At 68.2% G+C, this 42,308-nt stretch carries 24 protein-coding genes and 2 pseudogenes (1 of these 26 cut by a window edge); 4 read left to right on the plus strand and 22 right to left on the minus strand.

Annotated features, from left to right (window positions below; all coding sequences use genetic code 11):
- A protein-coding gene (locus ACI79U_RS11910; protein ID WP_457068060.1) for an AAA domain-containing protein crosses the window boundary here: on the minus strand, positions 1-2,487 show its beginning. Its footprint begins 2,772 nt before the window's first position; only the first 2,487 of its 5,259 coding nucleotides appear in the window; the start codon lies at positions 2,485-2,487; the stop codon falls past the left edge of the window.
- Between the two features lie 319 nt (positions 2,488-2,806).
- Here ACI79U_RS11910 and ACI79U_RS11915 point away from each other — a divergent pair, with 319 nt between their 5' ends.
- Complete coding sequence (locus ACI79U_RS11915; RefSeq protein WP_457067958.1) at positions 2,807-5,776, plus strand: sigma-70 family RNA polymerase sigma factor; 2,970 nt, start codon at positions 2,807-2,809, stop codon at positions 5,774-5,776.
- Here the strand turns inward: ACI79U_RS11915 and ACI79U_RS11920 are convergent.
- The 14 genes from ACI79U_RS11920 to ACI79U_RS11985 all read right to left on the minus strand — a co-directional run bounded on the left by ACI79U_RS11920 (position 5,773) and on the right by ACI79U_RS11985 (position 24,347).
- Positions 5,773-6,174: a hypothetical protein gene (locus tag ACI79U_RS11920; protein ID WP_457067956.1), complete on the minus strand. Its 402-nt coding sequence runs from the start codon at positions 6,172-6,174 to the stop codon at positions 5,773-5,775. The genes ACI79U_RS11915 and ACI79U_RS11920 overlap by 4 nt on opposite strands.
- 246 nt (positions 6,175-6,420) lie before the next feature.
- Positions 6,421-6,762 (minus strand): C-terminal helicase domain-containing protein, encoded by a 342-nt coding sequence (locus ACI79U_RS11925; RefSeq protein ID WP_457067954.1) that lies wholly within the window; start codon positions 6,760-6,762, stop codon positions 6,421-6,423.
- The gene (locus ACI79U_RS11930; protein WP_457067952.1) at positions 6,714-7,436 is read right to left on the minus strand and encodes a hypothetical protein; all 723 of its coding nucleotides are present in this window, start codon (positions 7,434-7,436) and stop codon (positions 6,714-6,716) included. The genes ACI79U_RS11925 and ACI79U_RS11930 overlap by 49 nt, the downstream gene beginning before the upstream one ends.
- Positions 7,437-7,736: 300 nt before the next feature.
- Positions 7,737-8,423, minus strand: coding sequence for a hypothetical protein (locus tag ACI79U_RS11935; protein ID WP_457072799.1), 687 nt, complete (start codon positions 8,421-8,423; stop codon positions 7,737-7,739).
- A 403-nt stretch (positions 8,424-8,826) separates the two neighbouring features.
- Positions 8,827-12,528 (minus strand): AAA family ATPase, encoded by a 3,702-nt coding sequence (locus tag ACI79U_RS11940; protein WP_457067950.1) that lies wholly within the window; start codon positions 12,526-12,528, stop codon positions 8,827-8,829.
- Positions 12,528-13,760 (minus strand): metallophosphoesterase family protein, encoded by a 1,233-nt coding sequence (locus ACI79U_RS11945; protein ID WP_457067948.1) that lies wholly within the window; start codon positions 13,758-13,760, stop codon positions 12,528-12,530. The genes ACI79U_RS11940 and ACI79U_RS11945 overlap by 1 nt, the downstream gene beginning before the upstream one ends.
- A 128-nt stretch (positions 13,761-13,888) precedes the next feature.
- Positions 13,889-15,535 (minus strand): NERD domain-containing protein, encoded by a 1,647-nt coding sequence (locus ACI79U_RS11950; protein ID WP_457067946.1) that lies wholly within the window; start codon positions 15,533-15,535, stop codon positions 13,889-13,891.
- Positions 15,536-15,610: 75 nt separating this feature from the next.
- Complete coding sequence (locus ACI79U_RS11955; RefSeq protein WP_457067944.1) at positions 15,611-15,847, minus strand: hypothetical protein; 237 nt, start codon at positions 15,845-15,847, stop codon at positions 15,611-15,613.
- A 386-nt stretch (positions 15,848-16,233) separates the two neighbouring features.
- Positions 16,234-17,544, minus strand: coding sequence for a hypothetical protein (locus ACI79U_RS11960; RefSeq protein WP_457067942.1), 1,311 nt, complete (start codon positions 17,542-17,544; stop codon positions 16,234-16,236).
- Positions 17,545-17,841: 297 nt separating this feature from the next.
- Entirely contained in the window at positions 17,842-18,177 is a 336-nt protein-coding gene (locus ACI79U_RS11965) for a hypothetical protein (protein WP_457067940.1), read from the minus strand.
- Positions 18,178-18,412: 235 nt separating this feature from the next.
- On the minus strand, positions 18,413-21,670 hold the full coding sequence (locus ACI79U_RS11970; protein WP_457067937.1) for a TM0106 family RecB-like putative nuclease: 3,258 nt from the start codon (positions 21,668-21,670) through the stop codon (positions 18,413-18,415).
- 113 nt (positions 21,671-21,783) lie between these two features.
- Positions 21,784-22,794, minus strand: a complete 1,011-nt coding sequence (locus ACI79U_RS11975; protein ID WP_457067935.1) for a DUF3048 domain-containing protein — start codon at positions 22,792-22,794, stop codon at positions 21,784-21,786.
- A 354-nt stretch (positions 22,795-23,148) separates the two neighbouring features.
- Positions 23,149-23,592 (minus strand): hypothetical protein, encoded by a 444-nt coding sequence (locus ACI79U_RS11980; protein ID WP_457067933.1) that lies wholly within the window; start codon positions 23,590-23,592, stop codon positions 23,149-23,151.
- 419 nt (positions 23,593-24,011) lie between these two features.
- A complete protein-coding gene (locus ACI79U_RS11985) occupies positions 24,012-24,347 on the minus strand; it encodes a hypothetical protein (RefSeq protein ID WP_457067930.1) in 336 nt (111 codons plus the stop codon).
- Positions 24,348-25,368: 1,021 nt separating this feature from the next.
- Here ACI79U_RS11985 and ACI79U_RS11990 point away from each other — a divergent pair.
- Positions 25,369-26,277, plus strand: a complete 909-nt coding sequence (locus ACI79U_RS11990; RefSeq protein ID WP_457067928.1) for an HNH endonuclease — start codon at positions 25,369-25,371, stop codon at positions 26,275-26,277.
- A gap of 313 nt (positions 26,278-26,590) precedes the next feature.
- On the opposite strand, the gene ACI79U_RS11995 is transcribed toward ACI79U_RS11990, so the two are convergent.
- The 7 genes and pseudogenes from ACI79U_RS11995 to ACI79U_RS12025 form a co-directional block, all read right to left on the minus strand.
- Entirely contained in the window at positions 26,591-28,450 is a 1,860-nt protein-coding gene (locus tag ACI79U_RS11995) for a DUF262 domain-containing protein (RefSeq protein ID WP_457067926.1), read from the minus strand.
- An 11-nt stretch (positions 28,451-28,461) separates the two neighbouring features.
- Positions 28,462-31,542: a type III restriction-modification system endonuclease gene (locus ACI79U_RS12000; RefSeq protein WP_457067924.1), complete on the minus strand. Its 3,081-nt coding sequence runs from the start codon at positions 31,540-31,542 to the stop codon at positions 28,462-28,464.
- Positions 31,543-31,547: 5 nt separating this feature from the next.
- Entirely contained in the window at positions 31,548-33,404 is a 1,857-nt protein-coding gene (locus ACI79U_RS12005) for a site-specific DNA-methyltransferase (RefSeq protein WP_457067922.1), read from the minus strand.
- An 8-nt stretch (positions 33,405-33,412) separates the two neighbouring features.
- Positions 33,413-34,114 carry a DUF4391 domain-containing protein gene (locus ACI79U_RS12010; RefSeq protein WP_457067920.1) on the minus strand — a complete coding sequence of 234 codons (702 nt, stop codon included), beginning with the start codon at positions 34,112-34,114 and terminating at the stop codon, positions 33,413-33,415.
- Entirely contained in the window at positions 34,111-37,374 is a 3,264-nt protein-coding gene (locus ACI79U_RS12015; RefSeq protein WP_457067918.1) for a helicase-related protein, read from the minus strand. Before ACI79U_RS12015 ends, ACI79U_RS12010 begins: the two co-directional genes overlap by 4 nt.
- Before the next feature lie 524 nt (positions 37,375-37,898).
- A complete protein-coding gene (locus ACI79U_RS12020; protein ID WP_457067916.1) occupies positions 37,899-38,693 on the minus strand; it encodes a DUF4839 domain-containing protein in 795 nt (264 codons plus the stop codon).
- A gap of 601 nt (positions 38,694-39,294) precedes the next feature.
- Positions 39,295-40,306 (minus strand): annotated as a pseudogene (locus ACI79U_RS12025) (aromatic ring-hydroxylating oxygenase subunit alpha).
- A gap of 334 nt (positions 40,307-40,640) precedes the next feature.
- On the opposite strand from ACI79U_RS12025, the pseudogene ACI79U_RS12030 reads away from it, so the two are divergent.
- A pseudogene (locus tag ACI79U_RS12030) lies at positions 40,641-41,162 on the plus strand (UGSC family (seleno)protein).
- Entirely contained in the window at positions 41,159-42,247 is a 1,089-nt protein-coding gene (locus ACI79U_RS12035; RefSeq protein ID WP_457067914.1) for a hypothetical protein, read from the plus strand. Before ACI79U_RS12030 ends, ACI79U_RS12035 begins: the two are co-directional and overlap by 4 nt.
- Positions 42,248-42,308 lie beyond the last annotated feature (61 nt).

Genomic DNA, 42,308 nt, shown 5'->3' on the forward strand with positions numbered 1-42,308 from the left:
CACCTCGACATCGGCGAACACCGTCGCAATGTCGACGAAGCTGCGCACGCCCTGGGTCGTCACGAGGTCGACCCGCGGCATCGTGGGGACGTTGGCCAGCAAGTCGGCGAGTTCGTCGCGCGCCCGCCGGAGCGCATCAATGGCTTCGACGGTCTTGACCACGCGGTTGGCGTACGAGACCTGCGCAGCGCGCGGTCCGCTGGTCACAGTGGGGATGGAGAGGAGTTCTGCCTGCCCGGCGAACGCCTGCAGCCGGGCGAGCGCGAGGAAGTGCAACGAAGCCACGTGTGACAGCTCTGCACTGGTGACCGGGAGCCCGTCGACACGGAGTCCGGCAAGGTAGGGCTCCGCGGCCTTCTGCTGGTCGCTCTTGAACAGCCTCTTGAGTGCACCCCCGGACCGCAGGTAGTCGGCAAGCGCGCCAAGCGCCTGGGCAGCTGAGACAGGCGCCGCCTCGATCGTCACCTCGACTTGGCGATGGCCGATCTCGCTGTTCATCGTGAGCGCATCGTTGACGAGCTGGCGTGCGCTGCCGACCTGCATCCACAGGACCTCATCATCGCCACGGAGCACCGCGTCGAGGACCGTCATCGCCCAGGATGCGTCTGCGCCGCTCGCGAGGTCCGCCAACCCGTCGCGCAACTGGCTGCAGACCTGGATGAGGGCGGCGAGCGTCGGTGCGTCTAGCTCGCCGAGGACCTCGGAGAGCGGCCCGGACTGGCGAGTTCGTGCTTCATCGCCGCGGCGCACGTCCGTGACCAGACGCTCGACCAGGCGCAGGTCAGGCCTGGCCGCTGCCGGCGGCATGACCTGATCCCGCCGGCGACGGCGGAGTTCGGTGTCGCCTGGCAGCGCCAGGCGCAGCTCGTCCAGCTCTGCTCGGGACAACGGCAATGCGCCCTGCGCTGGGATCGGCATCCAGCTGTAGCGGTCCCCGACCGCGGTGACTGCCTCCGCGATGCGCGCGAGCGTCCCCTGGTAGCCGGGGGCGATCTCCGGGTGCTGGTAGGTCTCCGCCTCACGGAGGGCACGGATGTCTTCGAGGATCGCTGCCCGGCTGCGGCGTGCTTGGTGCAGCTTGCCCGCCAGGTCGTCGATCGCCCGGTCTGACTTCTGCGGGTTGAACGATGAGTGCTCGGCCGCGAGTCGGCTGACGCTCTTGCTCAGTTCCAGGGAGCCGCCACGACCGGCGTCCGTGATCGAGACGCAGAGCTCCTGCATCTCGGGCGGCAGCTTGTCCCGGAGGACCTGGAGCGCCTGGGCCTTCTCGCTGGTCACCAGTACGCGCTGGCCACGGGCGAGCAGCGCGGACATCAGATTGGCGATGGTGTGCGTCTTGCCCGTGCCAGGTGGGCCCTCGACGACGACGCCCGTGTCGTTGCGCAGCCGGCCGATGATCTGGGCCTGCTCCTCGTTCGCCGGCAGCGGGAAGAGCGGGTCATCGGCCACATCGACGCCGGCAGTCGCACCGGTTGCCTCCAACCACGCGATGCGGTCCTCGGCCTCGATGGACTCGACCAGCTGTGCGAGACCGAGCGGGACAGCCTCGCCGTCGGCGGACAGGGTGCGCTCGATGTTCGTGTAGTACTCCTGCAGCGCATACGCGCCGCGTTGCCGCAGGACGATCGCGGGCGTCGGGGTGAGCGAGACCTGCCGCGGCGCCGGCACCACCCACTCGGAGCCGACGTCCACCGGCTGGAGGAGGGCACGACCGGCCCACTCCTTCAGGAACGTCAGCGCATCACCGCTGGACGGCCGGACGTCCAGCTCCGTGATGCGGTTGCGGAGAACAGCCGTGCCGCCGTCGTCGAACGAGGCGAGCCCGGAGAGGATGCGGTTGTCCTCCAGGCCGGTGACCGCCTCGGGATCGAGGAGGACGACAACGTCGCCGGTCTCCTGCTCGATGTCGATGCTGACCCGATGCGTGAGCACGTGAGTGCGTACGTCGTCTTGCGGCAGCTGGAGGAGACCGCCAGCGACCACTGCCTCGACCGTCTCGGGGTTCTCGAGCATTCGCTGGCGCATGTCTCGCAGGCGGTCGTACGTCTGCTGGAGCCGCCGCTTCGGACGGTCCGCCTCGGCCCACTGTTGCCATGCGGGGAGCCAGCGCTCGTAAGCGGCCCTGACATCAGGTCGCTCTTCGAGCGGGACGACGTTCTCTGCTTCCGTGACCGACGTCCGCAGCGTCGGTGCAGTCAGCGAGCTGTTGTCCCGATCGGTGACTCGCACCCAGCCGTGCAGAGCAGCGGGCAGTTCGGGCGGTGCATCCAGGAAGACGCGAGGGAGCCGGAGCAGGACACCACCCGGAGCTGCATCGGGTTCGAGTGCAGCGAGGTCCTGGATGTCGACCAGCCACAGGTGCCCGAGGTGGTCCTCAACCTGCCGGACCGGGACGGCGCGGGCGGTCACCAGGTTCTTGAGGAAGTGGATGAGACGCCCGACCCGGTCCTTGAGGACAGGATCGGTTGCTCGTGTGGCGGCCGGCACCGTGGTCAAGCTGTCCCCCGTGTTGCTGTGCAGTCAGCGCAAGCCGAAGAGCTCGCTGATTGGTCACGCTAAGCACCAGGTACGACAGGAACCAGGGCTGCGGACCACGAGTTCACCTCATCCGCCCCGCCCGCCCCACGATCGGGTGGCCGCCACGACCGGAGCACGGAACGTCTCGAAATTCCCGCGAACCGTCCGACTCCTGACCTACGGTGCGCAGGTCCGCAGGCAGTGATGCCGGCGCTTCTGCACGGGGGTTGTCTTGTCACTGCCGATCGATGACGGCGTTGTCGACCCATGGGTCGTCTTGCGACGCCTCATGGCCGAGAACCGCTCACTGCGCGCGGAACGTGACGCCCTGAGCTCTCGCATCGACGAGCTCGAACTCCGGCTGCTCGATCGGCCAGTGGTGAGCGCGCCACCCCAGTCTGACCCTCCACAGCTGCCAACCTTGACGAAGCCAGACTCAGCGCCCCAAGTGACGGCTGTCGAGCCAGCGATCGAGGAACCGACCGGTCCCCCGGCGCACGAGGAGCCGATCGAGGCGCCGGTCAGGCCCCAGCACCCGGACATCTGGGCGCGGCTACGCCCTTGGCAGCGGGATGCCCTCACCGCTTGGCGCGAGCGGGGCAGCCGTGGCGTTGTCGAGGCAGTGACCGGCGCCGGGAAGACGTTCGTCGGGATCTGCGCGGCGCGAGATGTCCTCGCAGCGGGCGGGCGGGTCGTCGTCATCGTGCCGACGATCGAGCTGCAGGACCAGTGGTGGCGCGTACTCGCTGAGCAGTTGCCTGATGCCGCGATCGGGAAGCTCGGCGGCGGTCGTCAGGACGAGTTGAGCGACTGCGACGTACTCGTTGCGATCGTGCACTCGGCAGCTCGCAGGTCACTGCGCCCGCGCCCAGGCGACTTGCTGGTCGCCGATGAGTGCCATCGATACGGTGCACCATCCTTCGCCCTGGCGTTGGAGGCAGGCTTCGACCAGCGCCTCGGACTGACGGCCACCTTCGAGCGTGAGGACGGAGGTGTCGAGACACATCTGACTCCGTTCTTCGGCAATGTCGTCTTCACGCTCTGGTACGACCGCGCACTGGCTGACGGGGTGATCGCTCCCTTCGACATCGCGCTGGCCGGCGTTGAACTCACAGCCGTCGAGCAGCGCGAGTACGACGAGTGCGGCGAGCGCATGGACGTCGCAGCGCGGAACCTCGAGTGGCGGCACAACATCCCTCGCGAGCCATATGACCAGTTCTTCCTGCGGGTGAACCGCGCAGCGAAGGACCGCAGCCATCCAGCGTCCTTGGCTGCCCGCGCTTATCTCGGGCCGATGACTGCTCGCCGCACCCTGCTCGCTGCTTCCCGCGGCAAGCTGGACGTTCTCGCCGTGCTGGAGCCGGCTGTTCGCTCAGCGCACGGCGCACTCGTCTTCACACAGACCAAGGAGAGCGCTGAGAGCGCAGCGGGCCTGTTCGAGGAGTCCGGCATCCCAGCAGCCGCCTTGTACTCGGGGCTGGACCGCGACGAGCGCCGAGATCGGATGGCGGCTTTCCGCGAGCGCGCATCCCATCTGCTGGCGGCTCCCCGTGTCTTGGACGAGGGGGTCGACGTGCCCGAGGCCGACCTCGCCGTCATCGTGGCCGCCAGCCGGAGCCGACGTCAGCTCGTGCAGCGTCTGGGTCGCGTCTTGAGGCCCAAATCCGACGGCCGAGCCGCCCGGCTGGTGATGCTGTACGCCAAGGGCACGGTCGAGGACCCGACCGTCTACGCCGACAGTCCGCTGGCTGCGGTGATGCCGCACAGCCGCCGCCACGGTGACTACGCGTTGCCCGCAGAGCGCGCCGAACTGTTGGAGTTCCTACTGGGCGGCGAGAGCAGCGGCCCACACGTTCGTGCCACGGCTCCACCCTCCGCCAGGCCATCGGTCAGCAGGTCGCTGGTGCCACAACCCGGTACCCGCCCGGCCCCCGCGCCAAAGGTTCTAGCAAAGAAGGTCGCCGCCAGAACTACGGCGAAGAAGAGCCCGGTACGCAAGCCGACGATTCATCACACGGCCGCGCCCTTCGGTGTTGCAGTGGGAGAGGAAACAACGCCGACCGACCAGCGCCACGATGCCCGTCTGGGTGCCAACGACACGCGCGCCGAGGGCAGCGCCGACTCCGAGTGGGACGACGAGGAGGAGTCCGAGGCGCTGCGCCAGGCCCGCAAGGACGCCGAGCTCACCGCGTCGGCCGACTCCGTCCGCGCCTACCTCAAGCAGATCGGCAAGGTCGCCCTGCTCACCGCCGAGGAGGAGGTCGACCTCGCCAAGCGCATCGAGGCCGGCATCTTCGCCCACGTGCGTCTCGACGACGTCGCGGCGTCGGGCACCCGACTCAGTCCTCAGTACAGACGCGACCTGCACTGGATCGTGCGCGACGGCGAGCGCGCTAAGAACCACCTGCTGGAGGCCAACCTCCGCCTGGTGGTCTCCCTCGTCAAGCGCTACACCGGCCGCGGCATGGCGTTCCTGGACCTGATCCAAGAGGGCAACCTGGGCCTCATCCGCGCCGTCGAGAAGTTCGACTACACGCACGGGCTGAAGTTCTCCACGTACGCGACCTGGTGGATCCGGCAAGGCATCACTCGCAGTCTGGCCGACCAAGCCCGCGTTATTCGCGTGCCGGTGCACATGGTCGAGAAGCTGAATGTGACGCATGCCGAAGTCGAGCGAGCGCGCCTGAACGGTCACAGCCCGAAGTCGGCCAAGGAGATCGCGTCCGTCACAGGCTTGCCCTTGAGCGACGCTGACGACTACGTGCGTTGGTACGCCCAGACGGTCAGTCTCGACGCCCTTCTCGACGAGGACCCTGAGTACGCGTGGTCATCCAACTTTCTCCGCGACGACGGCAACCACCTCGACCGGTTCGAGTGGTTTCTCATCGCCAGTCCTGCCCTGGAGCGACTTCCTCCGAGAGAGCGACAGATCCTCCGCATGCGCTTTGGGTTCGACGACTGCGACCCCATGACCCTCGACGAGATCGGCAGCGTCTTCGGGGTGACCCGCGAGCGCATTCGCCAGCTGGAGAAGAAGGCACTCGACCAGCTGGCGGCCTGGGTGGACCGTGACTATGGCTGGCTGCCGGACAAGGCGCCGGAGCGTGCTGCCCCGTCGGCCCAACAGCGGCTGGAGACCGCGATCAGATCCCACGCGGCGACCTTCCTCGCGCTCCGGCAGCGGCGGCCGTCGATCGTGGAGTTCTACTTGTCCAGCCACACGTCCGACGCTGCCGTGATCGGTCGGCCTGAGCTCTAGAGCAACGAGGTGCCTAGCGTGGTCTGCTCCTCGACCCCGCAGAGCGTCCAGAAGTAACTGCGCCGGGCCCCGTGGTCGCCTTCACCCGGGATCCGGCTTAGCGCGCGGTCGACGCGCGACCACGACTCGGGATCCGCCAGCAGCCACGGCAGGTCCTCGAGGCCGAGGACTCCGTGGTTGACGAGGGTGCGGGCGTAGCGGAGCGCGGCGTCGGCCTTGGTCACGCCGTTGCGGATGGACGTCCGCTGCCTGTTCCGCGCGGACTCCTGAAGCGCATCTTCGTCCCGAAAGCGGGTGAGCAGTCGGGGCAGCGGGTGAGTGTCGACGTCCGGCGCCGACTCGGCGGTCAGGTCACCTGTCGCGGCAGGAATGAGCACCCGGTGCACCAGCGGAACCACGACCCGGTCATGGTCCGCACCCACGCTCCACACGGCGTCCAGGACGCAGGCAGACAGGCTGGTCCACCGCTCACGGGGCGGCTGCGCTGCCGAAAGCTCGGACGCAGCCGGGCCGAGCCCCATCTGGTCTCGAACAAGGCCGGCGCCCCGTCAGCCACGCATGCAGCTCTTCCGAGTGGGCTCGGCTCGCCGATCGCAGGGAGCTGGCCCAGCCACAGGTCATACCTAAGTCCCTGCCGACTCGCCTCACCCAGCGACGGTCGCCATCTCGACAAGTCGACACAGCGCATTCACCTGGCGCAATTGCTCAGGCGTCCGCACCGGGGCGTCCAGCAGCTCCTCGCTCATCACCACCACGGCCAGCGCCTTCGCCCGCGACACCGCCACGTTCAACCGGTGCAGGTCGTACAGGCACGAGACCCCGCGGGGCGCATCCCCCGCGCTGGTCGACGTCATCGAATAGAGGACGACCGGCGCCTCCTGCCCTTGGAACTTGTCCACCGTCCCGACCCGGGCGCCGTCGGGCAGCAACCCGCGAATCAGCGCCACCTGATATTTGTACGGAGCGACCACCAGCACGTCGTCCACGCCGATGACGTGCCGCTCCCCTTCGGCGTCGGTCCAGCCGGTGCCCTGCAGCGACCGCCACAACGCGGCACCGAGCTGGTGCGCGGAACGGCGGCGACGAAGGATTCGAGCCGGGTGCGCGCCCGGCGGGCGTAGGCGGCGACGTCAACCAGCCGCCAGGGGCGGGCGACGCCCTCGCCGGTGATCACGGAGATCCGCTCGGGCGCGCGGCCCTGCAGGGCGGTGAGCCGGTCGGCGTAGGTGGCCATCTGCAGCAGCGCGGGCACCTTGACGCAACGGGCGAGCTTGGCGTCGGCGACCTCGTAGGACCAGTCGCCGAGGTCCGACGGCTCCGCCGTCTCGAGCAGGAAGTCGGCCTGGCCGCTCCACGTCCCGTCGCACAACGTCGCCTGGTGGACGACGTCGACGCCGGCGCGCATCGCCTCGACAGTGGCCGCCTCGCTGCGCTGCCCCTGCAGCCGGGCGACCGTGAGGCCCTGCGCCTCCAGCGACTCGAGGTAGGCGAGCTCGTGGGCGGTGCCGAGGTCGGCGACCAGCGAGGTCCCGTCACTGCCCGTTGACGGGGCGAGCGTGCCGTCGACGACGGCCTGGTTGAGCGCCGTGAGGTGGTGGCACTCCTGGTGGCGGGTCAGGTCGGTCGGGCTGAGGACCAGCCGCCCGTCGCTGCGGTGCACCTCAGCCCCCCGAGGCCAGCAGTCAACACGACATGGTGAGCCCCCGTGGTGATGCGCGGATTGAGCGTCAGGACCTTGTCACGGGGGTCCGACATTCGACGACCGTCCGCGCCGTAGACGTCACAGGTCACGGCGCCGATGAGGCGCCGCCGGTCAGGCACCGTGTCCTCAGGTGCAGTCGGAGACCTCGACCAGGTGGGCAGCATCATCCGGCGGAAGGTGTGGCCGCCCAGTACGGCAACCGCCCGAGCACCGCCTCGCGCACGAGCCGCATCCTGCACACCGTGAACGACTCGTCGATCAGCGCCGAGCAGCTTGCTTGGCCGTGACGGCGGGGAACCAGAGCACTTGCAGAGTTGCCGGGTTAAGCAGCGACAGCCGCCCCTGCGAAACGAAGACCAGTTGGCCCGGCGTCCAGGCGATCGGGTGGTTGACCACGAAGACCGTCCTCCAACGCAGAAGGCCAACTCGCCGAACGTGCAACGACCACGCATCGCCGTTCCAAACGACGTCCTCGAGCTCGTAGGCCTGAGCAGGCGGCACCGAGAACCGTCCTCGGAAGTCACCAGCGTGCGCAGCCATCTCAGGGCTCGACCGAGTCTTGTACGGCGCCCACGAGCCACCGTCGCCGACCAGGAGTCGGGTGTCGGTGCACGGGTGCTTGGGCCATGGTGGCCCCATCTCGTCAAAGTAGATACGGCTTCCCTCCGCATTCGCCCAGAAGTAGACGGCTGCGCCGCACACGGGACAGCGCGCGTTCGGCTTCAACCAGCGGGCGGAGTAGGGCAACGCCGGGTAGCGCACCGGCGAGGGGCGCGGAGACGTCCTCGAACGGCTCTCGGAGACCCACGCGGTCGAATAGGACGACGACCGCACCGACGTCCGTCGCCTTCCGGACGATCCCCTTGTCACGGTGTGCTCGGCGACCCAGTGCTTGCGGCCATCAGGGCCTCGACGCCAATGCCCCTTGCGGCGGTAGGTGGTCACCGAACCTCGCTCCCTGCGCGCGCTCCTGGCCCGCACCCTGCCATCGCGCGGGACCCTCACCGGTCGCAGCCCTGCAACTCCACCCGATCGAGTGCTGGTACTCGTGCCGACCGGCCGGCCACACCAGTCGCTGTCGCCGTCCCGAACTGACCCGGAGCGTGCGACGGAAAGCAACGGCGTTGTCTGGCCGTCGCTGAGGCCGGCGGTGTGCGCGCTGCGCATCGCCGACAACGTCGCCGGGGTGCCGCGGCATGCAGAGCATGCAGCGGTTCGCCTACCTGACCACGACGACGCGAACGGCGCACTGGACGCCGTACTCGCCGCCGTGGTCGACGACGTCGCGGCGATGTACGGGCGACCTGGGGTCGCTCCACCCGGCGGCCGTCTCGGGGCCGCCTGGCCGTCAGCGGTGTGCCTGCTCGTAGGCAGCCCAGACCTCAGCCGGAATGCGCCCCCGCTCACCGACGTCGTAACCGGCCGACCGGGCCCACTCCCGCACTACGCCGGTGCTCACGCCCGTCGGGCCGGGACCCGGTGCGCCTCCAGCCGACCGTGAGGGCCGAGCGGTTACGACCGCCGTGGGCGCAGCGCTGGTGCCGACCGACAGCGTGCGAGCGCGGATCCGCACCTCCTCCGCCGAGCGACGGGCCTCCACGTCCGGCGGCGGCGCCAGGTGCGCCACCGTGAGAGCGGAAAGGGAGAGCGACTCGGCCAGCGCCGCCAGGTGCGCGTGGTGACTGAACACGATGACCTGCCACTGGCGAGACAGCTCCGCCATGACCCGCAGCGCCGCCGTCGCGCGGCCGTCGTCGAAGGTCATGAGGACGTCGTCCAGGACCACCGGCAGGGTCGGCGCCCCAGCTGCCACTCGCTCCCGCTGGAGCGAGGCGATCCCCGCGAGTCGCAGCGCGAGGAAAACCTGGTCCGCCGTCCCCTCCGACAGCTCATCCGGGGTGTGTTGCTCCTCGTCCGCGCCGACGATGGCCAGACCGCGGCCGCCGTTCCGGTGGGCGACACCCAGCGCCACGTACCGCCCATCGCTCAGCCGCTGCAGGATCTTCCCGGCCTCGTCCAGCAGCGGCGAGGCGTGCTTCCGCTGGTAGGCCTCCAGCTCGCCGCGCAGCACTTCGGCCTGAATCCGCGCGACCAGGTAGCGCTCGACTCGTTCGCCCACGTCGGCCAGCCGCTCCTGCGCCCGCGCGTGCAGGACCGCCGCACCATCACCGGTGGTCAGCTCCCGCTGCCGCTGCTTGGCCTCCGCCTCGTGCCGAACAGCGGTCTGCAGGTCGTCCTCTGCCTGGTTCCGCTCCGCTCGGGCTTCCTCGCAGCATGCGGCCAGCACCTCCGGCTCAGTGCCGGCGTGCTCCTCGACCAGCGCATCCAGGTCCAGATCCGGCGCGGCGGCCCGGATCAGGTCGGTGAACCGCTCGGCGTCGTCGCCGAGCTCGGCGACCCGACGGCCACGCTGGGCGGCCATCGCGAGCTCGTCCACATCCACCGCCCCGACCGACGCCCGCTGCTCGTCGAGGGCCCGCCACGCGGCGGCCTGCCCGGCCTCCTCGTCGTCGACCCGAGAACGAAGGCCAGCGACCTGACCGTCGAGGTCCTCGGCTGTCCGACGGGCGGCGAGCGCCACCTCCCGGCGCCGGGAGAGGGCGCCGATCGCGGCCGTCGGGTCGTCGGTGGGAACGGCATACCGCCGGGCCAGCGCCACGACCTCGGCACCGAAGGCCCGGGCCCGCGCCCCGGCCTCGTCGGCCTGCCGGCGCAGCCCGTCGGCCTCGCGCTGGCGCTGGTGCGCCTGGCCCACCAGGTCGCGACGGCGGTGCCAGGCCACCACGCCGAGGTCGTCCGGCACGCCAGCCGCGGCCAGCAGCTCGCGCCAGCGTCCCCGCACGGCGAGTTCGTCAGCCCCCGCGTCGTCGCGCTCCCGGCGGTGGTCCTCTTCCGTCCTCCTGAGCTCGTCGATGGCAGCACGCCGGCCGGCCGCCGCATCGGCCTCGGCCAGCAGCGCACGGGCCGCCGTCTGCAGGCCGTCGAGGTCGGCGTCCGGGCGCGGCCGCCCGGCCCGCGCGAGCGCCGTAGACAGGGCGCCCACCTGGGCGTCGACCTGCTGCTGGAGTCCGGCCAGCAGGTCGTCTGCCGCAGCCGACTCCTCCCCCGCCGCGCGGGCGTCGTCGAGGTGGCGGCGTACCTCGGCGGCGTCAGCGGGCGAGGGAACGGCGGTGCCGAGACCCGGCCACAGCGCAGCCCACCTGGCGACCACGCTCTGCCGGTGCTCGGTACGGGCCGCCAACTCCTCGACCGCCGCGGCGCACTCGGCCTCGCGCTCGCGCAGGACCTTGATCAGCTCGGACCGTCTCGCGACCGCGTCGGCGTGGGCGAGCAGCAGGTCGGCCACCGCATCGGCGGCCGCGACGCCCTCGAGTACCCTGCCGGTCGACTCCCCGGTCGGCTGCCCGTCTCGGCAGGCTGCGATCAGCTCGGTGACCGCGGCGTCCCGCCGCGCTCGGCTGGCCGCGAGGTCCTCGGGCTCGGGGAGCGCGGCCTGGTGCTCGGCGGTGAGCAGTCGGCGGGTCTCCTCGACCGCCGCCTGCCCGCGTCGCAGCCGACCGTCCGCCTCCGTCAGCGCCGTCGTGGCGGTCCCGAGTTCCTCGGTCGCGCTTCGGATCGCCGCCGTCGACGGGATGTCCACCGGTACGGCGGCGCCGGCGGGCAGGCCCGCGAGGCGGAGCGACTCCGCGCGCCGGCGGAGCGCCTCGGCCCGCGCAGCCACCGCTGCCCGCTGAGCGGCCACCGCCGAGCCCCCGGCCTCGATCGCCTCGTGCGCCTCCCGGACGGCAGCGACGGCGTCCAGGTCGAGGTCGGGCCCGCGGGCACCGGCCTCGGCCAGCCGCCGGGTCGCATCCCGCAACGCGTCGTCCCGTGCGGCGAGCCGCTGCTCCGCCTGCTGCACCTCCGCTGCCAGCGCGTCGAGCTGCGCGATCCGGTCGGCGGGCACGTGCAGCGCAGCCAGCGTCTCGACGAGCGACCGGTCCGCGGTGTCGCCGACCAGCTCGGCGACCAGTGCGCCGACCTGCCGGTCGAGCTCCGCCACCTGCTCGGCCAGCTGCCGAGCCTGCCGCCCATCGGCGGCGCGTGCCTCGGCCTCCAGGTGCAGCGCCCGGATCTGTTCGGCGTCGGTGAGGACGGCGTCCTCGACCACCACGGCCGCGCGGCGGGCGGTGAGGTCAGCGCGCTCCTGCTCCAGCGCCGCCAGTGACTGGTCCGCGGCGTCGAGCTCCTTGCGGAGCTGCTCGTACACAACGAGCCGCTCCGGGTCGAGGGCCGTACCCGCTGCATGGACGGCGGCCGCCTGAGCGCGGGCGTCGGCGAGCCGGCGGGCGTCGGGCGCGGCACGCTGCCGCTGCTCCGCCTCGGCCAGCGCAGCACGGGCGTCCTGCACCCACCGCTCCGCGCGCCGGACCTCCGAGGTGGCCAGTGCGGCGGCCTCGGTGGCGGCGGCGACCTGCGAGGCCACCGCGGTGGCGCCCTTCGCCCGGGCCCGCGCCTCCTCGTAGTCGGCGAGGGCCTGGCGCACCGCGACGCTCCTGTTCCCCCGGTGCTCCTTATACAGGCCGTCGGCGGTTGCCTCGACCGCGGTGAGCAGCTCGCGTACGGCTCGGCCGCTGCGGGCGGTGAACACCAGCTCGGCGAGATCACCGCTGCCCTCGCAGAGCAGTCGGCCGCCCTCCCGCAGCTGGGCGTGCGACAGGCCGAAGCTCTCCCGCCAGCGGGCGCGGGAATCTCCACCGGTCTGCCAGACCGGTGGGACGTCGGCACCGGTGTCGATGTGGGTCAGGCCGGTGCTGCGGCGACGGACCTCGACCCGCTCTTCGCCGGGCAGCTCGAGGGCAGCCTCTAGCGCCAGCGATGGCCGACCGTGGCGGAACGCCTGCGGTGACTGCGTCGGGATGCCCCACAGCAGGTCCGACAGCGCGTCCAGGGAGGTCGACTTGCCCGTCTCGTTGGGGCCGACGACCAGGCTCAGGCTGCCCGGCCCGAAGTCGACGAGGCGATCGGTGAAGCTGCCGTAGCGCTGCAGCAGGAGCGACCGGATGAACATCAGCTCTCCTTCCCGGCGAGCTGCGCGAGGAGCCCGGTGACCGCTTCGGACGCCAGCTCGGCGAGCGCATCCGGGTCCTTGAGGTCCAGGCCGTCACCGCCGCGCAGGGCCCGGCCGAGCTCGCGTTCCAGCGGACGGGCGAGCTCCAGCAGGCGCTCGGGGGCCCCGACCAGTGCCGCGGAGGCCTGCTCGATCGCCGACAGCAAATCCGGCTCGATCGAGCCCCGCTCGTCCGGGGTGACTGCACGGGAACGGGCCTTCTCCACGGTGACGCCGCGCCGCTCGGCGACGAGCCCGACCTCTTCGTGCAGCCGCTCGCGATCGGCCAGCACCGACGCTGCGCGGGTCGTCCCGCGTACGGTCACCCGGGCGACGAGCAGCCGCCCGTCGGCCGCGAGCGCGGCCTCCTGCACGGCCCGGTCGACCTGGCCGAGCACGTCGTCGAGATCCGCTGCCCCGGTCGCGTCGACGTCTAGCGCGGCCCAGCGGGCGACGTCCAGCGGCACGTGCCGCAGCTGGGCCTGCCCGTCCGGTTCGACGTCGACGAGCAGGGCGCCCTTCGGGCCGGTCTCTTTGGGGTGGCGGCCCTGCAGATTGCCGGAGAACGCCGCCACCCGGTGGCCCTCCGTGACCACCTTGTGCTCGTGCACGTGCCCGAGCGCGAAGTAGTCGTAGTCGGCCCGCTCCAGGTCCTCCGGGCTGCACGGCGCGTAGTGCGCGTGGCCCTCCGCCCCGGCCACGGCGGTGTGCAGAATGCCGACGTTGACCAGCCCGGGAACCCGGTCGGGGTAGGCGAGCAGCAGGTTCGCCGTGACGTCGCGGGTCGGGTAGCCCTGGCCGTGCACGGCGAGCCCGAGGTCATCCAGGATGCGCGTCTCCGGGGCCTCGGTGGACAGCACGGTGACGTTCGGCGGCAGGGTCAGCGTTCGGGTGATCTGGCTGTCGGCGTCGTGGTTGCCGGCGGCCGAGAACACCGGGATGCCCTGCTCGTGCAGGACGCCCATCTGCTGGGCGAAAAAGCGACCGGTTGCGTAGTCGGCCCAGTCGCCGTCGTAGATGTCGCCGGCCAGCACCAGGGCGTCCGCCCGCTCGTCGACGACCAGACGCACCAGCCGCTCAAGTGCGCGCCTCGAGGCCTGGCGGAGCTGGCGGGCGACGTCCTCGTCCTCGAGGCGGGACAGGCCGCGCAGCGGGCTATCGATGTGCAGGTCGGCGGCGTGGACGATGCGCATGCGGCTCCTCGGGGGCGGTGGGGGGCTGGAGGTTCTCGGACCCCTCTGACAGAAGTCGGCCGGTCGGGGCGGTTGCGGCAGCCGGATCACCCGATCAGGTGATGGGCGCTCCGCCGGCGACGGGGGGGTCAGCTACTGCGCCTGCCGGTCAGGCGCCCGGCCACCGCGTCGCCGCCCACGCGGCGGATCAGCTCGAGGTCACCACAGACGACGAGCAGGTCCCGCGCTCGGCTGAGTCCGACGTAGAGCATCTCGCGAGCCCGCTCCTCGAGCCGGAAGCCGTTGACCGCGAGCACGATCGCCGGCCGCTCCAGCCCCTTGAAGCCGAGAACGTGCCCGTAGAAGAGGTCCTCGTCGTCCCAGTAGCTCGCCCAGTAGGCGTCCTGCCCCTCCGCCTGCCGCTCCACCTGCACCGGGTGCCGGCTGTAGGTGGTCAGCAGCGCCACCGACTGCGGGGGCCACCCCTCGTCGAGCAGCGCGTCAGCGGCGTCGTCGGCGACCCCGACGGCGTCCTCGCTGGCGCACTGGATGAACCGCACCGGCACGCCCTGCTGCCCGCGACTGCGCATTTGCGCCGGCGCCAGGCTGGAGAAGGTGCCGGCGATCTGCTTGGTGTTGCGCAGGTTCTCCGTCAGCGGGATCGGCACCAGGTCGACCGTCGGCCGGCCCTGCCGGGCGAACACCCGCTGCCCCTCGTCGGCGAACACGTACAGGCAGCCCTCATCGGGGTTCTTCAGTGCGGCAAGGACGGCCGCCCACCAGCTCTGCGCGAAGTCCTGCGCCTCGTCGATGACGATCGCGTCGAACCGCTCCCCCACCGGCAGGTCGCCGGCGAGCGCGACCATGCGGTCGGGCAGCAGCTCCTCCCAGTAGCCGCTGTCGTCGTCCGAACCCACCGGCACCCCCCAGCCGATGCCGAGGTTGTGGAAGGTGCCGACGTACGCCGGCCGCTCCCGCCGCCGCAGCTGATGGGTCCGGCGGGTGAGGTACTCGGCCAGGCCGCGCGAGTAGCACATGAGCGCGACCCGCTTGCCCTCGTTCGCCAGCCGGCGGGCCTTCTCGATGGCCAGCCAGGTCTTGCCCGAGCCCGCGCCGCCACGGATCTCCACCCGGTCGAGCAGCGCCAGCCGGTCGAGGACGTCGGCCTGCTCCCGGGTCAACAGGTCGCAGGCAGCCTCCCGTTCGGCGAGGTCGGCGACCAGGTCCCGCTGCGGGATGGCCGCACCGGCCAGGCAGTCGACCAGCGCGTCGACGTCGGCGTGCGTGGGCGGCTCGGGGACGTCGACCAGCTTGCGCAGCGCCGTTTCGATGCGGCTCGCCGCATGGGGCAGGTCGGTCTGATCGACGACCATCCACCGTGGCAGGTCCGGCGCGCGGAAGTCGTCCGGCAGGGTGGTGGTCGGCAGCGCGACGAGGTGCCCGAGCCTGGCGTTGCCGGCCGACCAGCGCGGGTGCTTGTCGAGGTAGTCGCGCAGCAGGTACTTGCAGATCCGGGCCTGGTCGACCGGGTGGATGACCTTGTCGCGGGTGCGCCCGGACTGCCGCCACTGGCCGTTCTGCAGGTAGACGCTGCCGCCCTTGACCTCGACGACGGCGATGCCGACGCCGGGCCAGGCGACGATGAGGTCGGCCTCGCGGTCCTCCCGGCGGTCGCTGAACCGCTGGCCGCAGAAGACGACGGCGTCATCGGGCAGGTGGTCGAGCAGCGCGGCGGCGAACAGCTCTTCGGCGTACGAGGCGAACGCCGGGTTCTCCGGGAACCGCCGCGCCGTCACTCCCGCTCTCCGGTCACCTGCACCACTCCCCCGTGGTCGTCGGTCGTTGCGCGCAGCATCGCACCGCGCGGGCGATCAGCCGCGGAGGTCGCTCTCCTCGTCGTCCCCGTCCGAGCCCCAGTGCGCTCCGCAGGCGCGGCAGACCAGCGTCGGCTCGTCGGGCATCACCATGCAGCCACCCAGCGCGACCAATCCGCGCTCGGCGAGCTCGAAGTCCGCGGGGCCGGGCAGCCCCCAGACCAGCGGGACGGAGTCCTCCCGCCCACACGACGGACACGACTTGCCCACCTGCACGCCAACCGACTCGCTCAACGACCCTCCCCGTGTCCCGGCCGCCCCTACGACGACCGGGTGCGGAGTGGAACAGCTGGCACCGACGGTTCGGCGATCCGGCATGGCGCCGCAGGTGTCACGCACCGAGCGGCTCGAGCGCCAAAGGTGAGCTACGCCGCAATCGTGAACAAATCTCGCGGCTGGCGGTCGGGCGTTCACTGTCCGCCGTAGCGGTCTTCACCGTTCCCGCGTCGTCGGAACCCGGCGATGCCTCCGGCAATCCCGCCGGAGATGCCACCGGAGATGCGGCCCCCGTCTCACTGGACGGACTGTGGCCGGCGACAACGTCGAGGCCAGCAGCTGAGGGGCACCGCCACGCCGCCGTGATCCGTACGACTCCGACCTTGTGCGCCAATTCGATGTGTTCAAGCCGCAACAGCGGGAAAGACGACCAGTGATCCATCGCGGCCTCGTTCGATCTCGATCGCAACGTCAGATTGCTGCACCCCTCCGTCGAGACCGTCGCCCAAAGCGCGAAGACGATAAGCCCCCTTGAGCAGGTCGTCCACCGCTCCTTGCGTCCACACAAGGCTGTGAAAGCCGCGGGAAGGCTTCAGTTCGAGAGTCGACAGCCGGAGAAGGACCGAGGAGATTTCACGCTCCAGTTCATCAACGCGACGCTCATCATCCTGCAAGGTGCGGACGAACGCCGTGAACGGGTGTTTCGCACCTTCCCGTTGCGCATGCTCAACAGCTTGAAGGACGAGCACCCGACGCTTTAGAGCAATCGCCAGCCGCGCGAGTTCAAGGTGCGCACGGAAGGCGCCACCTTCCTCGTTGATGCCGGGGAATGCCTTCGCGAGGGCTCCGATCTCGACCGGCCCCTCCGACAGGGCGGCGAGTGCCGCCTGCCATTTGGTGAGCCGATTACGAGTCCGCTCGATCGACGTGCTGATCGTGTGCACGGCCGAGTCGAGGCCCAAAGACGCGCCGACGCGTCCTTGGTCGAGGAGAACTGAGGTCGCCTTCTCGATGGCGTCGCGGCAACCGCCGAGTTCGCTGCGTTCGTCGTCCAACTTGTCCTCGTGCAACTGCTCCAGCAGGTCGGTAATCCGCTCCATCGCCGCCTGCCGCTGGTGATCGGCATGGGCACTGATACTGACCGCGACGGCCATGAGCACTAGGGGCGCCGCCACCGTCAGGGCCCCAGCGCCTGCAACTGCCACACCTGCCGTAGCTGCGGAGCCAGTTGCCGCGCCAGCAGCTGCCGCTTTGCCCGCAACGGGAACGAAGGTGGCATTAGCCGCGATTCCGGTGGAGTTCATGAGAGCGCTGTGAACACCCCCGGCGACCTGCTTGGACGGCATTGACCGGACGAGTCCCTTGCCGACCTGCGCGGCCACCTTCGCAGGAACCACCATCCGGTAGAGCACCTCGCCACTGGCAGCGATGTTGTCCGTCGGCGCGGACTTCGCTGTCTGAGACATCAGCTGCGACAACTGCTGTGCGAGCGGACTGGCTGCGTGCAGCGAGATGCCGCCATCCCGACTGCGTGCGGTCGGCATCGGATGCGCCTCGAGCGTCGCGATCGGAGAAGCCGCGAGCGTCGCCAGAACCGTTCTCAGCTCGGCCAGGCGGGCGGGTGTCATGCCCTCATCGCCGAGCACGTCGGGAACGCTCACGTCATCGGTGGCGAGCGTCCACACCGGAACGGGCGTATTGCTCTCAGCAGTCACGTCTTGTTTCCTCCCCAAGCCGACAGCCCTACGTCTGGCGTCAAGGCGTTTGGATCAGGCTAGGCGTTCGGCGAAGCAGAGGAGCGGCATTATGCGGCCCAGGGAGGCGTGGCGACCCCCTACGTCACCGGGGCCCCAGGACTCCCGCCGGCCTGAAATGCGCCGACCGAGTGCTCCGAAGCACTCGACTCTCCGCCAACTGAGATCGAGCAAAGTTGTCGCGGCAAGACTGCATCCACAGGCAGCGCGTCTGTCTCGTCGCCCCCACCTACCGGGCGGGCGGGTCTGCGGGCGAGGTCAGTTGTTGGGTGGAGAAGCGCCCACCGCAGCACGGTCGTCGTCCGTCCACCCGGCTGACCGTCCGATCGATGCGCAGAACTCCGTCCAGGAGACCATCGAGCGCCCGTCCTGCGGCGGCCGGCACCAGTACGACACCTTGCCGTTGTACGACCACGCGCCCGTCGCCGGCCCGAACCGGAAGTCCAGATGCCCCGAGCGGGCCAGCCGACCCAGCGCCACCCCGAAGCGAACGGCGGACGCGGTGGTCTGCGTCGGGCCCAGCAGTACGTGCCCTCCCTCAGCGACGTGGGCGCGGAAGAGGTCCGGGTACCGGAGGCGCAGCCGGTACTCCACGATCCCGTACTCCAGCAGCCCGTCTTCGGGCGCGACGCAGGCGAGCAGCGGGTCGAGCAGCTCGTCGGTGACACCCTCGGCGGCTGACCATCCGGCCGAGCCGACGTCCGCACGACCGACCCACTCATGCGCCCACCATCGGGATGGCGGCCAGCGCAGAAGTAGGCCAGTTGCTTGTCCGGTAGGCGTTGGTAGCTCACGTCGTCCGCGCTGAAGCAGACGGGGCAGGTGACGATCACCGACGCTCCTCGGGGGCGACAACGATGGACATCTCGACAAGTCGACAGAGTGCGTTGACCTGGCGCAGCTGCTCCGGCGTCCGCACCGGGGCGTCGAGCAGTTGCTCGCTCAGCACCACCACCGCCAGTGCCTTCGCCCGCGAGACCGCCACGTTCAGCCGGTGCAGGTCGTAGAGGAACGAGACGCCGCGGGGTGCGTCCTCGGCGCTGGTCGACGTCATTGAGTACAGGACGACCGGCGCCTCCTGCCCCTGGAACTTGTCCACCGTGCCGACCCGGGCGCCGTTGGGGAGCAGCCCGCGGATCAGCGCTACCTGGTTGTTGTACGGCGCGACCACCAGCACGTCGTCGACACCGATGACGTGCCGCTCCCCCTCGGCGTCGGTCCACCCGACGCCCTGCAGCGACCGCCACAACGAGGCCACGGCTTCCGCCTCATCAGCGGAGGCGGCCGCCGCCGGCCGGGTGTGCGCGACGTACCGCACGGCCAGCCCGCTGGCCCAGCCGTCGACCGCGACCCGCTCCCGCCCGGGCGCCGACTCCAGCCGGCCCTCGTAGGCGAGGTCGGAGACGAACGCGGTCAGCGCCGGGTGCATCCGGTAGGTGCGGTCGAGGAATACGCCGCGGTCCTCGGGCACGGTGGGGTGCCCCTCGAGCAGGTGCTCCAGCGCCGACAGCCCGGACTCCCCCGGGTGCACCGCCTGCGTCGGCTGGGCCAGCTGCTGCGGGTCGCCGAGCAGCACCAGCGACTTCGCCGCCCGCGCCACCGCGACCGCGTTGGCCAGGGAGAACTGCCCCGCCTCGTCGATCACCAGGACGTCGACCGCCTCGGCCAGGCCCTCCCGGCACCAGAACCACGACGTCCCGCCGACCAGCGCGACGTCGCCGGCCAGCAGCCGCTGCTCCACGTCGGCGGCGTCCTTGGACCACTCGACCCCCGGCGCACCGCAGGCCTGGCTCTCCTCGCACTTCTGCAGCGCCGGCCGGTCCACCGCACGCAGCACGTTGCCGATGACGGCGTGCGAGATCGCGGTGACGCCGACCTTCTTGCCGGCGTCGAGCAGCTCGCGGATCAGCCGGGACGCCGCCCGCGTCTTGCCGCTGCCCGGGGGCCCCTGCACCGCGAGCACCTCGCCGTGCAGCGTGCGGCCGAGCCGGACGACGGCGTCGCCGGCCTCCTCCCCCGGCAGCCGGCGGGTGCCGGCCGGCACGACCCGGTCGAGCAGCGCCTGCGGCAAGCACGGTCGGCCGGCGAGGACGTCGTCCGCCGTCGCCGCGATCGCCGCGCGCAGCGCCTTGTCGTCGAGCGGGCCCTCCGGGCCGAGGCCGCGGCTGGGCGCGGGCACCTTGGTGCTCTTGACGACCAGCCGCCCGCCGACGGCGTCGATCTCCTGCACGGTGCCGACGCGGGTCTGGGTGTCGACGTCGAACGCGGGCTTGCCGACCGAGAGCTTGGCGTCCTGCGGCGGGAAGGTGAACGCGTAGAGCTTGCTGCGCTTGTCGGTGCCGATCTCGACCGCCTCGGACAGCCCGCCGACGGCGGTGCGGTCCTCGACGAGCTGCTCGTCCTCCAGGTCGCCGCGGCTGAAGAACTCCCACCAGCCGGGGCGGGCCTCGCGGCGGTGCCACTGCACCAGGTCGCCGAGCAGCGCGTTGCCGGCGCCGGTGAGCCGTTCGACCAGCGCGAGCTCGGCGACCTCGGCGTCCGAGCGTGGGGCGGGCGCGGACACCTCGGGCACCACCGGACGCGGTTGCGGACCGTGCAGCGCCTCCAGCTCGGCCCGCTCGGTCTCCAGCCAGTCGTGCAGCTCGCGGGTGGAGTCGACGTCGTCCTTGTTGTAGCTCTCGATCGCCTGCAGGCGGGCGGGGTCGCGGTCGGCGAGCCACTGCTCGTACTCGACGACGCTGGACATGGCGTCGGCGACGTCGCCGGTGTGCTCGCGCCCGTAGAAGGCCTCGACCTTCTTGATCGAGTACGACTCCTTGCTGATCCGCATGCCCTGGCGGACGACGGGATAGAGGTCGACGAACCTCTGGGCGCGCAGCAGCTGGTCGAGCTCGGCCTCGCGGACGCCGTACCGGCCGGTGAGCCGCTTGAGCGCGCTGACCTCGTAGGCGGCGTAGTGGTAGACGTGCATGCCGGGGTCGGCGCGCCAGGCGTCGACGATCCGGTCGATGAGGTCGGCGACCATCTGCCGTTCCTGGACGGCGTCGTGCGCCCACAGCGCGGTGAACCGGCCTGCTCGGTTGCCGAGGCCGGCCAGGTACTCCAGTCCCGCGCCGTCGCCGGACAGCGGATCGCCCTCGAAGTCGAGGTAGAGGTCGCCGGGGCTGGGCTCGGGCAGCCGGAGCAGGCCCTGCGCGGCGGCGGGTTCGAGCAGCGTGCGGGTGGGGGCTCCGGCGGCGCGGCCGCGGAGCTGCTCGCGTGCCTGGTCGCGCAGCCGCTCGCGGGTGGCCTTGCCGATGCCCGAGGACTTGAGCGTCTCGGGGTCGGCGTCGGCGAGCTGCGTGAGGGTGGCGACGCCGACGGCGATCAGGGCGGCGCGGTGGTCGCGGCGCATGCCGGCCACCAGGCTGAGGTCGTCGCCGGTGCGCAGCTCGTCGGCGCAGCGCGCCTGCCAGGTGCAGGTGTCGCAGTAGGCGACGGGCACCGGGCTGGTCGGCGGGACGACGGCGACGAACGACTCGAGCCTGGCGCGGGCGCGGCGGGCGTATGCGGCGACGTCGACCAGCCGCCAGGGGCGCGCGACGCCGTCGCCGGTGATCACGGAGATCCGTTCGGGCTCGCGGCCCTGCAGGGTGGCGAGCCGGTCGGCGTAGGTGGCCATCTGCAGCAGCGCGGGCACCTTGATGCGGCGGGCGAGCTTGGCGTCGGCGACCTCGTAGGACCAGTCGCCGAGGTCGGACGGCGTCGCGGTCTTGAGCAGGAAGTCGGCCTGGCCGCTCCAGGTGCCGTCGGAGAGCGTCGCCTGGTGGACGACGTCGACGCCGGCGCGCATCGCCTCGACGGTGGCCGCCTCGCTGCGCTGCCCCTGCAGCCGGACGACCGTAAAGCCCTGTGCCTCCAGCGCCTCCAAGTAGGCGAGCTCGTGGGCGGTGCCGAGGTCGGCGACCAGCGAGGTCCCGTCACTGCCCCTCGACGGGGCGAGCGTGCCGTCGGCGACGGCCAGGTTGAGCGCCGTGAGGTGGTGGCACTCCTGATGGCGGGTCAGGTCGGTGGGGCTGAGGACGAGCCGCCCGTCGCTGCGGTGCACCTCAACGCCCCGCGACCAGCAGTGAACACGACATGATGAGCCCCCGTGGTGGTGCGCCGATCGAGCTTCCGCACCCTGTCACGCGGCGCCGACAGGAACGGCAGCCGCGCGTGTCAGGAGTCCGTGTCGACGGCGCCGGTGCGGTTGGGCACCAGCTCGACCCAGGTGTTGCCGGGTGCCAGCGTCACCTCATCGCCGTCCGTCCCGGTCAGGGTCACCGGGTCGTCGATCTCGTCCTTGGACCAGGTGGCCGCGACCGCGTGGCCGCCGGAGGCGACGAGCGCATCACCGCTGCCGGTCAGGACGGTCTCCGGGACCGGATTGCCGGCCGGGTCGCGCGCGTCGGTGGAGACCACATCGACGCGCAGGACGACGACGTTGGTGGCGGCGATCTGGCTGCCGCCGGCCTCGACAGCGGGCGTGCTGCCCTCGGCGCGCAGCCAGCGTCCGGCCTCGGCGTTCCAGGTCCAGCGCGGGTGCCCGACGCCGGACATCGTGAGCGCCAGCGTGCCGGTCGGCTGTCCTTCGGTGACGGCGGTGGGCTGCCGGCCGGTCCGCGGGTACGCGAACTGGGCGGTGGGCGCAGCCCGGTGCGCGTCGTCCGCCTGGGAGACGAGGGTCTCCGGCGTCGCGTAGACGTTGTGCGGCGCCCGGCGGGTCGACGTGCGGTGGAAGCCGTCGGTGCCGGAGTCTTGGGTGAGCACCTGCAGTCCGGCGTTGCGGGCGGCGTCGACGTAGGTCGGTACGCCACCGGAGAAGGCGAGCAGGCCGTGCAGCGGCGCGGCGATCGCGGGGTCCATCGGCCGGATGGAGCGCACCGGGCCGATCTCGGGTGGCAGGTTCGAGTGGTAGACGGCGACGAACCGGGTGGTGCCGCCCTCGACGACCTGCTCCCACACCAGGTCGGCGGCGTTCAGCCCGGTCTGCGGGCGGGCGTCGATCGAGTTCTCGATCTTCACGGCGAGCGCCGGACGGTCCGCGACCGCGTTGGCCGGGACGCCAGTCAGCGGCCAGGTGGGCGTCGCGGCTGCTCCGGCGATCGAGTCGTAGAACGGCAGCCCGGACAGGTCCCGCCCCGTTGCCTGCCACCCGACCACCACGGCCGCCATCAGGACCAGGAGCAACGCCGCTCGGCGGCCGCGCCGGGGCCTCGGCTTCCGGCGCCCCTTGGCCGACGACCGTTTCTTCGCCGGGGAGCCCTTCCTGGCGCCCGAGCCCCTGCTGGGTCCGGAACGGCGCCTGGGCGCGGTGGACCTGGGCACGTCGGGGCTTCCTGGCTCGGCGAGGCATCCCTCCTCGTATCGGCACGGCGGGGGGCGAGGCACCACGGCGTCGCGGTGACGAGCACAACCGACCGCGTGATCCTCGTCTGCCGCCAGGACATCCTCAGCGCTTCCGGTACAGCGGCGCCGACTTGCCGACGATTCCCTCCCGCGTGCAGCCGGGCACCTCGCTCAGGTGCGCCACCATCATCCCGATCAGCGACGCCCGGCGTGCTTTGCGATGACAGCCGGGAAGTCGAGCACCTGCAGCGTCGCCGCGTGCAGCAGCGACAGTTGCCCCTGCGAGACGAAGACCAGTTGGCCTGGGGTCCAGGGAAAGGTCTCATGGACCACGAACCCGGACCTACGACGCAACCAGCCGACCCGCCGGACGTACAGCAGCCACGCGTCGCCAGTCCAGACGACCTCCTCGAGCTCGTAAGCCTGGGCCGGCGGGGCTGAGTATCGGCGCCGGAAGTCACCACCGTGCGCAGGCAACTCCGGGCGCGACCGGGTCCCGTACGGCGACCACAAGGCGGCGCCGGTTACAGGGAACCGGTTGTCCGTGCACGGGTGCTTGGGCCAGGGCGGACCCATCTCGTCGAAGTAGACCCGGCTCCCGGCCGCATTGGACCAGAAGTAGACGGCTGCGCCGCACACCGGACAGTGCGCGTTCGGCTTCTGCCAGCGAGCCGAATAGGGCAATGCGGGGTATCGCGCGGGCGAGGGCCGCGCGGACGCCGCAGGGCGACTCTGGGAGAACCAACTGGTCGAGTAGGACGAACGGGCAGCCGGTCGTCGTCCCGCTGACGAGCCTCTCGTGACGGAGTGCTCGGAGACCCAGTGCTTGCGGCCATCCGGGCCTCGACGCCAATGCCCCTTGCGGCGATAGGTGGTCACCGAACCTCGTTCCTGCGCATGCCGTGCGCACCCTGTCATGTCACTGGGCGCTCACACGATGCAACGCAAGGCACCTCACTCCATATAGGCAGACGGAAGGCCTGTAGCCAGAGCGTCCGCTGCCCGGGTCGTCCCCATCAACTGGCCCACGAGGGCCTCATCCAACGCCTCCGGTAGAGCTAGGCCGGCTTGCCGACGGTCCCCTCTCGGGTGCGGCCGGGTACCTCAGCCTGGTGCGGCAGAATCGTCCGGCAGAAGGTGTCGGCCGCGTACGGCAGCCTGCCCAACACCGCCTCGTGGAGCTGGCGCAGCTCGCGCATGGTGAACGGCTCGTCGATCAGCCCGTCAGGGTTGGGCCGCTCGCCGTACGCCATCTGGACGTCGGCCCCGCACACCGCACCTTCAACGAGCTCGTCGCCGAGGCCGACACCCCCGTCAATGCCACGCCGCTCGGTGTACCGAACCCATGCCGGTAACCAGAGTCCCAGCCCTCCTTCACTCGTTCGGGTGATCACCAGCGACACCTCTCAAGGACTGTCACTTGGGTGTGGTGTCGTCCACGTCACCTGGGAGTCATCGGGAGGGTGGCGTGGCACGGTCGATCTGGGATTGGTACGCGGACCACGAGGCGGCGTCACTCGGCGACCATCTAGACGACGAGCTCATCGAGCCACAGGCTCCAGGGGACCTACGGGCATCGGGGCCCGCGACGACCCGCGCGGAGCGTCGCCTGGCCGCATTTGGCGCTGCGAGCCCGGCGTCGCCCCGGGGCGCGAATAAGGCGACGGCTTCTCGCGGCCAGCGCGGAAGGGCATCTGCAAGCGCAAGCGGTCCCGCCGTCCCGGAAGCGGTGCGGCGGCAGATCATGACGGCTGTCCAAGCAGAGCTCAGGCCGACGGCCAAGACTGTGGTGGCAGCGCTCAGGCAGCGCGGCATCCGGGTCACCCCAGCACAGGTCTCCGCCGTAATGGCGGGCCAGCCCTCAGCTGCCATGCGCGGGCGCCCAAAGTCGATAAGCAGTCCCGACAGCAGCAGGGAGTTGGCCTCGAGGATTCGCAGAGTCGCGCATGCCAATCCTGGGGTTGGGTACAAGCGGATTGCGGTGATCTTGAGAGGTGGCGGCGTCCCGGTCACCAGGGCTCAGGTGGCGGAGGTGCTCAGACGTTCACAGGCCTCCTCCAAGATGGCGGCCAGCCGCGGTCACACTCAGCCGAAGGCAGCCATGGTGATCAAAGTGACCGCGGGCGCTCAGACGAGCCGCACGGTTCATGCCACTCCCCTGTGCCCGTCCTGCGGCGTCCGACTGAGTGTCATCGGCACGTGCCGCTGCTCCTGACTCGGCGGGCGCGTCTTGTTACCTGAAGGACAAGCAGTGGAGACGGGCCGACCTAATTGCCCGAAGAGAGCACCCACGCCCCATGGCGAACCGAGGCCTCACCAGGTTGCACCCGGCTGGCGTACCGCGTGCCCTCTGAGCGCCCAGGTCACGAGATGAGATCCTGCGGCGACATTAGCGGCGGGAGCATGGGAGAACGAGTGACGCGTCTCGAGGACTCGCAGGTCCGGGCAGCGATGTTCGCGCACCTCGAGCGACTGACTGCCCTCCATCCCGAGGGGGTCACGTCCGCCGACCTGAACACCTTCATGGTGGCCGGGCGAGCGCTGAAGCTTGTCGTCCAGCCGGGCATCTGGAAGCCGGCAGCCCTGGCCGCCGCACTTACCATCCGTACGACCTACACCGCACCAAACCAATTGCCGCCGTACCAGGACGACATCGCTACGGGCGGGCTCATCAAGTACGCCTACCGCGGCACGGACCCAAATCACTCGGACAACCGTGCACTCCGTACGGCGATGCAAGAGCAGCGACCCCTCGCGTACTTCATCGGCGTGGCCAAGAGCATCTACCAAGCACATTTCCCGGTCTTCATCGTGGGTGAGCGACCCGAACAACATGCCTTCCTCGTGGCCATCGACGAGGCGCAGCGGCTCGTCGACCCCGAGCTGGTGGCCCAGCTGACGCCCGACCGCAGGTCCTACCTGGAGCGACTGACCAAGATCCGCCTGCACCAGCCCGTGTTCCGCGCCCGAGTCCTCCAGGCCTACGAGACCCAGTGCGCCATCTGCCGCCTCAAGCACTCCGACCTGCTGGACGCCGCGCACATCATCCGGGACGCGGATGAAGGTGGCCTGCCCGTCGTTCCGAATGGGTTAGCTCTCTGCAAGATCCACCATGCCGCCTACGACCGGAACATCATCGGCGTGCGCCCCGACCTGGTGATCGACGTGCGGCAGGACATCCTGGCCGAGGTCGACGGCCCGATGCTCAAGCACGGCATCCAAGAGATGGCTGGCGTTCGGATCACAGTGCCGCGTCAGCGCGCCGCCCAACCGAATCGCGAAAATCTCGAGCGCCGGTATGAGGAGTTCCGGGCTGCCAGCTGAGCTGCACGCGGAGACGCCCGCGAGAGCATCCACCAACAGCGACCTGCACAGGAACAATTGATGGCCGGTGCAGCCTGCTCGCGCGACGCTCTAGATCAAAGGTCAACGGCAGCACGGCCTGTCCGCCGTCGACACGACGAGAGCCGGAAAGTCGCCTGGGCTCGATGAGGTTGTTAGGGATCCGTGCAGCGCCGTTGACCAGCAGAGGATGCAGCCCGTCGGCGCGGCAAGCTTCTCCCACCCGTGTTGTTGTAAGCCTCCATATTCGCGATCTGAAGCGGGTACCAACATGGCTGCCCGTCAGCTCGCCCTGTCATGGCCCTTCCTTCGCCGTGACAGCGGTCAGGTCATCGGGGTTCCAGAGTTGCTTGGCGATATCGCGGTACAGGTTGCCCCGCTCGACGATGTCAGCCGCTTTGAACTCCTCGTGGGCGCGGAACGGCAGACCCGAGTCCTTGACAAAGGCCAAGAAGCCGGGATTCTTCTCGTAGGCCTGGGGATCCAGGCTGGCGGCAAGCAAGTTCTGGCTAAAGTACCTCGGACGCTTCTGCGCGTAGGTCTCGTCGTTGTAGCTCGCGTTGAACTGCTTGGGCAGCAGCAACAGGTCACCGATTCGATTTCGATGGCGGGCGAAATCGGCTTCGTGGCTGAAGTCGTCAGCATGCCGCTCAGGATGGTCGGCCCAGATGTGCTCAACCTCGTACTTCACCTTCGCACCGTTCGTGAGCTCGACGTAGTTCGAGGCTTGGCCAGAATTCACGGTGATGTGGTCGGTGATCCGAGCAAGGATCTTGTGGATTTGGCTTCGGTTCTGCTGGTGGACATACAAGCCGTTGTAGTCGAAGGACTCGTCAACCTTGAGCAGGTAGTCACGAAGCACCTTGGCCAGGTCAGGCTCACTAAGGCTGCGAATGTCCCGCATGACGGTGAACATGGCGTATTGCATCGTCGAGTACGCCGTCGCGCGAAAGTTCCATATGCGGCGCGCGAGGAGGATGTCGGTGAACCGGCCGACCAGCTCCAATTTCCTGTCGATGGCGGCCGGGTTGTCATCGACCCGGAGCGGCGCCAGAAGCAGCTGATTCTGGAGTGTGAAGCCGAGGTCGGCGTTGAATCGGATGAAGCGCAGAGGGCTGTCCGGCTGGAAGCGTCCGGTCGATGCGTCGACGATGCGCGAATAGTGGTGGCTGTAGAACTCGAGGTCACGGACCACGAAGTTATAGAAGTCGTCGCGCGCCTTCAGGCCAACGCTATCGGTGGCGCCGCGGAGCCAGCGGTGGAACTCGGTGCCGATCCGGTCCCAGTCCTCGGGACGCGCTCCCTTCCTGCGCTCACGAATCTTGGCCGAGTACTGGCTTCGCAGCCACGTCTTGAGGAAGTCCGAGCCGGCGTCCTCCGCCTGCTCGTCGAGGCTGCGCAGCCGCTTGCGCCAGAGCTCGTTGGCCTTGGTGCGAGGCTTCCCGTCTTCCATGTTGGCGAGCAGGTACCCCTTGAGCATGTCTGCCGGAGTGAGCTTAAGGCCGCGATCGTTCATCGTCTCGAAGATGGCGTAGGCGTCGTCGTCGCTGTAAGCGGTGATCTGGACGAGCTGGACCCGGTCCTTGAGCCAATCAATAAAGAACGGGAGCGCAGCCCCCTTCAGCTCGTCGGGGAAGATACCGTCAAGTTCCGCGTACCTAGCGACGAGCGTGTGAACTGACTCTGCTGCGTCCGAGGGCGGTTCGTATTCGCCGAACTCGAACAAGGCCTCCATGCAGTCGTTGCGGTCGGGAACCCCGAGATTGAACGACTTTTCACCGAACTTCTCCGAGTAGATGAGCTCGTCGATGCTGACGACCTCTTCCCGCCCGTGCTGCAGACGCCGCAGGTACGTGAGGAACAGCGTGAGGCTAGTCAGCCGCTGCTGGCCATCAACGACGAATGGCTGACCGTCCTTCTGTGAAATGATGATGGAACCGAGGTAGTAGCCGGGGTACTTGGCAACGTCCTTGCGGGCGTGGTCGGCCTCATAGAGGTCGAGGAACTTGGCTGTCAGATCGGCGACGAGCTCAGCGATCTGCTTCGACTCCCACTTATACTCGCGCTGGTAGTAGTCGATCGAGTACTTTTTCTTCTCCAGGACTTCGGCAATGGTCTTGGCAACGCCGTCGATCGTCCGGTCGATATCGGTCACAGTCATCGTCCCTACCCCGTCACGAGTTCCATCAGCTTGGAGTAGCCGTCGGCGACGTCGTACTTCACCCGACCCTCGAACTTCTTGTTGACGTCGGCGAAGAATTTCCGGGCGCACGCGATCTTAGCGTTCTCGACACCCTTCAGCTGAAGGGTGGACAGGGAGCCTTTCGTCTCAGCAACGAAGTACACGTGCTTGACCGAACCCTCGGCAAACGCGATCGCCCAGTCGGGGTTGTAGTCGCCGACCGGAGTCGGGATGAAGAAGCCGCGCGGCAACTTGACGTACACCTCTACCTCGGAGCTGGTGTCCAAGTCCGTGACGAAGTCGCGCTCAACCGTCGAGTCCGTGACGACGTAGTCGTACACGTGCTTCTTGAGCTTCTCCCCAGCCTTGGAGAAGTCCTGGGCACTCTGATTCTCCGTGAAGATGGCCATGTCGAAGCGGTCCTCCAGCGCGTCGTACGCCAGATGCTCGACAATGACCGTAGCCTTCTGCTCGTTGATGAGTCGCGCGGCTTCGGTGATGAATTGCTCAGGATTGAGACGGAACCTGCCGAACGTGTTCGGAGTAATCCGGCTAAGGATCGCTGCGGCAGTGCGCCGAGTTAGTTGGGTCTTCTCGGTCACCTCCCCCAGCAGGTCGTACTTGACCTGAGACCCGGCAGACACCGTCGCGGTCTGGGTTGCGGTCGTGGAGACGTCGAATCCCTTGCCACTGGCCAGGTCATCAGCGTCGAGTGACTCCCGCTGGCTGCCGGCCTGGACGACGTACTGCATGGCTGCGACGTTCAAGTGGGTGTCGAGCGATGCTACACACTTGCCCACCAACTCGGCCGAGTCGAACTCGACCTGATAGACGGCCTTGTGGTTGATCCGACTCCAGAGCTCTTGAAACTCCTTTTTCCTAAAGTTCGCCTCGTTGAGCGGGATCTTCTTGGGCTTGCGGTCGTTCGTCGGCGATGGAATGTCGATGTACAGGGCGTCGATCAATGGCCACATGAAGTCGATGACCGGCTTGAGCACTTCGGACGACGGCTCGGCGAGCGACCCGGCGTCCTTGTCCTCCTTGTACCTCTGCGTCACGAGCCCGTCGTCGTCGACGTAGTCGTTGCGCACAAGGTAGTTGTACAAAGCGGACGCGAGCTTCTCGTCGACGGTGCTCTGGCCGGACTCGGTGTGGATCGTTTTGCCAGTGAAGAAGTTGATGCTGGCCTTCCGTGGGCGCGCCGCCAGCGACTCTCCAATCTCCTTCTGCAGCCCGGCCACGAAGTCGGTGTAGGACTCGTCGGTCACGACGGTCAGCTGGTTGATGGCATGCACCGTGACCGGGTTGTCCATGCGCTCGCCGTTCTGGTTAACCGCGAGCCGCAGTCCACGCCCGATCTCCTGCCGCCGCGAGACGGTGTTGTCACTCTTCTTGAGCATCCCCATGACGAACACGTTGGGGTTGTCCCATCCTTCGCGAAGAGCCGAGTGCGAGAACAGGAACCTCACCGGCTGCTCGAAGGACAGGAGGCGCTCCTTGTCCTTGAGGATCAAGTCGTATGCGGCAACGTCCTTGGACTGCCCCTTTTCGTCGCCGGTCTTGTGCACGTCGCCGTCGACGAGGCGCTTGCTCTTCTTGTCGATCGAGAAATAGCCCTGGTGCACGTCCCGGGCTTCGTCACGGCTGAGGTACTTCTTGTAGACCACTGTTGCGTCATCGAGCTGCAGCTCCCCAAGGACCTCCTCGACGACGGCGCTGTACTCCTCCTCGAACACTCGGGCGTAGTCGCCAAGGGTGTCCTCGCGGTCGTAGTCGCGGTACTTGGCGACCTCGTCGATGAAGAAGAGCGAAAGGACCTTGATGCCCTGGCTGAAAAGTTCACGCTCCTTGTCGATGTGCGCGCGGATCACTTCGCGGATCTGGATACGCCTCTTGGTCTCTTCGGTGACGTCGCGGTCGGCGAGCTGCCCGGCGACGACAACATCCCCACTGCTCAGCGTGATGGTGTCGTCGATCGCGCTGACGTCGATGACAACAAGGTCCTTGTACGCCTCGATACCGTTCGCGAGGTCATGGAGTCGGGTGCCCTTGGTGACCCGCTTGAGTTGCCGCTTGATCGGACCGCTTCTGGTCTGGACTTCCAGCTCGACGCGAGCCGTGGGCGGCTCGCCCTTCTTGACCTCGATCGCGTCAAGGTAGAGGTACGCCGTAGACCCGGCGAGCCCCCTCACCGTGATCCCACGCACCGCAATTTTCTTGACGAGCCTCTGGTTGTAGGCATCGAGCGCATCGAGCCGGTGAACTTTGGTGTGCTCCACCTTGTGCGTGGCCGAGTAGCGCAGCACCATCAGAGCGTTGAAGCGAGACAGAGCCTCAAGCGACTTCAGGGCGCTGATCTTCTGCGGTTCGTCGATGATCACGATGGGCCTGTTCGCGCTGATCACGTCAATCGGCCTTCGGGATTGGAAGTCGTCCAGCACGTCGTAGATGCGCCGGTTGTCCTTCCCCGTGGCATTGAAGGCCTGGATGTTGATGATCATCACCTGCACGCCGGCATCGGAGCTAAAGCGCTCAAGCTCATGCAACTGAGAGGAGTCGTAGATGAACGAGCGCGGCTTCGTGCCATAGGCCTGCTGGAAATGCTCAGCCGTTACGTCGAACGACTTCTTGACGCCCTCGCGGATCGCCACCGACGGAACCACGACGATGAACTTCGACCAGCCGTAACGCTTGTTCAGTTCCATGATCGTCTTGATGTAGACGTAGGTCTTGCCGGTTCCGGTTTCCATCTCGATATCGAGGTTGGGTGCACCTGGCGCGGCCTTGCTGTCGGCGACTTTCGGCGCCAATGGCAGGTTCCGCAACTTCTGCACTTGGTGAAGGTTGGCGAGCAACTGAGCCGCGGAGAGCTCGATCTCGGCGTTGCGCAGACCGGAGTCAGGAGTCGTGTTGGTCGCGAAGAGCGCCGGTGCGGTGCTCGACTTCACTTGGCCAGGGTCGATTCGGTATGAGATTCCGGCGCGTCGGGGCTGACCCGCGAACACGTCGACCACGGAGTCGACGGCCTCGGTCTGATATGGCTGAATCTTGAACTGCAGCTTCATCGGGGTCAGATAGCCTTGATCTCGGTCGCCGGTGACAGTTCCTTAAAGATCTGCTCCGCATTGATCCGAGCGTCGTCGGACATAAAGCTAGAGTCGCGAAAGACCGCCCTCAGCGGCTCGCGCTTGGCGAGAGCGCTCACCAAGTTGAGACTCACCTCGCCGTCGAAGCACGCGACCAGCGCGCCATCCTCAACTACGAAGACTTCGTGACCCTCGATCTGCTCGACGGCGATTGGAACGCCAACTTCCAGTCCCCAGTCGAGCAGAACCTGGAACAACAGGTCCTCGCCGGTGCGCCCGGCCTTCACGCTGTCCTCAAGGCCAACGAGGGACTGCTGATCGGTCTCGTCGGGTGTGCGAAGGACGTCGGCAAGGTTCGTTGAATCGACGCGCAGCGTGCGGAAGCCGCAGTCGAGCGCGCCGCCAGCTGGCCCGGCTTCATCAATCACCTTCGCGGCCGCTCGTCGTATGCGCTCACGCGAGAGATCTGCGATCGTCGCGTATCCTGCCCCACCCGCCTCGGACCTCGGCGCGGATTGCTCGTTCAGCTGCACCATGATGAACCGCCTGGATCCGCCGTCTTCGAGATTAAGCTGCATGACCGCGTCCGCCGTGCTTCCGGACCCGGCGAAGAAGTCCAACACCAGATCGTTCGGCCGGACGGTGACCTGCATGAGGCGCTTCAACAAGCGCGTCGGCTTCGGATAAGGGAAGTGTCCAGCACCGATCAGGCGCTCCACTTCCTCCTTCCCATGGCGATTGTCCCCAGCGAACTCCTTATCCCACAACGTCACCGGAACCAGCCCATCCTGGACTTCGGAGAGGTAGCGCTTCGCCATGGGGTATCCATCGCCCCGTCCCCACACCACGGCGCCTTCCGCCACCTTCTGTGCCCAAGACGATTCACTGAACCTCCAGTACTGACCCGGTGGGCGACGCAGAACTGTTCCATTGGGTTTAGTAATGGTGTAGTCGGCATCGTAAGGGTTGTTGGCGTAGATGGGATCCAGTTTCCACGGCCCCTTAGGGTCGTCGTCCGCATTCCGGTAAGCCTCTGTTGTCTCGCGAGGGAACAGCTGTCGATCCCAATGCTCGATACTGCGAGCGAACATCACAATATAGTCGTGGCTAACAGAGAAGCGCCGCGCCGAGTTCTTGCGGGTATGCACCTTCTCCCAGATCACCGTGGCAATATGATTATCGGCTCCGAATATTTCCGACATTGCTGCAACCAAGTTCGAAAGTTCCCCGTCATCTATAGACACCGCGATAGTGCCGTCCGTGCGAAGCAGGTTCCGCGCCAACTTGAGACGTGGGTAAATCATGCTCAACCAGTCCGAGTGGAAGCGGCCGTTGGACTCAGTGTTGGCAACGAGCCTCACCCCGTCTTCGCCGGTCTGTCCGGATCGGCGAAGGTATTCTTCGGTCGTCGTGGCAAAGTCGTCTTTGTAGATGAAGTCGTTGCCGGTGTTGTAGGGCGGATCGATATAGATTAGTTTCACCTTGCCGAGGTATGACTCCTGCAACAGCTTAAGCGCGTCAAGATTGTCGCCCTCGATGAAGAGATTCTTCGTGCTGTCGAAGTCCACCGACTCATCGCGAAGGGGACGCAGCGTTTTTGCGATCGGAGCGTTGGCGGCGAACGCCGCGGCTCGCTTGCCTGGCCAGTCGAGCTGATATCGCTCCTGGGGACCCTCCGCGAGGTGTTCGGACAGCTCCTGGCGGAGAAGATCGAAGTCGACCGCCCTGACCGGGTTTCCTTCCGCGTCGATGGTCTCGGTGATGACGCCTGGGAACAACTCCGCGATTTTCGCTACGTTGCTCGCCGTCAGGTCCGGTGACGTCATTCGAAGCTTCTCCACGGTGATCCTCAGTTCGTGTTGCCCGCGGGCGGGCTGGGGGTCCGGCTCGTGAGGTCCACGAGCATTGCCTGCTTGGTCTTTAAGGTCCGACGCAGCTCTACCTTCCGATTGAGCTGCGGTTCGTTGCGGAGCTTCCGCTCCAACGCGGTGATCTCGCGCTCGAGCGACTGAACGGCCAGAAGTCTGCGGACGATTTCCGACACCTGTTCGCCAGCACGCGACGCGACGGGCGACAACGGCTGCAGGAGCGCCGTGTACATGCTCGCCAAGTCGATTGCCGCCGGGAGCAGGATTCGGTCGCCGGGTGCGGGTTGCCAGGAGGTGCTGAGATAGGGGCCCAGTTTCGGGTCACCGGTACCGAGCTGCTTGTGGGCAGCGACCATGCGGATGGTCCCGTTGGCGCCCTCGCCCCGGCTGATCTCGAAAATGATCGGAGTTCGGACCGCCTTGTCGATGGCAGCGAGCACGCTCTCCGCGACGTCCTCTTCCTTGGCTCCAATCTCGAAGACCTGGATCTCTGGGACCTCAACGCTGCCCGCAAGGTTGATCGTCGATTCGGCGAGCTTGTAGGCCCATGTGATCCGTCGTACGTCGGAGACGAAGCGGTCCTTGACCGTTGATCCGATGCTCGCGTGCTCGTAGAATTTGCTTTTGGGAACCGTGCGGCCGAACCTGGCTGCGGACGGCCAGCGATAGAGGGGATCCCTCATGTGGTGCCCTGCGCTGGGTCCACGATGGCGATGAAGGCGATGAGCTCGAAATCGTCCAGTCCGCCGATGGTCTGGGTGAGCGCGGTCGTAGCTCCGTCGGAGAAGAGGCTGTCCAGGTCGCGTTCGGCCGTCACGTCGACCATCGAGCTGATCGCCGCGGTGAGCAGCTCCGAGTAGTGCCCCATCTCAGCGCCCTCGTTGGTGGCCGAGTTGAAGATTCGCGTGACCGCACTGACCGGCTCGTCGTGGGGGCGGCATCCGGCACGGATGAGGTCGAGGAGGTACTTGACCTCCGTGTGGTCGGCGATGACGTTGCCGTCGCCGTTGAGGTAGACGAGGTAGTGCGGGTGGAGTCGGTTGCCGCGGTTGATGCTCTTGTCGGCGTTCACATTGCGAAGGACGAAGAGCGCTCCCGGCTTGAGTCCCTTGTCCGCTTGGGCCGGCACGACGGCATGGAGCCCCTTGGGCGCGCTGGCGAGGTCGCCGTACTCCTTGATGTAGCCCAGGAGATCCATCCGGAAGTCGTTGAGGCCCAGGTCGGTGATCGAGACTCCGGTGCGGACGTCTTCGAGCTCGATGACCTCGTTCTGCAGCTTGCGGAGCTGTTCCTTACGGAAGGCAGCGTCGCCGTCCTCCAAGGTCAGTACGTTGTCATCGGCGGTTCCCGCTAGGTCAGCGATGACCATGCGGTTCTCGACCCGTTCCTTCAGGTTGATGTACTCGTCCAGCGAGATGTCGGGCCAGAAGTTGACCAGCTGGATGTACGTATTCGTGGAACCGATGCGGTCCACGCGACCGAAACGCTGGATGATCCGGACCGGGTTCCAGTGGATGTCGTAGTTGACGAGGTAGTCACAGTCCTGGAGATTCTGGCCTTCGCTGATCACGTCGGTGGCGATCAGCACGTCGAGCTCGCCGGTCGCCTTAGGCATGGTCAGGTGTCGCTGCTTTGACTTCGGCGAGAAGAGCGTGAGCACCTGTTGGAAGTCATAGCCGGGACCGAGCGTGGTCTTCGCGGCGTGACCGCCGCCGGTGACCAGGGCCGACTCAAGGCCAGCCTTGCTCAGGCGCGGAGCGAGTTCCCGGTAGAGGTACTCGGCGGTGTCGGCGAAGGCCGAGAAGATGAGCACCTTGCGGTTGCCCTCGTTGATCGGCTGAGCGGCCTTGCCGGCGACCAGGTCGGTCAGTACCCGGAGCTTGCGGTCGTGCTCGGGTGTGACCCTCCGCATCTCGTCGAGCAGTGCGCGGAGGGTCTCACGGTCGTTCCACAGGTCGCGTCGCCACGACTCAACGTCAACGTCATCGAGATCGATCTTGATGTTCTCGCCGAACGAGAGAGCGTCGGCGCCCACGGCGTCCTCGTCATCGACGTCCAGGCCAGCGAAGTCGATGTTCATGTCGGCGATTGCACCCTCGTGAGAGTCGAGCCGGCCCAACGTGTGGTCGACGGCTCCCTCGATCTTCGCGAGGGTGAGCCGAAAGGCCTCGACCGAGCTCTCCAACCGCTTCAGCAAATTGACGGTCATGAGCTTCTTCAGCCCCTGCTCGCGGCCCCGCTGCCCGAGGTTTGACCGCGCCGTTCCACCCTCAATGTTGTACAGGTCGTCGTACTTCTGCACTCGGCTGTCGAGTACGTACTTCAACGGCGTGTACACGGCGAGCGTTAGCGCCTGCAGTTGCTCGAAGATCTCCTTAAACGTCGGGACATCCGGGAGGTCAGTAAGCGGCTCACGGATAGAGGCCGGCGGCATGCGCTCCGGAAACGCGCCGATCTCGGTGGTGTCGTAGAACGCCTGGATGTGCTTGCGTGACCGTGCGATGGTGACCGAGTCGAGCAACTCGAAGAAATCGAAGTCGAGCATCTTTAAGATGGTGGCGGGGGTGCGAGACTCCGGCGGTAGCTTTGACCACTCGTTGAACGCCCGTTGGGCATCACTGAAGACCCTCTCCACGGTTGTGGACAGGCTGAGATGCTTCGCCAGGTTCTCCGACTCGCCCTCATAGGCGAGCTGGAGCTGGTTCTTGAGGTCGTTGAACCGGTTGTTGACCGGCGTCGCCGACAGCATGAGCACCTTGGACTTCACGCCCTCGCGGATCACCTGCCGCATCAGCCGCTGGTAGCGGGATTCCTTCTCCTCCGCATAGTCGGCGTTGCGGAAGTTATGGGACTCGTCGATGACGACCAGGTCGTAGTTGCCCCAGTTCACTCGGTCAAGCCGGAGTCCCCCAGACTCACCCTTGGTGCGGGACAAGTCGGTGTGAGCGAGGACGTCATAGTTGAAGCGGTCCTTGGCGAAGATGTTCGTCGTCAAGTTCGCGTTGTAGTTCGTCCAGTTCTCCGCCAGCTTCTTCGGGGCCAGCACCAGCACCGACTTGTTGCGCAGCTCGTAGTACTTGATCACAGCGAGGGCTGTGAAGGTCTTACCGAGGCCGACGCTGTCAGCGAGGATGCAACCATTGTAGGTCTCGAGCTTGTTGATGATCCCGGTCGCAGCGTCGCGCTGGAAGTTGTAGAGCGAGTTCCAGACCGCCGTCTCTTTGTAGCCCGTGCGATCGTTGGGCAGCACGTCCTCGCTGATGTCGTCGAGGAACTCAGCGAACAGGTTGTAAAGGATCAGGAAGTAGATGCGCGCCGGGGAGTTCTCGGCGTACACGCTGGCGATGTGGTCGTAGACGGCGTCGGTGACGTCATCGAGCTGGTCTGGGTTGTGCCAGATTTGGTCGAACAGACGGACGTACTGCGCGGTCATCGGCGCATCGTCGACCCGGTGAACCATGTTCGAGACAGCGTTGCCGCGCTCGTAGCCGAGGTCTGCCGTCGTGAACCCCTGGAGCGGCATGTAGGCAGTCTTTTCGTCGACCACGGCGAACTGCTGCATCGGATTGCCGGTTGAGTTGGACCGGAACATGGCCTTGCGGCGCACCCAGTCCGCGCACTCCCGTGCGATCGCGCGCTGCGTCAGCTTGTTTCGCAGGCGGATCTCGAACTCCGAGCCGTAGAGGCTCGACTCTCCACCCTTGGCATGGGGAATGAAGAACTCACGGCGCTCCTTGCGGAGCTTGTCCGTGGCCTTGCTCGTGACGAAGGACGGTGCCGTGAATATGAACTCCAGTTGGGTGACCTGCTCGAGCTCCTTACGGAGCGCCTCGAACGCGAAGATGGAGAATGTCGACGCCGCGATGCGGACCTTCGACCCGGGCGCGATCGCCCCCTTGAGATCGTCTCCGAGCAACTCGTTGACATTGTCGATGATCCTCATGCGCCACCCCGTGAAACTCGCGCAGCTCGGTCAGCGTCCGCCTGTCCCCGGCACCGACTTAGCCGCACCTTGGTCGCTCTTGCACGCGCAGAGGGGCCAGCCCCGCCGGTAGGGATCACCGGTGCTGCGGCGCCCCGGAGGCCACCTCCACCAACGATCGGCTGCGCCGAATCGCTCGTCACTAGGTCAGCGAGGCCGATCAGCTCGGCTGCTCGTGAGCTCTTGAGGATCACGATCGACATTTGGACTGGCACCTCCTCAGCCGGACAGTACATACGGGTACGGGAAGATTCGATGACCCACGGAGCACGTGCGCGCAGCCGTGCCAGGTGAGCAGGTCCGTCGCCGAGTAGCGCGTGCCGCCGTCGACCTGGTCCATCGATCCTCCGTCGTCCGTGGGTCGGCGAGGCGTCGGTGCGACCTCGTGGCGAATGAGACCGGGCGGTAGTGACACGTTCCGGATTCGTGTGAACGGGTCGGGCGACGACGCGAGCCGCGCCCTCTCGCTCATCGCGACCAGGCGGTCACCTCACCTCGGTGCGAACCGGCTCGAGGAGGAAGAGCTCCTGGGTGCTGTTGTAGTCACCGACTCGGGCGACTATGCGGAGGTTGTCCCCGGCGCCGAGGGTGTCCGGGACGTGCGGGCCCGTGAGGTGCAAGTCGTAGCTGATGTTGACGTCACGGAACTGGAAGTTCGGCCCGGACGAGGCCGTCGGGCTGGAGTCCCCGGCATAGATCAGCAGGTCATACCTGGTCTTGTAGCTGCCGTGGAAGTTCATGGAGGCGATGTTGCCGTCGAACTCGATGGTCCGGCCCCGGTACTCGGCCGCGAACTCCCCGACCGCTGCGTCGCCCGGCTGTTCGAGGGCCAGTAGCGCGGCGAGATCCGCGTTGTTCTCCACCGTCAGGGTCTCGTCAGCGGCGGGAGTCGTAGGGACAGCCGAGCTGGTCGCCGCCGGTGCCTGGTTCGCCAAGGGGTCTGCAGTGGACCCTGCGTTGGTCGCGGACGCGGTCGGCTGTGAGGTGCTGCCGCCCCGCGTTCCGACGAAGGCGCTCCCCCCGATGACCACGGCGAGCAGGACCACGACGGCCGACACGGCCAGCAGCTGCACCTCCGGCTCCAGGCGGCGGAACGCCGCCAACACCGTTGCGCCGAACGTCTTCGGCTTGACACGTCGGAACGTCAGCTCGGTCCGCAGCACTCCCTGGTCCCGGCGCTCGAGCTCCCAGCCGTCCCGCTCCCGCTTTGCGATCGCCTTGGCCTCCGTGCCTCGCAGTGCCTGCACGGACGTGGACTCGTACTGCGTGTCGTCGACCACGGCGGGGACCGTAAGCGCGTCGGACCGCGCACCGTGGGTGCCGCTCGGCCGGCGTCGCGCCACTTCTTCCTCGCCGGGCACAGCAGGAGCAGCGACCGCCTCACTCCCCATGGGTGTCAGGCACGTCGACCACGCCGTCCCGCCGCTCGCGTCATCGTCGAAGCCGTTTATGACGTCACTACCTGCTGTCGGCCTTGCTGAGGGCTTCCGGCGGCACGCCCGATTCGTTAAGCCCCGAGGTCATGACGCAGGCCCCACTGATCCCGCATGCGCGTTCTGGTACTTCCCGTTCGGCTTCGTCTCCAGGCTCCTCGGCGCGGCCGCCGACCGGCTCGGCCAGCGCCGCGTCCTCGTCCCCGTCGGGCTCATCAACGCCGCCGTGCTCGGCGCCTTCGTTCTCGTCGTCGCCAGCACCGTTCCGGACCTGGTGCTGCTCGCGATGTCCGTCCTGAGCGGGGCCTATGCGCCGTATATCGCTCCGATGTCCCGCACCCGCCTCGTCCCCATCTCTAGCGGAACATCCGGCCGGGCGACGACGACTGCCCGATTCGCTCCAGCACGATGCCTGGACACCAGCCAGCGCAGCGCACCGCGTGTCGAGTCAGTTGATTCGGTCGCGCACCCAGCCGTGGAAGGCGCTCAGATGGTGCTCAGCCGGAACCAGCACGCCTCCGGCCGCGTACGCCCGCGAGCTCATCCCGGGTTGGGTGCGCTCGCAGGCGGCGAAGTCCTGCAGGTTGACCCGGTGGAACAGCTCGACCGACCTCCCGACGTCCGAGCCGGACGAGACCACCTCGGGCGCGTACAACCAGTCGCACTCCACCTGCGTGGTCAACGGCCAGCGGCGTCATCCGCAGCACGATCACGTGGTCGGGCACCAGGTTCAGGAACACCGTCGGCTTGATCGTGGCCGCGTAGTACCGGCGGTCCTGGTCGGCGCCGACGCCCGGCAGCGCCGGGAAGCCGGCGCTCCCGTCGACGGTGAAGCCCTGCGCGTCCTGCGCGAACTCCGCCCCGTGCCCGACGAAGGACTGCGCGGCGTACCCCCGGGCGAACTCCGGCAGCACGTGGGTGAGCTCGGGATGGATCGTCGCGCAGTGGTAGCACTCCATGAAGTTCTCGACGATGAGCTTCCAGTTGGCGCGCACGTCGTACCGGATGCGCCGCCCCAGGGTCAGCCGCTCGACGTCGTAGCCCTCGATCGCCGCCGGGGCGCCCAGCCGCTCGGTCACCGCGCCCTGCACGTCCCGCTCGAACGACGGCGGCTCGTCGGCCAGGCACACCCAGGCGTAGCCGAGCCACTCCCGCAGCTGCACCGGCACCAACCCGTTCGCGACCCGGTCGATGTCGGGCATGTTCCGCAGGTTCGGCGCACCGACCAGCGTCCCGTCCAGCCCGTAGGACCACGCGTGGTACGGACACCTCAGCGTCCGCTTGGTCTGCCCGGACTCCTCGGTGCACACCAGCGCCCCGCGGTGCCGGCAGACGTTGAGGAACGCCCGGAGCTCGCCGTCCCGACCCCGGACCACCAGCACGCTCTCCAGGCCCACCTGGACCCGGCGGAAGCTCCCCGGATCGGCGAGCTCGGCACTGCGGACGGCGCAGCACCACATCGCCTCGACACCCGGGTCTGCTCCCGGGCGAAGACGTCCGGTCGGTGTAGTACCGGCCGGGCAGGGTCGTGAGGAGGGTTGCCGGCCGAGCCGCGTCGGCAGGGGGCTGGAAACCAGTACACAACCTGTCGTTAGACGGTGAACGGCACGCCCAGGTCGGCCAGCAGCTCGGGTGCCCAGGCGCCGGGCAGATGAACAGCTGCCCGGCGGTGTACTCCCCCGCCGAGGGCCTTTTCCGCCACGCGGGACGACGTCCTGTGCGACCCACCTTCGCTGCCTAGCGTGACCCGTACCACTATGCGAGGGAGCGGACATGGCTGTGGGCTTCGAACTGATGGACCCGACCGAGCAGGCCGCGGTCGAGGGCGGGGCGGTGCTGCTCGCCGACCGGCCGGCCGACCTGCGGGGCAAGCGCCTCGTGCTGATGGACAACGGCAAGCACAACGCCCGTGAGCTGCTGGAGGCGGTCTTCGCGCTCGTCGAGCCGGAGCTGGCGCCGTCCGAGGTGATCTGGAAGCAGGTGCCCGCCACCTGGCCGGCGGCCGACGAGATGCTCGACGAGATCGCCAAGGAGTGCGACCTCGTCATCGAAGCGGTCGGTGATTAGGGCAGTTGCAGCGCGGCCAGTGTGGCCGACGTCATCCTGATGGAGAAGCGCGGAATCCCGTCGGCAGCGATCTGCACCGACGCATTGAAGGCGAGCGCCGATGCCATGGCGCGCATCCAGGGCGCTCCGGACTACAAGTTCGCGATCGTCCCCCACCCGGTGAGCAGCCTGGACCCCGACGGCGTCGCGGCCCACGCGAAGCTGGCCGCGCCCCAGGTGCTCGCGATCCTGCGCGGGGAGGTCTCATGACCGAGCAGAAGACCGGCCTCAGCCCCGAGGACCTCATCGCCGCGATCGAGGAGTGCCACGCCAACGGCTGGACCGACGGCCTCCCCGTCGTCCCACCCATCCCGAGCCTGGTGCACCGCTTCCTGGAGCACACCGACCGCTCGCCGTCCGAGGTCATCTGGACGATGAAGCAGGTCAAGCGCGGCTGCACCGTCCAGGCGGCGGCGATCAACGCCGCCATGGCCGGCTGCCTCCCCGAGCACTTCCCGGTCGTGCTGGCCGCGCTCGAGGCCGCGGTCGACGAGGGCTGGCCGGCCCTCGGCGGCTGGCAGAGCACCACCGGCGGCGGCCCGATGCTCATTGTCAACGGACCCGTCCGCACCGAGCTCGGCTTCAACGCCAAGGGCAACGTGTTCGGGCCGGGCTTCAGGGCCAACGCCACGGTCGGCCGGGCGATGCGGCTGATCATCATGAACGCCTACGGCATCCGCCCGCACGAGTTCGACCAGGCCACCCAGGGCTGGGTCGGCAAGTTCTCCCTCTGCATCGCGGAGAACGAGGAGGAGAGCCCCTGGGAGCCGCTGTCGGTCACCCTCGGCCACGACGCCGGTGTGAGCACCGTGTCGGTGCTGCACTCCCGCAGCACCGAGCACGTCGACAACCGCAACACCGGCGACGCCCACTCGGTGCTCAACGACATCGCCGACACCTGCGGCCGGATCGGGCCGATGACCCGCCGGTACCGCCGGGTCGGCGTCGTCATCGGACCGGAGCACGCGCAGCTGCTGTCCCGGCACGGCATGTCCAAGCAGGACGTCCGGGAGTACCTGGCCGAGCACAGCGGCCGGACGGCGGGCACCCTGCGCGCCGCCGGCCGGGGCGAGTCGACCGCCGTCTTCCAGAACCACCCCGGCGCCTCGGTGTTCGACGAGGCGAAGGCGTCCGAGATCGGGCAGATCCCGGACGACGACCTGGTGACGACGCTGCGCACCCCGGACGACGTCATCGTGGTGGTGGCCGGCGCCGCCAACGCCGGGATCTCCACGGTAGTGCAGACGCTGGGCTTCCCGACCAAGACGATCGGCACCGCGGTCGTCCGCAGCTGACCGACCGGCGTTGTGCGCTCGATGTCGGTTCCCTCGACCGGAACCGACATCGAGCGCACAC

Source organism: Modestobacter sp. SYSU DS0904, from assembly GCF_054051115.1.

Excerpts from the sequence above, each read along its gene's own strand:
- ACI79U_RS11915 (WP_457067958.1), top strand. The coding sequence starts at position 2,807 with ATGGCCGAGAACCGCTCACTGCGCGCGGAACGTGACGCCCTGAGCTCT.
- ACI79U_RS11940 (WP_457067950.1), bottom strand. The coding sequence starts at position 12,528 with ATGTTCATCCGGTCGCTCCTGCTGCAGCGCTACGGCAGCTTCACCGAT.
- ACI79U_RS11945 (WP_457067948.1), bottom strand. The coding sequence starts at position 13,760 with ATGCGCATCGTCCACGCCGCCGACCTGCACATCGATAGCCCGCTGCGC.
- ACI79U_RS12000 (WP_457067924.1), bottom strand. The coding sequence starts at position 31,542 with ATGAAGCTGCAGTTCAAGATTCAGCCATATCAGACCGAGGCCGTCGAC.
- ACI79U_RS12010 (WP_457067920.1), bottom strand. The coding sequence starts at position 34,114 with ATGAGGGATCCCCTCTATCGCTGGCCGTCCGCAGCCAGGTTCGGCCGC.
- ACI79U_RS12015 (WP_457067918.1), bottom strand. The coding sequence starts at position 37,374 with ATGAGGATCATCGACAATGTCAACGAGTTGCTCGGAGACGATCTCAAG.
- ACI79U_RS12035 (WP_457067914.1), top strand. The coding sequence starts at position 41,159 with ATGACCGAGCAGAAGACCGGCCTCAGCCCCGAGGACCTCATCGCCGCG.